This is a genomic window from Vibrio sp. S/42/10, assembly GCF_029890535.1.
Classification (GTDB): Bacteria; Pseudomonadota; Gammaproteobacteria; order Enterobacterales; family Vibrionaceae; genus Vibrio; species Vibrio cyclitrophicus.
In genome coordinates this window covers 1-57,671 of record NZ_JAKMZC010000016.1, presented here as the reverse complement: position 1 = coordinate 57,671, position 57,671 = coordinate 1, and the positions used below count along the sequence as shown (strand labels likewise).

Below are 57,671 nucleotides of genomic sequence, written 5' to 3'. Positions count from 1 at the left end.
GCCCCATACAACGCTAAACACTAAACCGAGATAAGCCTCTTGCGGCCACTGAGAAATAGGAAACTGAGTACCACCGGCAATAAGATAAACCATCGCAAACAAGCCGATAAAGGCAGTGATAAGACCAATGAGAACGCGCATGTTCATGGGGAGACCTTTGATTTATTGGACTTGGTTGCCATTATTCTTCGTCGAAAACGGATGTGCTTAATCGAAACAGAATGATATTAATCGCAACCTAATGATATTCAAGTATATAGGATAAGAGAGACTTGCTCTATTACTCTTCCGAGTGAACCTTGTACACTGCAGAGCTATGAAAGTGTTAGTTTGAATCTGAATCAACTTAACGAGCAGGCACAAAAAAGCGGACACCCTTCTCACGTTGAATCCGCAAGAAAGATATTCGCTTCAACTGAATCTCGCTTAAAGCAGGATGAAGATACCCGCTAAACACGCACTCATTAGGTTTGCAAGCGTACCAGCAGCTACTGCTTTCAAGCCTAAGTTTGCCACTTCAGCACGACGCTCTGGTGCCATTACACCGATTGAACCCAGCTGAATTGCGATAGAGCCAATGTTAGCAAAGCCACATAGAGCAAACGTCACGATGACTTGGCTGTGTTCAGATAACAGCGCTTTGTTCTCAACGAAATCGATGAAAGCAACAAACTCGTTCATTACAATCTTCTGACCGATGTATGAACCCGCCATCAAAACTTCATCACTCGGGATACCAATGAGCCATGCTAAAGGCGAGAACAGGTAACCGAAGATAGCTTGCAGCGTAATACCCGCAAAACCAAACGTTTCACCCAAGCTTTCTAATCCTGTGTTTACCATCGCAATCACACTCACGAAGGCTATCAACATAGTACCGACAGCGACTGCCACTTTCATACCGTTCATTGCACCACTTGCCAGTGCATCGATCACATTGCTTTGGTCTGCTTTATCTAGCTCAATGTGCTCGTAATCACTTGGCGTACTGCGCTCAGGAACAATGATCTTCGCCATTAAAAGGCTACCAGGAGCCGCCATGAAGCTTGCTGCGATAAGGTATTTAAGCTCAACACCTAATCCGGCATAACCACCTAGCACGCTACCCGCAACCGATGCCATACCACCAGCCATGACGGCAAACAGTTCAGAACGAGTCATAGATTTTAAAAACGGTCGAATAAGAAGAGGAGACTCCCCCTGAGAAAGGAAGATGTTGCCCGTAGCGACCAAAGATTCTGCTTTACTGGTACCAAGCAGTTTCTGCACGGCACCACCAAGAATTTGAATCACTTTTTGCATTACGCCTAAGTAGTAAAGCGCGGAGATCAAAGCACTGAAGAAGATGATAATTGGAAGTACGCGAACTGCGAAAATAAAACCATCAGTGGCTAGATCACCGAAAAGAAAAGCGATACCAGCGTCCGCAAAACCAAGCAGGCTAGAAACACCGTTGCTCATGCTCGTTAGTGCCAATTGTCCCCATGGAAAATACAACACTAGGGCTGCGAAACCGATTTGAAGTAATAGTGCACGAGAGACCGTTTTCCAGTTAATCGCAGAACGACTTTCAGATAACAAGCACGCACAAGCAATCAGTGCAATCACACCGACAAGACCAAATAGAATATTCATAATGTGTCCTAGTAGCCCTTAAAGAGTGAACATGAGCCAAATAAATGACATCAAAGGAATAGGACAAAGAACCGCAAGCAAAACGCTACGCGATGAAGGAGCTAACAAAGTTAGCGAATGTAACAACGAGTTGTTCATGTAAAGATCACCTTATACAAGCAGTGGAACGTAGCTGGTCCGGTCCGTGGGGTCATTCACATATCCATGTGACGGCTTGTATTGGCTAAGCACCGGCTTAAAACCGGAAGAGAAGTATAGACAGTTAAATGAGACTTTCATCACATATTTTGACGCAAACGATCGCGCGGTTAAGGATTGCGCAAAACGGAGTGTTTATCGGTGAGATCGACCGGAGCAGTCAGATATAAGTTAACTAGATCTATTGTTAAAATAAAAAGCCACAGGACGTGGCTTTTCTAGAATATAAAAGAAAATACCAGCAACTAGTTTAGCAAAGCACTTTTTACTTCAACATCTTGAAAGATTTCTTCAAAACGCTGTTTATAGATAAGCTGCATCTCATTGATAATCGCGCCGCCATCCGGAACATCATTCTCACCTTGGAAGTTTTTACTCAGTAACTTCTTACCGGCTTCATCATAAATAATCACATTAACGTTGTACCAAGAGTTATCTGTGAACGCGTGGAAATCATACTTCCATTCATTCAAGACGAACATCATAGATTTATTGTCGAACGCTTTCATCTGCTCAACGACTTTTGTGATGTCTTCGTTTGGTGTCGTCTCGACTGAGTCCACCGTCACTTGCTGCTTCTTTAAGCCTTCAACGAGCCTATCAGTCAAAAACTGAGACATTGGTTGCTGAGTCGCCGTATTATATGAATAAGGTATCCCAAATGAACTGCGAATGATGCCCTCAAACTTTGGTTCTTTATCTTGGTCTAGAACGTATGGACGTTTATCAATGACAGCAATAGTCAGCGCTTTTTCTTGTGGGACCACACTCAATTGCGGAGCACTTTGTTCCGCAGTTAATACAGTTGCACAGCCAGAAAGCCCAAGCGATACTGTAACGAGCAGTAAACTGACGAGTTTTTTCATTATATTTACCTATCTTATTGTTTTGAATAGGATGTTCTAACAAAAACAGACGCAATCAGTAAACATTCATTAAATCAATAATTTACAAAACTACTATCAATGCAGATTTCATCACATATTTACCTGTATTTATTGACCAATTACCTAATAAAAAGCTACCTAACAGTCACTTGTAAACAAGCTTTATGAAATGAGCGCGAGATGTTTATGCCTTGTAGTGAGCAGAGTAATTGTGCAGTTAATTCTGTGTAATTATTACCCCTTTTCTGTGTTGTGCCTCATTTACCGCCACTTCAAGATTCATCTTAAGTTTAGATGCGTATATACTTTGTATTAACTCACCCATTCATTATCTATAAAAATTAGAGCTGATTAGATATAACAGCCATCAAAACGAAGAGAGGACACACGTGAAGAAAATGGAAGCTCCGCACGACATGAACAATGGAGCTAGATTCAAAACAAATAGACACGGCTATGTGACAGTAGTTGAATATTACAATACACATACTGTTATTGTTGCGTTTGAAAATACTGGAAATATTCGCGCTATTAGTGCGGCGAAATTACGTACAGGTCAACTTACCGATCGTTCAGTAGCTCCTGAGTCAATTATGGTTGGTGAACAAGTTGAATCTGTAAAACACGGTATTCTTACTATCACCCAAGTCGAATCTGAAAATATTGTTGTGCTGACCAATGCGAATAATGAAGAAATTCGCATGCTCTTACCCGCAGTACAAAAAATGAAAGACAAGCTTGAAGATATAGATAATGAAAAAATTGAAAATCCAAAACCAACCTCACTTAGCCAATTAACAAAAAGAAGCAAAAAGACCAAAGACGTTAATAGCATGCTCAAGAAAATGCTTACCGATTACGGTCGATACGATTAATTGTCTATTTTCCTCAATAAAGCCGCTCGATGTTCACACCCGCACGCCTCAAATAAATAAGCCAATCTCTTTGAATAAAATACATTGCATATTCGAATAAAAAAGTTAAATTTGATCAAAGTCTCACTCTGTATCTTTGCCGAAAATTAACGAGATCTCCATCACAATCTCATTTTGACTTTGTGATGTAGATCTTATTGAATTCGTAATATTTCCATTACTATGCTCTCACACAATAAGAGAACGAAGCTTCTCAACCCTTAAAATCCAATTGAGACAAATATTATGAAAAAGATCCTTGTAGTTTGCGGTAATGGCCTTGGTACTTCACTTATGATGGAAATGGCAGTAAAAGAAGTCGCTAAAAAAATGGGTTTTGAAGCAGAAGTCGATCATGAAGATCTATCATCTGCGGCTTCAAGTAATGCTGATATTTGGGTAGCAGCAACAGATGTTGCAAACCAGTTAAAAGAAGGCGGAAAAGAGAATATCATCAGCCTTAAAAATATTTTTGACAAAGCATCCATCGAAGAACAACTAAAAACTTTCATGTAAGGTCAAATTTATGCAAAACTTTTTCGAGTTCATGCTTGGCTTATTAAAAGAGCCAGCAATCATGGTAGGTTTAATTGCTTTCATTGGCCTTGTTGCACAAAAAGCAGATATTTCTACCATTTTAAAAGGCACAATTAAAACCGTGATGGGTTTCCTAATTTTAGGTTTTGGTGCTGGCGCTCTTGTTGGCGCACTAAATAATTTTTCGGTTGTATTTACTGAAGCTTTCGGCGTAAGTGGTGTTATTCCAAATAACGAAGCAATTGTTGCATTAGCACAAGAAGCATTCGGTTATGAAATGGCTCTAATTATGTTCTTCGCATTCGTTGTGAATATTTTATTGGCTCGTATTACTCCTTTAAAATATATTTTCTTAACGGGTCACCACACAATGTTCATGTCTATGCTAGTAGCCGTAATTTTGTCTACAGCAAACATTGAAGGCACTGCTCTAGTCGCAATCGGCTCGCTCATTGTGGGCACACTGATGGTTGTGATGCCAGCACTAGGCCAAAAGTACACAGAGAAAGTGATGGGTACTGATCAACTGGCTATCGGTCACTTCTCTACCCTTTCTTACATCGTGTCTGGTTTCATTGGTAGCAAGTTTGGTGACACATCGAAAACAACGGAAGATATTCAAGTTCCTAAAAGCCTGATGTTCCTACGTGATACGCCTGTTGCTGTTGCAACAACCATGGCTATATTCTTCATGCTTGCGTCTATTATTGCTGGCGGTGAGTTTGTAGAAACGGTATCAAGTGGTCAGAACTGGGTTGTCTTCACCTTCATGCAATCTCTCATCTTTGCGGGTGGTGTTTACATCGTACTGCAAGGTGTGAAGATGCTAATTGCTGAAATCGTTCCTGCATTTAAAGGTATTTCGGACAAACTAGTACCGGGTGCAAAACCTGCTCTTGATTGCCCTATGGTATTCCCTGTAGCGCCAAACGCGGTACTTATCGGTTTCCTTTGTTCTTTCGCAGCTGGCCTACTAGCAATGGCTGTTCAAGGCGCGCTTGGCTGGACCATCATTGTAGCAGGCGTGGTTCCTCACTTCTTCGTTGGTGGCGCAGCTGGTGTTTACGGTAACGCTACTGGCGGTCTACGTGGTGCAATTCTAGGTTCATTCACGCAAGGTCTATGTATCTCTTTCCTACCGATGCTGCTACTTCCAGTACTGGGTGGCCTTGGTCTTGAAGCAACAACATTTGCTGACTTCGACTTCGGCGTTGTTGGTCTGATTCTAGGATGGATTGTTTCATGAGCCTGTTTGATTTAATTGGTAACCAAGGCGTTATCATCAACTCTGACGAGAACCTAACCGTTGACGCTGCGCTTGATGTGACCTGTTCAAGACTGCTAGCACACAACAAAATCGAGGCAGGCTATGTTGATGCTATTAAACAAAAGCATAAAGACATTGGCGCGTACTATGTGCTAGCACCAAAGATTGCGATGCCTCATGCTCGCCCTGAAGATGGTGTGAACGAGGCATCACTGCAAGTGACCGTGTTCAAGAAAGGGGTTGATTTAGAGTCGGAAGACAACGGTGACGTTTACCTTTCAATTACTCTGGCTGCAATGGATTCAGATAGCCATATCCATACCATTATGGCGCTATCAGAGTTGTTCCAGAATGATGATGACATTGATGCCATCATTGCAGCGGAAACAGAGCAAGAGATCATCGAGATCTTAAAACGATACTAATTTGCTCTATAGATCTTAATCTTTATCTCCTAACAGCCCCCATTAAAAAGCGATAGCCTCGGCCATCGCTTTTCTGTTTTTATTGTCTAGTCATTTATCTTCGAACATGACTTACAAATGCTTTACTGCTTTCAGCATCCACTAACATCAAAACGCATACATTCTTTTATCAGTCGATAATTCAAAGCAATATTGTGCGTGTTTTTCAAGGCACTCAAACACTTCTCGATCCAACTTATAGCTATCAACATAAGCTCTTAAGATAGCGAGAGCCTCTTGTAGTGTCATTCCCTTACGATAAGGTCGAGATTGCGTTAATGCTTGGAAAACATCCACCACAGCAACAATTCGACTCGGTTGGTCCAACTCTTCAGCGGTTTTTCCCATAGGGTAGCCTGATCCATCTAACCTTTCATGATGATTCGATGCCCACTGACAAACCTGAGGTGAGCTAAACAGTTCCTGCAACGCGAATCGAGTGTCCGTGGCGTGCCTCTTAATACAGCAATACTCTTCATCAGTCAGTAAGTCAGGCTTATGGAGAATATCACCTGGCGTTTGCAATTTACCAATGTCGTGAACTAACCCTGCTAAATAGAGTTTGCGTTGAGTGGTGTAGGAGTAACCAAGCTGTTTGGCTAAATATTCTGAAAGTTGCCCAACCTTCAAGGAGTGCTTAAAAGTAAACGAACTTTTGGTATCCACAACATTAGCAATAAATTCAGCAAAGGCAACCGTCTCATCCAATGACATTTGTTGAGAAAAGAAGGGGACTGGCTCAAAATTATCCCTCATATTTTCGATGTAAGGGATCTCCATCGAAAACCAGAAATCATCTAAATCAACTAACTCACACATGTGTTGAACGAGGTTAGTTTCAAACATCTCATCGGCTTGTTCAGTCAAACGTTCAATAATGCTCGCCTTGCCATCTGGTGTCAGGTTTCCGTAACGATCTGAAGAAGTGACACCGTAAAGATAATCTACTCTATCGGCTAGCATCACAATTGCAGCCAACTCTTTTTCCAGCTCGCTGATTGGCATTGTCTTTAACTCAATCCAAGGAGTATGGTGATAAAGTACAGGTTTAGAGAAGATTGAAAGGACGGGGCACTCTTTTAGAATCTGATAGCCCTTTTGACAATGGTGGTAGCTTGAGTCTGGAATAAACACTGAGGTCAAACTGAGTTGTTCGTCAATTTGTGACACACCGCAATCGTGAATTAAGCCTAGAGAAAACGCGAGTTGCGCCTGCTCTTCTTCCCACCCTACACTCAAAGCACACCGATAGGCGATATAGCCCACTCTTTGTCCATGGTTTTTGCTTTCAAAACCGACGTTATCAAGCGCCTTCGCTATACCAAATAGAGCCTTCCTTAGGTCTACGGTTACATTTTGGCAATGTAGATTCATTAATTAAGCCTAGAATTTTTATAGTTTTTATATATTTAGGTTGCTAATACTAATGCATAGTTAATGATTATATACACAATTATTGTGAGGATTAATGAGTTTCGTGATTGACCTAACGTATCACGAAAAATTCGTGCCACAATTGGTTGCATATTGAAAATCATCCGACATTATATTCTGCTGGCAAATATTCACTGAGCAAAACAACCAAAAAGGGAAAGACATGTTTAAGACTATAATAGATAACGAACTATCCATCGCATTGGTTGAAGAGAATTTCGCCTCTCATTACGCGGAAATCTCACAGAGCCAAAACGAGTACCTAAGCCAATGGCTTGCGTGGCCACCACACTGTAAAACAGCGCAAGACTTTAGAATCTTCATTCAACGTTCGTTACACGATTATGCTGAAGGTAAAAGCATGACATGTGCGATTATTTATAAAGGCAACGTCGTCGGAAACTGCAGCTTCAATACAATTGACAACAGTACAAAGAAGGTAACGGTTGGCTATTGGTTATCAGAGACTAAACAAGGCAAAGGTATTGTCACTCGTGTAGTTCAAAAACTGATTGAGATTGCTTTCGAAGAGTTAGATATGGAAAAGATTGAAATATCAGCCGCGACTGAGAACATGAGCAGCCGTAAAGTTTGTGAGCGCTTACAATTCACGTTAGAAGGTATCATCACTCGTAATGAGAACTTGAACGGCCGAATCATAGACCATGCTATTTATGGCCTACATCGTTCAAAGCGATAAACACATGTCGATTAAAAATAACAAAGCCACAATATTGAGCCGTGACTTTGTTATTTTATGAACCAAAGTAGCTCTTAAATCAACCCGTTATATGCACTTAGGAATCACAATACTAAATTTAGCGCCACCATATCTACTATCGTTGACTTTGATATCCCAAGTGAGTTTTTTAGCCGCCGACATGGCAATAGCAAGCCCTAACCCCAAGCCACCTGTTGTAGAAGCTCTGCTTGAATCTAGGCGCGCAAACGGAAGAAACACATCATCACGCCTGTCCTCTGGGATTCCTGAACCATTATCTTCAATAACCACCAACCAATTTTCTGAATTCTCATCCAGTGTCATCCACACTTTATCGTGTGTGTAATTACCAGCGTTTTTTAGAATATTATCGAAAACCAAACGTGCCATCGAGCAGTCACACTTAATCTTGCAATCTTGACCTACTTTGGAATCAAAGGTCACGTCATCTAACTGCGAATAACGAGTCCGATCGAGACAGTACTCATGAAGATCAGAGGTCACTTTAACCAGTTCAAAGAATGAGTTGTCCATGACATTCAATTTTGACAGCATGATGATTTCTGAAGTGAGATCGTTGATATCTTCAATGTAAGTATCAATATCATCGAAAAGCGCTTGATGATGATCAGGCGCGCCTCTTCTCAAAATATCAGTTGCCAATTGAATACGACTCAGCGGAGTTCGCACTTCATGTGGGATAGCTTGAGCAAAGATGTGGCTTTGTTTCACCTTGCTCTCGATCTCTTCCGCCATAAAGTTAAAGCTGCAGGCTAAATCAGACACAGGATGAATGTCGTCGAGGTCAGAGCGAGTACTGAGCTTCCCCTTGCCAAACTGTTTCTGCTTCTCAACCAACAATTCTATTCTTTCTTGAAAACGCCTCACAGGTAAGTAGACACTCGCCCCAATTGAGACAATCACGGCCAACAAAAGCCCAAGCAAAAAATTCCTTTCTGAATCTTCATACCATTCAATTTCAGGAGAGAAGAAATCCCCTACCTCACTAAATGCGAAACTAAATTTAGAATTTGGAAGTTGGAATACCGCCGAATACAGATTGTTATCACTAAGGTATATTGGCACACCGTTTAAAGTAGTAAATAACTCGCATCGTTGGCAAGGAGCCTCTCCCGACCAATTATCTAACAGACGTAAATTGAAAATATAAAATTGTTGGTAGCCTGTTCTGTCGAGTTCTTTATACAGAGAGTTTTCTTGATTATGTTGACGGGTATACTGCTCAACGAAGTAAATACCATCATTCAGGAAGGTTTCGATCTCAGTTCTTCGCATGTGGCCTTCGCCTAGGTTCACAAACAAAAAGATCGTTGCCGACATGCCCACAACAATCCCAAGATACAAGCGGGCAAACATTGAAACAGAGCGAAGTTTCGCCGCTATGAATTTACGCAACTAACATGTATCCCTTATTACGAACCGTACGGATCAACTGCTTATCTTTTGCATGAATACGTAACTTTCGTCGTAAACCAGAGACTCGCATATCAATCGAACGGTCATTGAAGGCGTAATCAATCCCTCTAAACAACTGACAACATTGATCTCGAGTAACGACTTGACTGATGTTATTAACCAGAAGGTTTAAGATTTCAAACTCAGCAGAAGTAAGTTTGAGGTTTTGTCCATACAGAGTAGCACTTTGGGCGGTCGTGTTGATCACGATATCACACTGCTTTTCAGGGGCAGATTCTATAGAAGCAGTAACAGGAGAAGCTCTGCGTAATAACGCTTCAATTCGCGCCAATAACGCATGACCACGAATCGGTTTCGCAACATAATCATCTGCACCAAATTTGAATAAGCTTACTTCGCTCATTTCATCAGCAGAAGCCGTCAAGACCAAGATCATCCCATTGTAAAACTCACGAGCTTGGCGACAAATCTGTGCACCATTCATACCTGGAAGCATTAAATCTAATAAGACCAAATCTGGTTCGATATTTCGGATTGCATCAAGAGCAAAATTACCCTCATGAACAACGCTAACATTGTAGCCTTCAGCTTCAAGATAAAGTGTAGTTAAACGAGCTATCTCTTGGTCATCTTCGACAATGAGCACTTTGGTTTTCAACATTCATATCACCCGTATTAATTAAAAGCAAAGGCAGTATATATACAGATCATATATCATCAATATTGTTATTAGAGTATCGATTTTACCGTACGCAAAACATAATAATCATTTTTGTAAATATACATTTACAAAGCATAGCAATGAGCTATCAGTTCACTCTAATTTACGTAAATTCCGTAGTTTAGAGCGGATACCTCCTCGAGTTTTTAAGTAACTTTACAGCCCTTACATTTGCTTTATTTTCTTACTCACACTTACATTTCAGATCTTTACAACAACCGTTCAAATCAACCATCCATACACCACCTATATACTAGTTAATATCACCATAAAATATGAAATTAAAAGATTATAAATCTTATCAAGAATACCAAAAACGCAATAAAAACGGTTGCGTCATTTCCATTGCAGTATTTTAGATTGTTAGAAAGAAGGCGCCGTCTGTTAAGACATATATTCTTCAAGTAACATCCAATCAAATAACAAATAGAGACAATATTTTGCAATAATGACCTTCCTCACAGGGCCACTTTTCAAATGATTAAATCACTGTCATTACTACTGACTACTGCTACTTTCGTATCAACACCACTCGCTGCTGATCCCCATTCGCAAGAAATGGTCAGTAAGATTCAAGATCAAGTTAAGTCTTGGATAGACATTCAAGTCATCTCACAAAGCAGCATTATTCAAAAGATGGTCTTCACCTGTGACTTTTATAATGCAACGCCTTACATCAAATCACCGGACGGCAGTGAAAGTAATTCGGGATCCTACCGCTTTTACTCGTATAACGGTGTGTTGGGGTCAATGACAGAACCCTTTACCACTCAGCCTCTACCGGAGTTAACAATGTGCCTAAAAGAAGACTTTACGGCTACCAATAGAGATGAAGCTCAACTGTTGTTCGAAGCCATTGAAACGGTATACCCAAACCATTCTATGTTCGACGATAATTTCACTAAAGAAACCTTAGAGGTCTCTAACGGGTGGCACTTCATCGATGGTGAAATTTTTGATGATAAGAAAGGCTATGCCATCGAAACCAATCCAAACGGTAAAGTCACCAAGATCATCCGATCTCTAAACCTTTAACACGTGTTCTCATTGAAAATATTGCTTTTCCTTTCATAGATTCTTTCATTAACACACGGTTTCGCATTGGCTATTAAACGCCAGAATCCAATTGAATACGCGACCAACTGAATGAATGAGTTCGGTAGGCATCGTGCGACCAAAAAATCAGTATGTAGAGCTCAACATGATGACCAGTTATCAACCTTTCGAACATCTCAAATGTCCAATCTGGATCTATGACATTGATAATAAAAGAATAACTTGGGCAAATACCAGTGCCCTCCCTTTGTGGGAATCGGAGTCTTTATTTGAGCTAACATCTCGCGATTTTAGTGTAGAGATGTCAAAAGCGATAGAGGCAACACTGGAAGAATACCAAAGGCAATTTCTGCGCAATGAAAGCATCAAGACATGGTGGAATTTCACACCTAGATACATTTCTAAACGGGCATTATGTTTGTTTTCTGGGATTCCACTGCCCGATGACCGTACCGGTATGTTAGTTCAAGTCATAGCTGAAGAAGGCAGCCTCAAACATGATCTAGCATGCTCTGACGGTGCGAACCTATCCCTCCTATTTGATAAGTCAGGAAAAGTAGTGAGCGCTAACTCAGCATTTTACCAAAACTATGGTAGCCCATTTACTACCCTCTCTGATTTCGTTTCAAGCGAAGAGATCGCTGCACAATGGTTGTTTTACGCTCGTAAGGGGGGAGAGATTTTAGAAGAAGTCAGTTGTAAAATTGATGAAAAGACTCATCACTTTGATGTTCAAGGCAAATGGCTATTCGATAAAAGTGAATTACTGCTAAACCTGACATGCACAACAAAGCAAAAAGAGCGCCTGATAAAGGCTAAGTACAACGCTGAACACGATTGTCTAACCGAACTGTATAATCGGCGGGGCATTACTAATTTATTGGAAACCAGCATCGCCTACCGTGCGCCATTTGAACTAATGTTCGTCGATCTTGATGGCTTCAAATTAGTCAATGATACGTATGGACACAGTGCCGGTGACCAATTGCTCAAACAAGTTGGTGAGCGTCTTAAACAACTGGTAGATGAAACCTGCATGATCGGCCGATTTGGAGGCGATGAATTCATTGTAATCGCTCATAACTGCCGTAATCATAATATCCCACTACTCTGTTCTCGCATTATTGATGCATTAAACCGGAGCTTTCATATCAGTGGTATTGGAACGCTGTCAGTAGGATGCAGTATTGGTACCGCACATTTTCCAGATAACGCCGTTGATCAAGAATCACTGTTGAAGCAAGCGGGAATGGCGATGCACATAGCCAAAGCGAATGGTCGAAATCGCTTTCAGACATTCACTCCCGACTTAGCACAAACTCTTCACCGCAAAGCTGAAATCCGTCATCGCTTGGCCCAAGCCTTAGAAAATGATGAGCTCAACTTGCACTACCAAGCCATCATGAACACTAACAGTAATAAAGTGAAAGGGTTTGAAGCTCTACTCCGATGGTCTGACAAAGACTTAGGTGACATTGGCCCTGATGAATTCATTACCTTAGCGGAAGAAACTGGGCAAATTGTACCGCTTGGGAGGTGGGTTCTTAATTCTGCGCTAAAACAGCTTTCGATGTGGCATAGAGAGTTTGATAATCAGTTAATGATGAGCATCAATATCTCTAGTATCCAGATGCACGCAAGTTTCGCCCAACAACTATCTGCGATGCTCAACTTCTACAACATACAACCTCAGAATATCGCACTTGAGATCACTGAATCGTCAATGATTTTTAAACATGGTGAAGTTAGACAAGCATTAAGCGACATTTCTAAGCTAGGAGTAGAACTTCATCTAGACGACTTTGGCACCGGATACTCATCGCTCTCAATGCTCCATGACTTACCCATTAGTACCGTTAAACTCGACAAAAGCTTTGTCCACGGGTCACACAAAGGGAGTAAGGCTATTGTTCAAGCGACCTATGCTATATGTGAAAAGTTAGGGCTCAAAGTGATTGCAGAAGGAGTCGAGACAGAAACACAGAAGGCTTTCTTAGTAGAGTGTGGTTATCAGTACTTGCAAGGATTCTTGTTTAGCAAGCCTATACCATCTAGTGAAGTAGAAAATCGCTTTCTTAGTGACCACTTGTTACACACATAAGTCACGCTTACAAAGGCTTGCATAAGTAAATACAAGATTACAATGTTTCATAAGCAACTGTTTAATATAGTTAAAAAAACGATAAGAAAACAGCTCAAACATTATACCTACTAACTGTAATGATATAAGTTTTTAGATTACCCTTTGCCTATAATTGTATATTAAGAAGAAATTAAAGAAAATGAGAAAACAACGTGGCTTCACTTTATTGTAAATTATCACCTGTTTATTAATTCTAGGGTTGATTTCCGCCGCTTCGATGGTGAAGTTATTAAATATCCAAGGCAATGCACGTGCTAGCAAAATACAGCCAATACGTATTCTACGTTAAATTTAAAATTATCTACCCTTAAGATCAGCACAATACTCTCCAACCAATAAAACCCCTTCAAATCCATTTTTATAAATTACCCACACAAAATATATTTATATTTAAATCAATACCGTAAAACTAGTATGTTTAAAGTATTAGCTTAAATTTCATACATCCTAATTAGTAATGTAAATATTAATAAATTAATTTTATCTTGAAAATTTCTGATAAATCTCACATAACAATAAACCTTGATAATAGACACAACATCTAAATTAGCAAACCCTAAATATCGACATGAAAGCGGAAAATGTAACGCGAGAAATGGATAAATGCTAAAACAAATGGATAAATCCTCTTTATCCCTTGTAAATCATCGGCTTTTATTTATAAATTCAGGTTTTGGATGAACATCTCCATAACCTTTCATTAAAATCAGAATTCTGCGATTAATATCAACATCTTGAGAGAGAATGGTGACATTTTAGTTATGTTATTTAGAAAGGACTCTTGGGTTGAATGAAAATCCCAGTCACTACACATCAATCACGAAAATATAACAACGATCGCCTAGGAGTTGAGCTATGCACTGTTCTTTCAATATAAACAACAATAATGAGAGCTTGCAACTTATTTATAATGAAGAAAAGATCTATATAAAAAGAAACAGTAATAAGATATCAGAGGAAAGTCTAAATAGTAAAGAGAGTTTCGTATTTAAATACTTAATTGAAAACTCATCAATATCAAACCCGCAATCCGCGAGAGATGTTGAAGAATCTTTTAAAGCACATTTTGATGAAGAGTTCAGCCTATACGCATTAAAAAACATTATCGCTTCAATAAGAAAGAAGTATCGTAATCTCTGCAAGAAAGCAAAAGTGAATAACGACAATGAACTTATCTCTAATCTTTATAAAGTGGGTTACTTTATTGATCTCGATAAAAGCTCAGCAGACCGCATAACCCCAAAGTACAATATCAACAAATTTAAGCCAAACCACATCAAAATGTTAAAGCTGATGTTCAACACTTACCACCGAGATTTCATCAGAGCTCTGGTCGTTGTATTCACAGTTTCTGCATTTTTCTTGTTCGTTGTTTACCTTTTCCAAATCCTTTACACGACAAAGATTGCAGACGAATACAGTGAAAACACTAAGCTTATAGTAGAAGAGATCATGAATTATGGCTGCGGAAGCGATGGTTCTGTACACGCGATGAGACATTCTCTCAATCTTGATTCGATTGTGATGACGACCCCCTCCGGCTCATGCTACATCTCCACCACACGCTCAAAAAGAGTGGAGCTCGATAAAATTGACGAATTTTACAATAGCTTGGACTTCGCTTATTCACGATTCGTGCTCCCTGAGCAAAATATTGATCTCACCGCTCGTATTGCTAAGCGCGCTATCGAAGCACGCTACAGAAATTCGTTAATCCCACTGCTTATTGATTCAGTAACTATCGAAAAGGATGGTTACTATATTTTGAATCTAGGTGGAAATAGTCAGTCGATTTATCAAGCCTCTTTGCCTACAGGTGCATCCATTACGTTCTACAGCGATGACATCGTCGCATTGTGGATCATACTATCACTGCTGCTAGCAGCACTTCTATATCACTCTTATATTATTGGCTTCGTCGTATACCTGCTTCGTTGGAGGCATATCTCCTGTGAAGAGGAACCCATCATTAACACTGAAGACAACAGCGTTTTATATTATGAGCTGTTGACTCGAGTCCGTAACGTTGGGGTCTTAAGCTTCATCGACACAATGAGACGTACCAATTTACTCACTTTCCATACTATTTTGATCATTGAAACGGTCAGAAATGCCAAGTTACACAATAGCCACGAAATTTATGGCGTTAATGTCTGCCCTAGCTCTTTAGTCGGTGCCAACTTTACGAAGATTAAAGAGCACTTAATGGCGATGGAAGCGAACGAATTTGTTGTCGAAATAACCGAATACTCCAATATCGGCTACGGATGTGAAGTTATAGATAACATCAAAGAGATCAAAAAGTTGGGAATTACGATCGCATTAGATGATTTTGGTACAGGAAACAATAACATCGAAATCATTAGCACTATTGACCCAACCTACTTGAAACTGGACCGTTGTTTTGTCAAAGACATTGAGTCTGGGGATCACCATCAAGGCGTGTTGCTCAACATCTCAGAAATTGGGCGCCTATCAAACATCACCATGATTTACGAAGGTGTCGAAACTCGCAGACAACAATACATCTTGTGTCAACTTGGCTACAACTTGCATCAAGGTTACTTATACAGCAGACCTCAAAGTACAATCTACTGATCGCTTTATCGATCTTAACCACCTGTGAGCTCAATTAAGGCAACTGAAATTAGTCATAAAACGATAACTATTTCAGAGCTCACAGGAAAAGTATTACATAACCTTTCATCGAACCACCAACAGCTACCAAATTAACATCCAAAGATAAACCGAAGCGAAATGACCGCGACTTCAACATCTTTCCCGCGTTCTGTATTTTACCGTTAGCACTTCTATTCGTTTCCCTCTCATACCAATAAAGAGCTTGCCAATTCTAATAAATAGTTTAGTGTTATACATATGTATATCACCATGCAGTTTTAATTATGACCGAATGGAAAGACGACCAACCGATCTTTAGGCAACTTGCCGCAAAGATCAGTGACCAAATTCTTCAAGGTGTTTGGTTAGAGCAACAAGCATTACCCTCTGTGCGTGCGGTTGCTGCCGATCTCAAGATCAACCACCTTACTGTCATGAAAAGCTATCAGTTACTGGTGGATGAAGACTTGGTAGAGAAAAAACGCGGCAAAGGCATGTATGTGGCCGAAGGGGCACTTCAAAAATTGAAAGAGTCTGCACACCAGTCATTCATCAACACACAGATCCCAGCCATCGCTGAGACGCTAGGCATCATTGATATGAGTGTCGAAGAACTCGTGAAACAGCTAGCACAACATATAAAGGACAAGTCATGAGTACTTTACTTTCCGTGAAAAACGTAACCAAAACCTATTCAAATCAAGTGGGTGTCGAGAACATCAGCTTTGAGCTAAAGCCAGGTCAAGTTCTTGGTCTGCTGGGCCACAATGGCGCGGGTAAATCGACTCTGATCAAATCACTGCTTGGTGGTCACAACTATCAAGGCGAAATAGAGGTGAATGGCTACCACCCTATCCACCAGCACGCAGCGCTCATGCAGCACTTATCGTATATTTCAGATGTGAACGTGTTGCCAGAATGGATGACAGTGAAACAACTTCTTAGATATACCCAAGGTGTGCATCCTAGCTTCAACAGGCAAAAAGCAGAGCAGGTATTAAGTAGCACCAACATAAATCTATCTTCTACTATTAAGCAGCTTTCTAAGGGAATGAAGGTACAACTTCACCTTGCGGTCATCATCGCGACCGACACTCAAGTGCTGATCTTAGATGAGCCAACGCTGGGCTTAGATTTGCTGTACCGCGATACTTTTTATCGTCATTTATTAGAGTGGTTTTATGATGGTGAACGCGCCATGATCATTGCAAGCCACGAGGTTTCAGAGATCGAACACCTATTAACTGATGTGTTGATTCTGAAACAAGGTCACTGTGTTTTGCAGAAAAGCATGGAAGACATTGAAAACGATTATTTCATTATTGAAGTCGCAAACAACTATTCAAGCGAGATTCAGAGATTCAACCCACTGACCTCACAATCAGGGCTAGGCACTACTAAGTGGTTATTGGAAGGTCAATACAAAGCGCAGGTTGAGTCACTGGGTAACACCTATAACGTTGGTCTCGCAGATCTATTCCTTGCAACACAGATGGAGAAGGCGTAATGCATCCAAGTTTTTACATGCTAGAAAAAGAACTCATCGAGCACAAAGTTAACACTCGATTGCCTCTGTTTGTCGCGTTATGTGGTTTCTTACTGTTCGTTGGTCTGTTCTTTAATGGCGCAGCGCAACATGAGTTTTTCTTTGAAATGCAAGTGAATGGTGACGTGAGCGACATCCACAGAGAGTTCGCACAAGATCTCAATTCAGTGATCTACTTTGGCGCGGGCCTTATTTCACTGATCCTGTCGACGCTATATATCCCTAAAACACTGCGTAAAGAACGCCAAGAAGGCAGTTCAATGTTTTGGAGAAGTATGCCGGTATCCAATGCAATGACTCACGGCGTGAAGCTAGGCTTCGGTTTAGTGGTTATTCCGGCTATCTGTGCATTGTTAGTGCTGTTCGCAGATTTTCTATTCTGGATATTGAACGTCTCAAGTGAGCAACAACTGGCGCTATTGGTTGAGCAGCAATCTCTGTTTTATGTGATGAGCAACTGGATTGTGTTCTTTGGACGAATGATGTTAGTTGCACTGGTTTTATTGCCATTGGCAACAGTAACTCTGGCAATTTCACAACTGGTAAACTCTCCATTGCTTGTCATTTTTATCTCAAGCTATGCGATTAAGTTCCTCTCTGTCGCTGTATTTGGCTTCTACGGCATCAACGACTTCCTATCTCTCATCGCATCACTGCCAATGAATGTGCTCATAGCAAGTAACCCATTCAGCGTGCTTGCAGAAGCACCTGTTTTATCTTTAAGTATTTACGTACTGATTGGTGTAGGTGGCTATCTTCTGAGCCTTAAATTGAATAGAACCGACGATGTTAGCTTGAAGACGCTATTCCAACGCTAGCTAGCGTCATATCCCAAGCGCGAACTTTTATCAGGCAGTCACATAAGATATCCAAACCAAAGCTTCTGAGAAATCGGGAGCTTTTATTATCAGAGCTTTAACAAGTACAGGGATGCGACCCGGTAGACAGAACCAAGAGATAAACAAGTTTTAGTTTGGGGTAACAGGTTTTACGGAGGAAGATAAACGAATAGAGGTATTAATGAGCTGACATTGGATTGCATTTTTGATGCCTGTCAGCTCTTTGGGGGATGATTTCTTTAGTCGCCGACCAGATGAAGGTCCTTGAGAGTGCTAATGAAATCAGTTTGTTGCGTTTTACATTTGTTTCAGTTTTTAAGTTTTTAAAGCTTTACGATTTAAAGCTTATTTCTTTGATGCTTCTTTTGACGTGTCTTTCCAGTATTGGATACGAACGCGATGAAGCTGTGCTCTTCTCATTTTTTTCATAAGAGATATTTCCTTTTCTATAACTGCTCTTCATGAGCTATTTTTATTACCAACTATTCGAATCTAACGGTGTTTGACGCCTAGTTCAATGATACAAATCACAAAATATATAGAGTTCTGAGTACCATTTACATCAAAGTATGACCTAGATATCAACCATGACTCAATTTAATCTAATGAGCTGCTGTTCGAAATTAAGGTTAGTTTTCGCAGATGACAAATTCATTTCAGTATCAATACAGTTCAATGATACGTATTAAGTAGACCGGACTAACACGAATTTAGTTCCCAAGATTTTCTTACCGTCACCGCCTAAAGTGACAGCGTAACCTGCAGTAAGTTTGGGTTACACGTTTTTATTCACATTAGCCTATACGTTACAAACTCAAAATGGGATTATGTTTGCAACGGATAGAGCTTTTGATAGAAAAAAGCCGTAATTGACAAAATTAAATGGACGTAATAATGAGTAAAACAATTCTACAAGGGCATATTCTAGTGCCAGACAACGATCTCGAAATAGTCATCCAAGCCTTGGTTGTACACAAAGAACTCACGTTGGCAGAACCTGGTTGTATCGTGTTTCGAATTAGTCAAAGTACCCTTCAACCAAATCGCTTTGAAGTTTATGAAGAGTTTACGAATCGAGAAGCATTTGAAGCGCACCAACAGCGAGTAAAAGCTTCTCAATGGGGTGACATATCCAAGAACGTGACACGTCACTACCAAATCACCGATGTTCCGACATCATAATGATTGACCCGCTAGCCAACAGTATCGTCACGTTGATCAAACAAGATCCCTTACGAATGCAGATTTTAGACTGTGTCGCTCAGCTGGGTTTACCGCAGTGCTATGTTGCTGCGGGCTTTGTGAGAAACCTCGTTTGGGATCACCTACATGGTCATGCCTCCCCGACTCCACTCAATGATATTGATGTGATCTACTTTGATACCATTGATACCTCATACGAATCGGATCTTCGATACGAGGCTCTGCTTAAGCAACGGTTACCTGAACTGAATTGGCAAGTTCGCAATCAAGCCTGCATGCACACCAGAAATGGGGATGAACCTTACCAAAGCTCATTAGATGCGATGAGTTACTGGCCAGAGAAAGAGACCGCAGTCGCCTTAAAACAGAGCCTAACTGGAGACATCGAGTGTATTTCGTCTTTTGGTTTAGAGAGTTTGTTTGATTTGCAAATCACACCTAACCCAAAGCGTAACCGAGATATCTTTGATCAAAGAGTACAATCTAAAAACTGGTTAACTCATTGGTCGAAGTTAACGACTAGTCACAGTGAACTAACTTTCGAATTCAAACGCTAAAACCATTGACTAAAAACCGAATCAGATCGAACATGCCCCACTTGTTAGCTTGCTAGCTGAGTAAGTTAGTAACTAACCAAATCATCAACCGCGCGTGGCGACTAGCTGCTACGCTCTCTCGTCATACTGAGTAACGACCATGAACCAACAATACATGCAGCAAGCACTCGAAGCTTCGCGCCAAGCCTTACCTGATTGCCAACCAAACCCGCCTGTAGGCTGTGTTTTGGTTAGGAACGATAAAGTGGTGTCTGTTGGATATACGCAAAAAGTCGGTGGAAACCACGCCGAGGTTGAAGCACTGAATGGCTATGACAGCGAAACGGACGGAGCAATGGAAGGCGTTACCGCTTACGTAACTTTAGAGCCATGTTCATTTGTCGGCAGAACTCCCGCTTGCGCCAATACATTAGTTAAAGCCGGTGTGAAACACGTAGTGGTGGCGATGCTAGACCCAGACCCTCGTAATAATGGTCGTGGTGTTGCGATCCTTGAATCGCACGGCGTGAAGGTGGATGTGGGGTTATGCCAAACACAAGTGAGCGCCTTTTTATCCCCTTACCTTGGTAGGTCCTAGATCTTAAACAACCAGTATTAGTTCAATTTCACTCGGTAAAGCGGGTTGACTGGCTTATCGACAAAATACGACCAGATATGATCGTAGACAGCATGTTGGTTGGGGAATGGCGCTAACGCTTTTGCCTCTTCTAAATTGCACCAACGGTACTCCGTATGCTCGTCATTCAGTTCAATCGCTTGGTTGGGTGGGCATAGCACCGCAAACACAGGGATGAGCTGAATCACATTAACGTGAGCCTCGTAAAACTGCTCCAGAAACTGCGCGTTATACAAGGCTTCCACTTTAATTTGGGTCTCTTCTTCAAACTCGCGCACGATAGCCTGCCAGCCTGTTTCACCTGCTTCAATCGAGCCTGCGACATGGCACCAAAACTCGCCCTTCACACGCTTCATAAGTAGCATTTTCATTTGTCCGTCGATCTCTGAAATAGCGACACCAGATACAATCGAAGTATTGAGTGGAATCATAACGTTACCTTAGGTTGAACAAGAAGGCGGCAAGGCTACCACCCTTCGTTTGTTAAATTGTTGTCTATGATTAAAAACGAGAAGTTACTCATCAATTAATGAAGTTCAAGCCATAGCTCATGGGTTCAATGTTAACCATCTCGCTTAGCTATCCAGTAATAGAACCATTTCTTATTTGAGGCGCTTTTCGATAAAGAGTAGAATCGCCGCCTTGTACTGTGTTTAAAGCCTTTAAACATACACAGTAGACTCACAACCATTTATCACCAAGATATAAGTAGTAAGACGACAATATGCACTCATCCAAACCAACGCACGACTCAGAAAACAGCCACACACCTGAGCATTGCTTCACTCGCTTTCAACAGCCGATCGAGTCATATTCGTTGCCTGAGCGTTTCACCTTCCCGTTCTATTATGAACCACACGCACTGTGTGAAATCGCTTCTCATCAGCTTCAACAATATCTAGAAACTCAAACCGACTGGCAACATGACTTCGGACTGGATTCTGACGCTGGTCGCGGCAAAATGTTTGGTGTGTTGTTAGTAAGAAGTCCAGAAGGTGAATTGGGTTACTTCTCTGCTTTCTCTGGTAAAATCGCTGATCAAAACTTATTACCTCACTTTGTACCGCCAGTCTTCGACATGCTCAGCAGCGACAGTTTTTTCCATCAAGACACGGCCGACATGATGGCTGTTAATGCGAAATTTAAAGCGCTGCAAGCAAACGCTGATTACGTTGAACTGTGTGAACAATTAGCACAACAGAAAGCAAAGGCAGAGCAAGAGATTGAAGCCCAGCGTCTATTGATTATAGAAGGCCGAAAAATACGTAAAGAACAACGTGAAAAAGGCAAAGAAAACCTTGATGAGCAAGCTTTCGAAGAGCTAAATGACGAACTAAACAAAGCCAGTGTTGCCGACAAGAATCAGCAGAAGTACCTTAAACTCAACTGGGAACAAACTCTGAATGAGCTTCAAGGTAAAGTTGACGTATTTACGACTCAAATAGCGGAACTCAAAGAGCAAAGAGCACGCATCTCTCATCAGCTCCAACACAAGTTGTTTTCACAATACGCTTTCCAAAATGCGGAAGGCAATGTCGAAGACCTTAACCAGATCTTTGAAAATACACCAAACAAGATTCCACCAGCCGGTTCTGGTGAATGCGCGGCGCCAAAACTTCTGCAATATGCGTATTTGAACGGATATACACCGCTGGCACTGGCTGAGTTTTGGTGGGGCCGTTCACCGAAATCTGAAATTCGCAAACACAAGAAATACTACGCCTCTTGCCAAAGCAAATGTGTACCGATTTTAGGCCACATGATGAAAGGTCTGGAAGTCGACCCCAACCCATTGCTAGATAACCCAGCAGAAGGAAAAGACCTCGATATCCTGTTCCAAGATGAACACATCGTTGTAGTACACAAACCAGCAGGTTTTCTGTCCGTACCGGGTAAAAACATTAAAGATTCCGCCTACACACGCGTTCAAGAAATGCATCCCGATGTTGAAGGGCCATTTGTTATCCACCGCTTGGACATGGCGACCTCTGGCATTCTGATATTTGCTTTAACACGACGTGCGAACAAAAGCTTACAGAAGCAGTTCATTACTCGTGAAGTTGAGAAGCGATATGTCGCAATGATTGAAGGTGTGCTAGGCCAAGATGAAGGCTATATTCGACTGCCATTGCGTGGTGACTTGTATGACCGTCCTCGTCAGATTGTATGCTTCGAACACGGCAAGCCAGCTGAAACTAAGTGGGAAGTGATTGAGCGAAACCAAGACACCACTAAGGTTTATTTGCACCCGAAAACTGGCCGCACACACCAATTACGTGTTCACTGTTCACACCAAGAAGGGCTTAACATGCCTATCGTGGGTGATGGCCTATATGGCAATAAAGCTGACCGACTGCACCTACACGCAGAAAGACTTGCGCTACACCACCCAGTCAACAAAGAGTGGATGGAGTTCCAGTTCGACGCTGAGTTTTAAACCTCTCATTAGTACCGAGCTTTAAAAAAGGAGTCACACCGCTTGTGGCTCCTACCTCTTTTGGGTATATCTCGACGCTTATTGCACTACATCAAGATTCACTTTGTTGTGAAGAGTAGCATGCCCACCGTCTTCTCTCCTTGAGGCCTTTGATATGTCATCAGCTGCTTTGAATTTGCACCACAACACACAAACTTCTTCTTTGATGGCGCCTCAAGCACTAAGCTTGGAACCACTCACGAATAAGAAGCCAGACTTAAACTCGGCGATGTTGAATCTCATCGAAGAAGTAAAAAACGAACTCCCACTTTACGAGTCGGAGACGTTTATCTGTGGGCCAAAAGGAAACTGCTCGGGTTGCTCTAAGAAACTACTAGAGATGGTCGACAGTGAGTTAATGTATTGGGAGCACAGTATTTCAATCGGCCAAGGCCCTAATTTCGAAGAATTACGCCGTTTTGGTAAACTATGCAGCAGCGTAAGACGCGGCTTAGAACGCAATGGTTTGGTAGAAAAGCGCCCAAGAAAAAGATAAAACATTGATTCACAGCGACTACAATCTATCGCTTAACATTACAATCTAACCGATTCACTAACTGGTTGAACTCATTAGCTATAAGAGTGATAATATTTTGTAATACAATTAAGCGCTCAGACAATATCCCAGAAACTTTCGCCACCTTCTTTAGCGAATCCATTCTACATGTCTGACATGCCTATGCCTTCTGAAACACAACATCACATCCATTAGAAATCTTTTCTTGGGATAACGAGGAGAGACCTTGAAGAAACCACAACCAGTACTGGGTAAGACCGGTATGCTATTTTTCCTCGTCATCATCAGTGCGTTTCCTCCATTGACCATCGACCTGTATTTGCCAGCACTTCCACAAATGGTCGAGGTATTCAATACCGATCAATCGATGGTTAACCTAACCCTAAGCAGCTACTTCGTGACTTATGCTGTAGGCCTGTTGTTCTGGGGACCGCTGAGTGAAAAATTTGGCCGTAAGCCTATCTTATTAATTGGCTTAGCAAGCTATATGGTCGCGAGCGTAATCTGCGCAATGACCAACAGCATCGAGCAATTGATTGGCGCTCGCGTCTTCCAAGCGTTTGCAGGTAGTGCCATCACTGTTATTGCCACCGCCATTGTGAAAGATCTTTATGAGGGGCGAGAACGCGAAAAGATCATGGCGACTATTATGTCGCTAGTGATCATCGCACCAATGGTCGCGCCCGTATTTGGTGCCTTTCTACTGCAAATTGCTTCTTGGCGAATGATGTTCGTCACCCTCGCCGTTTTTGGTGCATTTGCGTCAGTATTGGCTTGCTGTTATCGAGAAACTCTCGAAACCAAATACCAAGGTTCTGTGTTCCGCTCATGGGGAAGAATGGGCGTGGTCATGAAAAACCGCTCGTTCGTCAAACTACTGGTCATTTTCTCTATCATTCCGATGGCATTGATGGGCTTTCTTGCGGCAGGGTCTTATATTTACATCAATCACTTTGGATTGACCGAACAACAGTTTAGTTACGCGTTCGCATTCAACGCATTGTGCGCCTCATTTGGTCCAACAATTTACATGAAGTTGTCCTACCGAATGCCGGTTCAAAAGGTCATCTCAGGATGTTTTGCTTTATTAGCGCTTGCGGGAATCTTCACTCTAACCATTGGCAACCTATCCCCTTGGTTCTTCATGTTCATCGCGGCACCAGCGACATTAATGGCGATCATCATGCGAGTACCGGGTACCAACTTGATGTTGAATCAACAAGATCATGACACGGGCTCTGCCGTCGCACTGATACAGTTCTTCAGCATGATTTGTGGTTCGCTTGGCATGGTGTTAGTTTCAATCCGCCCAGATTCACTGATTGAAAACCTAGGCTTTATTCAATTATCCGTCGGTACGTTAGGCGGCCTGATGTGGCTAATGGTCAGAAACAAAGAGTTCGTGACTAATAATCTGAATTAAGTCCTTCCAAGATAATCACTGACAGTATGATTCGATAAGCCTGAGGAATGGTAACTAATTAAAATCATTCCTCAGAGAGAAATCTAGAACGAAATCTTGATGGTGTTAAGCCAATGATTTTCATAAAGACCTTACGGAAGCTATTTACGTCCTCATAACCAACTAGGTAGCTGATCTGCTCAACCGGTTTATGAGAGCTTTCCAATAACTCGCATGCACTTTGAATACGTACGTGTTGGATATAGTTAATCGGCGTAAAACTGGTCGCCTTGGTAAATTGACGAATAAAGGTTCTTCGAGTCATAAACGCTTCTTCAGCCAATTGATCAAGAGACAACGAAAGGTGATGGTTCATTTGAATAAAACGCTGCACCGACACAATTTTTTCATTGCCGTGAGCATAGTTCGGCACAAAGCTCTGATAGTAACGTTGCTCTCTCACCCCCGTATCAAGCACCAAATATTTACCTAGATTACGAGTGTTGGTCGGTGTCGTGTATTTGGTCAGGATAAACAAAGCGAGATCCATCCACGACATCAAACCACCAGCGGTCATCACATCCGCATCATCAATCAAGATTTTGTCGATATCGACTGCGATATGTGGGTAAAGCTCCGTAAACTTCTGCTGCGCTTGCCAGTGCGTGGTCACGGTTCGCCCTTCTAACAAACCTGTTTTTGCCAAAATGAACACGCCTGCACAAGCTGAGCAAAGGATCGCCCCCCTTTGGTGAGACTCAATCAGGTACTCAAGCAAGGCGTCACTCGGCTCTAGATAGTAACAACCATCTAAATTCGGTGGGAGTATGATGATATCGGCGTTCGATACGCTAACACTGTCATGCGCTTGGATCTGAACGTTGAATTGAGTCTTCTCAGCCGAAGGTTCAAGAGAATTTGCCATCTGAAGAAACTCTTTCACCCCGAACACTGCACTCTGAAGAGAACCTGGATAGTCGATGATTTCGACCATCACTGATTTTGTCACTATTGCCATATAGTCTGTCATTTTTGACGTGCGATAAAAAATACAGAGTATTCATAATATTCCTACACCGCAATACACTAAATACAAAGGTATGGACTATGACGAACACTGCACTACTACTTATCGACATTCAAAATGACTACTTCCCTTCATACGAGGGAGCGAAATGGGCGCTGTCTGAGACAGAAAAAGCAGCCCAAAAAGGCTCTCAACTACTCACTGTATTTAGAAAGAAACAGCTTCCTATTGTTCATGTTCGTCATGAGTTCCCAACCAATGAGGCGCCCTTCTTCCTACCGGGCTCAAACGGTGCTCAAATCCACAACAGTGTCGCACCTCAAGAAGGTGAACCTGTGATTGTAAAACATCAGATCAACAGCTTTAGAGAAACAGAGCTGAACGAAGTACTGAAGGCAAAAGGAATTGAAAAACTGATCATTGTCGGCGCAATGAGCCACATGTGTATTGATGCTGTAACTCGCGCAGCTACCGATTTAGGCTATGAGTGCCATGTAGCGCATGACGCTTGCACAACGTTAGATATGGAATTCAACGGTATTACCGTGCCAGCAGCGCATGTCCACGCTGCATTTATGGCTGCTCTTAGCTTTGGCTATGCCAATGTCGCGTCCGCGAATGAACTTGAGAACCTGCTTTAACTAAATTCAAAACCGCCTTCATTCACAGGCGGTTTTCTTTAACCTCAAATCAAGCCTTAATTGTCTGCCCATTCGGAACAGGCACAAAAAAGGCTCCTTACGGAGCCTTCTATCGAAATCAATGATGACTAAGCTTGATAAGTTGGTACTAAGCGTTAGCTACTTGGCGCGCTGGATGCTTGATAAACACAGCTACCACAGCCACGATCGCAAGAGCAAAACAGTAGTAAGAGTTAGCCACAATATCCAAGGGAGACAAGTTAAATACTGAACCTAATAGCAACACCTGCGCACCATAAGGCAGTACGCCTTGAATCACACAAGAGAAGATATCCAATAAGCTGGCAGAGCGACGTGGAGACACGTTATTTTCTTCAGCTAATTGGCGAGCCACGCTGCCAGATACAATAATCGCTACCGTATTGTTTGCCGTACATAGGTTCACCATTGATACCAAGCCAGCAATACCGAGCTCACTCGCACGGCCATTGGCTTGCTTAGAGTGTGAAGAACCAAACGCACGAATCAAACCGCTCACTAAGTTAGTCAGAAACGCCAATCCACCTTGGCGACGCATTAGCTCACTCAAACCACCAATCAGCATCGACAGTAAGAAGATCTCCTGCATGTTGCCGAAGCCTGCGTAGATATCTTGAGCGTAATCCGTCATACCGTAGTTCTCAACAGAACCTAGGCTCACGCCACCCGCCAGCAAGATACCAATCGTCAGCACAACGAATACATTCATACCCGATACAGCAAGAATCAAAATAGTGATGTACGGAAGGACTTTCAGCCACTCGATTGGGCCCGTTTCAGGCACTTGAGTTGCCGTGCTGTTGAAAGCAAAGATAACAATCGCGATAAGAGCAGCAGGCAGTGCAATGCGGATGTTCTCTTTAAACTTGTCTCTCATCTCACAGCCTTGCGAGCGAGTCGCGGCAATCGTGGTATCAGAGATGATAGAAAGGTTGTCACCAAACATCGCGCCACTTAAAACAACACCAGCCGTCAGTGGAATGCTCATGCCTGCTGAATCTGCAATGCCTAGTGCCACAGGGGCAACCGCAGCGATAGTGCCCATTGAGGTGCCCATTGCTGTCGCGATGAAAGCTGAAATTAAGAAGATACCCGGTAGGATCATGCTTGTTGGAATCGCCGATAACCCTAGATTTACGGTCGCGTCAACGCCACCAGACGCTTTAGCCACAGCCGCAAAAGCACCCGCCAACAGGTAGATCATACACATTGCAATAATGTCTTTGTGACCGACTCCACTCAGGAATTGCTCGATAGCACGGTTCAATTTATCTTTGCTTAGTAACAGCGCCAACATCACCGCAGGCAAAGCCGCAATCGGAGCTGGAAGCTGATAGAACGCAAAGTCGACGCCTTGCAACGACAAGTACGTACCTACGCCAATAAACAGCGAAAGGAAAACAATCAGAGGGATAAGTGCAACTGCAGAAGGTGCAATTACAGCATTAGAATTTTTCGAATTAGACATGGAACGACAACGCAATAGAACAGGGAGAAGAGAGACTAATGTCACACTTAGAACTTGTCAACGTCTAGACGTCTAAACGCCCAATTTAATGCAAAGTGATAGGCACACTATTGAACATCACATAATAGAAAAGGCTATTTACTCACCAGTAAATAGCCTTTTGAGAACAGAAAGCTTTTCGAGAACAAATAGCTTTTACACAGAAGCTAGCTTTTGCCTGCTTAGTGCTGTTGCTCATTTAGCTTTTTTCTTACTTAGTTTTTTTGTTGGAACGTCACTTGGTATTCACCAATGCCTTCGTAGTGGAAGGTCGTTGGCTTATCGAAGCCCATCTCCACGATACCGCAGTAAGAACCCGTGATGATTGCTTCACCCGCTTGGAAATCAACACCACGACGAGTCATGTAGTTAATCAGCCAGTAGATAGGGCTTGGTGCCAGTGTATTCGGATGCTTACCGTCGAATGCTTGAACTTGCTCGCCTTGAGTTACTTCAATACTGATCTCAGCAGAAGTGAACGCTTTTTCGCGATCAATCTCAGGGCCTATGAACAAGCCTTGGTTTACTAGGCCGTCAGCAAGTCTTTCATAGAACTCGGCACCGCTGTCATCAGCAAAGCGAGATTGCATTAACTCAAGAGCCATATGGCAAGAACCAATCGCTTCATTGATTTGCTCTTCGCTGTAACCTTCTTGGCTTGCAGGCAGGCTCTTAGCAAGCGTAAATGCAATTTCAGGCTCAACGCGCACTACGTCGTTGTCTGCAAACAGTTCGCAAACTTCGCCTTGTTGAACGCTACCCGAAAAGATAGGTGCAACAACAAACTTGTCTTCAGCCAGAGGAAGTAAACACTTCCAACCACCGACCTTGTCGCTCTTGAGATCGATCATTGATGATTGGATCTTCAGGGCATCTTCCAAGTTGTTCGGACGGTACTGTTCGTCTAATCTTGGTGCTTTAGTTCCCGCAACGCGGCGACTTAGCAATTCTTCAGCTGCTTGCTTAAATACATTTGTCATATAATACCACCTTTAGTTTTATGACCAGTATAATATCGGATTTATTGAAGCTTGAATAGACAATTCAACAACGAAGCAACGCCGAAAATTAAGCCATCAATTTTCGCATATTCTAGACGCAAACAACTGAAATCATTTTGATTTAAATACCATAAAAGCCAGTAAGTTGGTTACTGGCTTTTCGATGTATTACTGATGATTAGGCTTTACTGCCCTTTCAACGTCTTCTTCAGATTCTGCATGAAGTTTCTGAAATGAGGCATGAAATCAACAAACAGAGGGTGCTTTCTATCTTGCATCATCATTGGGCCGAGTAATCGAATGCTCACCCCTAGTCGCGTTGCTGATTGCTCGTCTAAGCCGCTGTCTTGTTTGATCTTCTCAACAATCGCGAACATGTTTTCTCTGTCTTCAATTTCAAACTGCATGGTTTGCAGTTCACGATCTTCTTTGATGTTCACTTCTTCGATAGTGATACGGTAGTTATTGTGTTTGCCTGTGAATGCTGTCATGTGGATCTCCTACAATGCTTAAAAAGTATTTTGGCTAGCTCTTCATGAATCGTTCGAGCTTAGGTTTAACCGTCATCGACATCACGACCATGATCGTAAGGCCAATAGGAAGCGCAGCAATAAATCCATTAAACCATCCACTGGTAAACGCCGATGTATCCGAAAATCCAATATTATTTGCCGCTGTTACAAATGCCATGATGGACTCCATGATAAAAGCCATAATCAATCCCACGATTAGGTTGCGAGCTTTCTCGCCGTAATTGGGCAACGCCTTAGCAGTGACTTTAGTCACCAAAGTCATCATCACCATGCCGATTGGCATCATAATCACGACAGCAAGCGCTAACGATGATAGCCAATTGCTGATGAATTCCTCACCAAACCCGACATTCATGTAAGTCATAACCGCTGTTAAACTGCCGCCAATCGTCAGCATTAAACTCATCATGACCAAAGCTTTGTGCAATACAGGCGTGGCTTTTTGCTCAGGAAGAGTTAGCGTTAATGTTGCTTGAATCGTCATATCTATATTCCCGTCTTGAATTTACGAACAATTAAGTTGATAATGTCAACTATAAATAAAGTGGTTGATATTGTCAACTAGATTTCTAAGGATCGTTTATGTCTGATAACACATCGCTAGAATCCATCTTTCGTTTGGTACACTCTTTGAAACGTCAAATGAGTGAACAGATTGAGAGTTTGGACTCTGACATCGCGCCAATGAATATTCGTGTAATGAAGATCATTACCAAGAAGTCTCCATGTACTTCTATTGATATTGCACACTTCCTAAACCGCGATAAGGCGCAAGTCACTAGGCTCGTTAACGCGTTGATCAGTCAGGAACTTGTGAAGAAATCGCCTAATCCCGAAGACAAGCGCAGCCAGTTATTGGTTCTGACCGATAAGGGTCAAGAGATCATGAATAAGGTCGCGAATATTGATCGTGAAATGCTGAAGAGAATGACCAAAGGCATGGCCGACGATGAGTTAGAACAGTTTCGAAAAATCGCGAGCAAGATGGCTCACAATCTAGAAAACTGATCTAGAGAATGAGTGATTAGAAATAGATCGGCTCTTTGAAACAAAGCCGATCTTTAGAAAGATGAAAAAAACGCCACCGAATCGTACGATCGGTGGCGTTTTTTGTATGAGCTGATTTGATATAGATTAGCGGTATGGCTACCTCTAACTTAGATGACCGTTTTAATTAGATGCCAGTTCTAATTAGGTAACAGCTCTAATTCGATGCTAGTTTCCACCATGCTTGAACAGGTACTGGCTCTGCGATCACCAGGCGTTCACCCATCACAGGGCTCACCATTTGCACGTCTCGCTCTTTGCTTATCGTCAGTGCTTGCTCCATTGGGTCTTGCCAATCGTGCATAGAAAGGTCAAACGTGCTGTTGTGGATTGGCATCATCACCTTACCTTTAAGGTCAATGTGCGCTTGAACGCTTTGCTCTGGGAACATATGAATATCCGCCCAGAGTGAATTATACGCGCCCGTTTCAACCATGGTTAAATCAAACGGTCCGAAACGCTCACCAATCTCTTTAAAGCCGTTGAAGTAACCAGAGTCACCACTAAAGAAGACTTTCTTATCTGAAGCGTTAATGACCCAACTCCCCCACAATGTTTGGTCACGATCAAGTAAGCCACGCCCAGAAAAATGTTGTGTCGGCGTCAAAGTGAACTCGATATCAGCAACGGTTGCTGACTCCCACCAGTTCAACTCAATGATCTTTGCTTTATCCACGCCCCACTTTTCTAGTAGAGCACCGACTCTGAGTGGCACCAAAAATGTCCCTACTTTGTCTGCTAATACCTTTACGGCACCTTTGTCTAAATGGTCGTAATGATCGTGGCTGATCACTACCACATCAATATCAGGCAGTTCTTGTAATGAGATTGGTGTTGGGTGGAAGCGCTTTGGCCCCATCCATTGCACTGGCGATGCGCGATCACTAAACACAGGATCAGTCATCACTAGTTTTCCATCCAGTTTCATCATCACGCTAGAGTGACCCAAGCGGTAAGCAACGTCGTCTTGTTCTTCGATCAGTTGCTCGGCTGTCATCGGTATCAGAGGCAATGCAGCTCGTGGCACCGGCTCATTTCTTTCCACAGTCACGTAAGCTTTCAAGATTGAAAAAATATCAGACATACCCGATTTGTATTCCAACTCACTGTTAACAAACTTCTTCGGAAGCTTATCTAGATTGTCGTTTGATTGTGAACCTGTGCTTACGATAGCGACCACGGCAAGTACTCCTAAAATCGGTAATAGATATTTTTTCATTGGTATCTCTTTAATCATTGGGTCTATCCCAACGCAAAACTACACTGATTAGTTTACATAGTAAAACTAAAAAGTAAACCGGCTAGTGTAACTTATATTTTGGCTATATGTGTACCTGCCGAGATCGGCTAGAAAAGAATAGTGAATCTATTTAGTTAGAAATATTAATCCGCAGACCATACATTCTTGAAATCTGGCCAACCCCAGTTCGTGATGGCTACATTCTTCAGAATACCTTGGAAACGCACGGTTTGTAGGTGATGGAACATAGGCACTAACCAATAATCCGAGATCAGCGTCGATGCAACGGGCTCCAACTCTGCCAAGTAATTCGGCAGTTCAACCGACGCTTTGTGATGGTCTAAACGCTGCTTGAGCCAGTCGCTGTTCATCTCTCCTAAAGCAGAGTGCAAAACAGGATCGTTCATCATCCACGAAAACAGCGAAGACGGGGCATTGTCATCGAGGTTTAAGTTACACAGCACCAAGTCCTCCTTTAACTCGCCACTCTGAGAGAGCTGCGCCAACTCTCGAAAACTGTAGGTGTTCACCTCAACGTCCACACCATACCGTTTGAGTATGTCGGATACACAAATCGCACATCGATACAACGCATAATAGTCGTAAACCGCAATACTCATATTTTTCGGCAGTTGTGCCTCTTTCGAAGGCGTTCGATACATTTTCTGCCAACTTGGCAGTATATTTTGAGCTAAAGAGACACTAAACAGACCTTTGTTATGTTCCAACTGAGACAAGATCGCTTGTGGGTTAGTCAGTTCTGAAAGGAATTTGCGCTGCTCATTATTTAGTGGAATAGCCGCTGAGTTCTGATTGAATAGAATAAACAGACACCCATCCTCGACTCGGCTACGAAGGCCGTCTGTGTCTGCAGAAACAAGTTCCGCATCGCTTTTCCCTAACTGATGAAAGCAAGAAGAATCTTCATAAGGCGATACGTGCATTTGGCTTTCATCGAAGCGAGCAGTGCCCGTCATTGATTCCTCAAACTGCCAGATAGTCACCTCATCGGTTAAAGAGCGGCAACCATAATAGTGCTCAAATGCGGCGAGCTTGATTCGTTCATTGTTGGTCTCAATCACTTTAAATGGGCCGGTTCCAATAACAGCATGGGACACAGAACTTAATGGTGACGGTTCACGGGCCACTTGCGCTGCGGGTTGAATCGAATATTTAACGCCAGCAAGTAAACCAGCAAAGCCGGTATCTGCTTTGGTGAGTTGAAAGCTGATCCTTAACGGCTGCTCACTGTAAACCGAAGCAACATGAGCTAACTCTGTTTGATAGAAAGGCAAGGTTTGTAAGGCTGAAAACAGCGAGACTAACTGTTTAGCATCAACTGGCTGTCCATCGTGGAAAGTAAGCCCTGGGCGCAAATAGAAAGTCCAAACTAACTTATCAGAATCATATTCCCAATGGTGCGCCAACTCAGACTTCAACTCGCCTTTACCACTACAAGTGACGAGGCAACTGAATACTTGCCTGATCAAAAATCGTTCGCTACTGCGGTGAATATGGTGCGGAAACAGGTCTTCAAACTTACGTTTATAGGTTAATTGGACATGCAGCAGCCCTTCACGCATTGTCGCGCCCGAGGTTTCTTGGAGGAGAGAACCAAATATTGCGCGGTCATTGTCTAGAATCGAGAGGGCTTTTTCGTATTTGCCCTGCTCTATCAATTTGCCAGCAACATGTTGCGTCAGCTCTTGGTTGCTAAAGCGTAAGGTCAGGTTAGATCGTTGATTCCTGCCAACTTTTGGTTCCCACACTACCCATTCAGCTTGATGCATCTTACCTAACAAGGTTCGAGCGTGACGCAAACTGGTAAACAGCTTGTCTGCCACTTCCGTTAAGGTCACGGAGTGAGAAATATTTGGCTCGAACGACTCTAGCCGCATGTAGTAACGCATCATGTTTAGATCAGACAAATAATGAACCTTTTAAACCTAACTCTTCCTAATTAAGCCCATTATAAAACACAATCGTAAAAAAGTAGTGTGATATGGCAAAAACAGGAACAACCAATAAAAATACCATCTGTTTTCTAGTTCCTCTTAATTAACCATAATGAACGGGTCAGCAACAAACCATAGGTTGTAAATAAAGCCTAACTAGAGAGAGTAATGACCATGAGAAAATACTATCTTAATAAGTTAAAAAGCACCTGTAGCAAGCTCGAAAGAGAAGCGCTACGAACACTTATAGAGCTATGTAACTGGCGTTATTAGTACACTTTTTAGCACCGAGTTAACGCGAGTTGAGCACAACCTAATAGGCTCCTACCCCCAATATGAGTTAGGTCTCAACTCGCTTTTCCATTCCAAATCCCCTCTCAAGCCTGCTGTACCAATAGCTCACACATTCGATAAATTTCTGTTGTCGACTCGACAAATTTAATTCGTTTTCTTAGTTAAACGAAAAGCCTTAAGGTTCGCCCCGAAGCAAGCAAGGAGCCTCAGAAAAAACTGAAAGCTCAGCTAACAACTCATTTATTTGCAGTTACCAATCAGGTATTAACTAAGGAAACGCCATGCGTATCGCAATTCTTTCTCGCAACGAAAATCTATACTCTACTTCTCGCTTAAAAGCGGCTGGAGAAGCACGTGGTCACCAGGTCGATGTTATCGACACGCTGCACTGTGATATAGATATCGCGAGTAACAATCCGAAGATTCGCTACATGGGTGAAGAGCTACCTCAATACGATGCTGTTATTCCACGTATTGGCGCTTCCATTACCTTTTACGGGACTGCGGTTGTTCGCCAATTCGAAATGATGGGCACTTTTTGTATCAATGAGTCAGTAGCAATCAGTCGTTCTCGCGACAAACTGCGCTCACTACAATTGTTGTCTCGCAAAGGTATTGGCTTACCAAAAACAGGTTTCGCTAGCCGCCCAGACAAGATTCAAGACTTGATCAAAAACGTAGGTGGCGCGCCACTGGTTATCAAGCTTCTTGAAGGTACTCAAGGTATCGGTGTGGTTCTAGCAGAAACAAACAAAGCAGCTGAAAGCGTTATCGAAGCATTCATGGGCCTAAAAGCGAACATATTGGTTCAAGAGTTCATTGAAGAAGCTAATGGCGCAGACATCCGTTGTTTTGTTGTGGGTAACAAGGTTATTGCAGCAATGAAGCGCCAAGCTGGTGAGGGTGAATTCCGCTCTAACCTGCACCGTGGCGGTACAGCTCAACTGGTTAAACTAACCAAAGAAGAGCGCGCAACAGCGATCAATGCAGCTAAAATCATGGGGTTAAACCTATGTGGTGTCGATATTCTACAATCTAAGAATGGCCCTGTTGTAATGGAAGTGAACTCTTCTCCAGGCTTAGAAGGTATCGAGAAAGCGACAGGCAAAGATGTAGCAGATATGATTTTCGGATTCATCGAGAAAAATGCAAAACCAAACGCTAACCGTACTCGTGGCAAAGGCTGATTAAACGCCGTTTACTCATGATTGGAAAAAACATGAACAATAAAATGATCATAGGGAATACAGAAGCACTTTGCTTACCAGAGTTAGGGATAACTGGACTACATACGCGTGTTGATACAGGGGCTCAAACCTCTTCTCTGCACGTAGACAATCTACTATGTGTAAAAACAGACGGTGAAAACTTCGTTGAGTTCGATCTTCACCCAGATGTTTACCACCTAGAAGAGACCGTACGCTGCAAGGCGAAACTGAAAGCAAGTAAAAGAATCAAATCATCTAACGGCGAAGTTGAACACCGTTGTGTGATTGAAACCATGCTAAAAATCGGTGGTCAAGAATGGCCTATCGATATCACGCTAAGCAACCGTCAGGATATGACTTATATGATGCTGCTTGGTCGTCAAGGCATGAGTGACAAAGTGATTGTTGACCCAGCAGGTGAGTTTCTAATTTCTCACTAATTGAACTGCTCCACAGCTCAAATAGTGAGTCAACAACACACACTAATAAAGGCCAGTCTTTGAGACTGGCCTTTATTATTTGTGGCGATTTTTTTTATTGTTAAACCCAAATCGCCAAACAGATTTAACCAAACCTTTGAGTTTAATTTTAGTCACTCGCCAATGTGTCACGGGCCTTCTTGGCGCACTCAGCAACAAATGTTCAAATGCTTGCTCACTCAAATTCACTTGTCCCCCATGCGCCACCAGCAAGGTGTCGACCTGCATGTCATAGATACGAGACACCGACGCTCGATACTTATTGGGATGAAAAATTGGGAAAGGCGGAATCAGCTTCTTTTTGACCTCAACCATTAAGTCCGCCACATAGGCAATACTGTGTGATGGGCAATAGACGGAAAGATCTCTGTCAGTGTGACCCGGTGTTTCTAGAACTAACCAGTCATCAAACCCCGGAATGCTATCACCATCCGACAACTTGAAGTCGGGCTTTAACTTTCTTGAATACCACAAATCTGCTTTTGGCTTGCCCAATCGGTTCGCCATCCATCGTGCCAATGCCAGATCGGTCAGATGCATCAAAATGCCATCAATGCCGTAATACCAATCCTTGTCTCGGTTTGCTGCAACCAAATGACAATTGGTCAGCTTTCTGAGCTTGTGCGCTGCTCCTGCGTGGTCTGGATGCATGTGCGTAACCACAACCGTATGTAGATCAGCAAAATCACGCACAAGCTCAGTTTCGATGAAATCCTTCAAATGCGGGATGTCGGCTCGACACGCACCATCAAGCAAGAGCAACCTGTCAGGGTACTCTACGAGATACATGTCTTGGATATAGCCTTTAATGGTATGCAGCTGCAAACCCACTCCTTGTGATAAAACAACTGGTCAGACCTTTATATTAGCAAATCCAACTTTAATTGTGATCATTTTGTTAAAAACAATAATCTAAAACCGGATAGATAGCTCGCATCAAGATTTCCACTGGTAACCACTAAATTACTCAAATCCAATTCAACTCAGTGCAATGGGAACAAATTTCAAAGATGATCATCAATTTAATCCGATGTTTTTCATCATTATTGAATGCTCACATTATCGGAAACCTTGTTCTATCAACCTTTCAGATAAAGCTTATGAATCTATTTGTCGTGACAACAAAACATGTGATTTGTTAGCCCGAGTTATTCGGACTATATATGCGCCTCTAATTTATTGTCTGAGTGCTATACATGAACCAATTGATCGATGCTCTTTCTACCCAAGGTTATTTCGTTTGGGACGACTTCTTAACTCACGAAGAAGTGGTGGCATTGAGGGATTGCATTCCAGAGAACTGGAAAAAGGCTAGGATCGGCCGTAACGATGATGTAGCACGAGAAGCAACGATTCGTAGTGACAAAATTCAGTGGGTACGCCGTGATATGGGTCAGCCAGCATCTCTGTTTTTAGACAAGATGGAACAAATTCGTTTAGCGGCAAACCAAGCGTTCTTTTTGGGTCTGTTCGAGTACGAAGCGCACTTTGCTAAATACGAAAAAGGCGACTTCTACCAGAAGCACTTAGATTGTTTCAAGGGCAATGAAAACCGCCGCCTGACTACTGTGTTCTACATGAATGATGAGTGGACAGAAGAAGACGCTGGTGAGCTCGTGGTTTACGATCTAAAAGACAACCACATCGCGACCATTCCACCAAAGGGTGGTCGACTATTGGTATTCTTGTCTGAACAATTCCCACACGAGGTTCTGCCTACTAACACAGAGCGATTCAGTATCGCTGGTTGGTTCCGTATTAACGGCGTGAAAGACAACCAATTGGACATCGCGCACTAAAACTGTATCCACATCGAACCTTCTTCTAAGCCTCTCCATCGAGAGGCTTTTTTATTGAACAACAGTTGTTCAATAAAACGTCTTAAAAACCGAACATGTTCAACATCAAAACCATCAATAACTTTACTCTTAAATAAAATCGAAACGAATCTTTCATATCACTGAAACGGTTTAGCCACGTAAGTGAAATATGGCCTGTTCAAGATAGCTTCAAACGACACCCCTACCGTCTCGTTAATACTCTAATTCAATACCTCTACATCGATTTCATCCAAAAGGAAAAGAAGATGAATAAGCTAATTTTGGCAGGCGTTCTTTCCGCAACAGCGGCAATGCCAGCGTTCGCAACGACTCAAGTCACTTGGTGGCACGCAATGGGCGGCCAACTTGGAGAAACCGTCAATAAGATTGCGACTGACTTTAATGCGTCACAAGATGATTACAAGATCACGCCAATCTATAAAGGTTCATACACAGAGACCTTAACAGCGGGTATCGCGGCATATCGAGCAGGCGAAGCTCCTAACATTCTACAAGTATTCGATGCCGGTGCTGCAACCATCATGAACGCTAAAGGTGTCGCCAAACCCGTACAAGATATTCTGGTTGAGTCTGGCTACAACTTTAATTCGAACGACTACCTAGCGGGCGTTCGTAACTTCTATGCAGACAGCCAAGGCAAGATGATTGGTATGCCTTTCAACAGTTCGACCCCAGTTCTTTACTACAACAAAGACCTTCTTGCGGAAGTCGGTGCAGAGGCACCTAAAACTTATGAAGAACTAGAAGTTGTTGCTAAAAAGCTGAAGGAAGACGGACACATCGCGTTTTCTCAATCTCTAACGCCATGGATCATGTTCGAGAACTTCAAGTCTCGCCATAACCTGCCAGTCTCTGACCAGAACAACGGCTACGACGGCCTATCCACTAAGATCATGTTCAACACCAAAGACATGATGATGCACGTTAGCAAGATGAAAGAGTGGTCAGATCTAGGTTATTACAAGTATTACGGCAGCGATTGGGATGCAAACCAAACGCCTTTCGAGCGCCAAGAAGTGGCAATGTGGATGGGCTCTTCAGGTTCATTCGGTGGTTTACGTAACCGCGTACCTTTCGAGTTAGGCACAACTTACCTTCCATACTGGAAATCGGTTAACCCGGATGCTGGCTTAACCTTCATTGGTGGTGCCGCTCTGTTTGCACTCAATGGTCATGACCAACAACAAGACAAAGGTGTGGCTGCATTCTTTGACTACCTGACTAAGCCTGAAACACAGGTTTACTGGCACAAAACCACGGGCTATGTACCTGTAACAACCGCTGCATATGAACTAGCGAAAGAGTCTGGTTACTACAAAGAACAACCAGACGCAGAAGTGGGTGTTAAGCAGCTAAGCCTTAAATCGGGCGAATGGACTAAGGGCTACCGCTTAGGTTATTACCCGCAGATCCGTGAAGTGATGCACCGTGAGTTCGACAATATCTTCGCTGACCGCTCTAGCGTTGAGAACAGCCTAGACAAAGTCGAAGATGAAAGCAGCAAGCTACTAAAACGCTTCGCTCGCACGATGAATTAGGTCGGCTCGTTAGCTAAAGCTGCTTTATTAACTCAGAAGTTTCTGTTTAGAAGCTTAACTAACCAAAGCAGTAAATTACTCCTCACGTCTTGTCAGCACCCTCGAATAAATAGAGTCATGACGAGGCGCGAGGAGATTATTCATTAGCGCCATTTCTTGCTCCAACAACGATAACTCAACTGGATGCATTCCTTGATATCGCGCTAGTGATAACTGTCACTAGCTAGTGGTCAACTTTTAATAACTTTTTGGGATTACCCTGTGGAACGACGTCAACAATTCTTTCACTCTCCGCTGCCTTACCTATTTTTAGCACCTCAGATACTCATCATTGCGGTTTTCTTTATCTACCCAGCGGCAAAGGCAGTTTATCTCTCCTTTATGCTGGAAGATCCTTGGGGCACATCTTCTCTATTCGTTTGGTTCGAAAACTATCAAATGCTATTCGAATCGAGCGAGTATCTCAGCTCAATTGGCTTTACCCTGATGTTCGCGATTGTGGTTTCTTTCCTATCGCTTGCCTTGGCTTTGCTGCTCGCCGCAAAAGCCGACAATATCATTCACGGACAAGGGGCTTACAAGGTCACTCTCACTTGGGTGTACGCCGTTGCTCCTGCGATCGCAGGCGTAATCGGTGCTTTCTTGTTTAACCCACACATTGGCGTGTTTACCGAGTTATTTGCAGTTATTGGTTGGGACTTTAGCTTTCAGACCGATCCTATAGATGCCACGTTTGCTCTGATTTTAGTGTCGGTTTGGAAACAGGTTTCGGTGAATTTCATCTACTTTCTGGCGGGACTTCAATCGATCTCTTACGCGGTAAAAGAAGCAGCGATGCTGGATTGTACCAGTGACTCGAAACGTTTCTGGACCATCACTTTCCCACTACTGGCCCCTACTGGCTTCTTTCTGTTGGTCATCAACCTCACCTACTCCTTCTTTGAAACCTTTGGCGTGATCGACACCATGACCAATGGCGGTCCTGGTGGCGGTACAACTTCGTTAGTTTACAAGGTGTATCGAGACGGCTTTGTTGGTGCCGATTTGGGCGGTAGTTCAGCGCAATCTGTAGTGCTTTTAGTACTGGTACTCACTCTGACTTTTATCCAGTTCCGCGTTGTAGAAAAGCGTGTTCACTATTAACCCTTCAATCGCGCTACTTATCGGCAATAGAGAGCAACCACCAGTGAAAGCCAAGCGTGCAATGAATTACGCGACAGGAGTTATTTATGAAAAGTAATAAGGTCTCTGACCACCTAATTTTAATTGCTGGGATGCTGTTTATGTTGGTCCCTATCTGGCTAATCTTCGCCAGTTCGACGCATAACCCAAACACCATTGTCAGCGATGGCCTGCAATGGCTCCCAGGCGATAACTTTACCGCCATTTATAGCGAAGCTTGGAACAAGAGTATGGGCTTTAGTGGCGAAGTCACCGCCAGTAAAATGATCGCCAACTCGATGATCATGGGGCTCGGTTTTGCGATCGGTAAGATCTTAATTTCGATGATGGCCGCGTTTGCTTTGGTCTACTTTAGACTCCCTTACGCCACGGCGTGGTTTTGGCTGATCTTCGTGACGCTGTTACTGCCATTAGAGGTTCGTATTATCCCTTCCTATGAAGTTGTTGCAGGGCTCGGGCTTCTTAATAGCTACACAGGTTTAATTCTGCCTTTGATCGCGTCAGCCACCGCGACGTTCTTTTTTAGGCAGTTCTTCAAAACCATCCCCGACGAATTGCTAGAAGCCGCACAATTAGATAACGCAGGTCCATTTAGGTTTTTGATCGACATCTTACTGCCACTGTCTAAAACCATGATCGCCGCAATCTTCATCATCATGTTTGTGGTGGGTTGGAACCAATATCTGTGGCCAATCATGATGACCACCGACGAAGGCTACAACACCATCGTGATGGGTATCAAACAAGTACTCAACAACATCAATGAAACCAGTTTACCACGCTACGACTATGTTTTCGCCATGGTCATTTTAGCCATGTTACCGCCCGTTTTAGTGGTGGTTGTATTTCAGCGTTGGTTTGTAAAAGGGCTAGTAGAAAGTGAAAAATAATAACGACACAACTCAAATGAAAGATAACCATATTCAATCGCTAGATGAGTACAAAGCTTCTCAAAAAACTATCCACAAAAATACAGAGGACTCGCAAATGACGACTCGTCATCAAATACTTGGTCACCACCAAACAAACAACGGACAGACGCGTAAGACACCAATCATGTTGAGTATCAAGAACTTGGTCAAGACTTACGAAAATGGTCACCGTGCCGTTAAAGGAGTATCTCTTGATATCGAAAAAGGTGAATTTCTCGTGTTAGTTGGCCCTTCAGGCTGTGGTAAATCTTCTATTTTGCGCTCCATTGCTGGGTTAGAAAGCATCTCTGGCGGTGAGATTCACTTAGCCGGTCGTCGAGTCGATACCGAGAAGCCAGCAAAGCGCGATATCGCAATGGTTTTTCAGAATTATGCGCTCTACCCACACATGACAGTGTATAAAAATCTGGCTTATGGGTTAAAAAACCGAGGTGTCAGCCAACACACAATTGAAGAGAAAATTGAGAAAGTCGCCAAGACACTCAAAATCGAAGAATATCTCAATCGCAAACCCGCTAAATTGTCAGGCGGTCAACGTCAACGTGTTGCCATGGGACGAGCGATCGTGCGCGACCCTCAACTGTTCTTGTTTGATGAACCTTTATCTAACCTAGATGCCTCACTGCGTGCTCACATGAGGTTAGAAATCAAAAAGCTGCAACGCGAGCTTGGCGTGACCAGTGTTTACGTCACTCATGATCAAGTTGAAGCCATGACACTAGCTGACAGAATTGTGGTACTCAACAACGGTCAAATAGAGCAAGTCGGTACACCAAGAGAGGTCTACCACCAGCCAGCCAGTACCTTTGTGGCAAGCTTCATTGGCAGCCCTGCGATGAATTTCTTACCAGCAACACTCGACGACGGCTACCTTGAAATTGGCGACCAGCAAATGTACTTGCCCGAATACGCCCACGTAAAAAACACATCCATCACACTTGGTATTCGGCCAGAACACTCTGAGGTTTGTGCCGATTTAGTCATGAACGCGCTGCCGCTTGAATTACGCATCAGCGTGGTTGAGCCTTTAGGGCCAAATCAATTGGTTCATGGCCTTGTGAACGAACAACCCTTTATCGCTGTGACACCCGAAACGGCGCTGTGCCAAGCCGTCCCTCTCGGACTAAGCATCGATAAATCCAACCTGCATATTTTTGACAATCATGGCAAACGCATTCACCCAAATAACTTCACATCACAGGAGTCACACGAAGATACGACAAGCTTAACGACGGCTCTAGCTTAATCGAGTACACTGATAATTAATGCGTTTTTACGGTGCGTCTTTAAGAAGGATTAATTATGTCGTCTATCATCGTAGGTCATCGAGGTGTAGCAGGTACTCACCCAGAAAATACCAAAGCAAGCATTGAACAAGCCGCAAAACTCGGTTTGAAATGGGTGGAAGTTGATATTCAACCTACACAGGATGATCAACTTGTGGTTTGTCACGATCACACACTAGAACGTTGTAGTGATGGTAAAGGGCGTGTCGATGAGCACACGCTCGCAGAGCTGCGCCAACTTGATTTCGGAAACTGGAAATCTGAAGAGTTCTCTGGAGAAAAAATACTGACGCTCTCAGAGCTACTTGGCCTAGTTGAACAACACGGTCTTAGCGTTAACCTAGAGATCAAGGTCGATAGCAGACATCAAGCCCCGCATGTGGTTGATCTGTTGCACTCAGAATTGATCCGTTCAAATCTGGATACAGATAGGATTTTATTATCTAGCTTCAGTCATCAAGTGATCGTTGAAATCGCTCACCATTTACCGAGATACCGCGTTGGCGTGATTACCGAACAACTGACTCAAGCCGATCTGATGCTCATTGATAAGGTCAAAGCGTTCAGCTGCAATATGAATTATGAACACGTAAATCAGAGCGATCTTGATACGCTTAACGAAGCAAAAATTCAAACATGGTGCTATACCGTGAATGACCCCTCTCGCTTCAAATTCCTTTCAAAAGTGGACGCGGTATTCACTGATTTTCCAGATAAATTCAGCGCTATAAATTGACCTGGTAAATACCAGAAAATAACCTTTAACGTCTTTGAAATTAACCCCGAGAAACCTGCAAATTAAGTAGTAAACACAAGTGAGTAGGAGTACATTCCGCTACTCACTTGGTTTCATTAGCTCGCTTTTCTTAAGCAGCTTCATTGGTTACTTCATTTATGGATCTCATTTTTAGTCCAACTTTCCCAATTTTGGGTGCAATCTTCATTTTCGCTGCCATAGTTCGTGGCTTCTCAGGTTTCGGTTTCACCCTAGTGGCATTGCCATTAAGTGCGTTATTCGTGCCTGTTATCGAACTCGTTCCCGTTTTCATGCTGATCGACCTGTTAGGCAATATCCAATTATTACCGAAGGTTAAACATCACGTAAATTGGCGCTGGGTTTCGAAGGTGTTTATTCCTTGCTTAGCCTTCACCCCTGTCGGCTTAATCCTGCTCAAATCCGTGAACCAAGATGCGATAATCTTGATCATAAGTGCATTTATCTTCGCCTCTGCACTTATGATCTACAAAGGGTTCCAGTATCAAAGTGAGCCTAGATTTGCTCCTTATCTTCTGGGAAGCCTTGCTGGCGTAATGAATGGTGCAGCATCAATGTCAGGGCCTCCTGTTGGTACACATGCATTAGCTAGCCCAGTAGAGCCTCACATTGCAAGAGCGGGCTTAATCGCTTTCTTTGTTTTGGCCGATTCGAGTGCATTTGTTTCTGCTTCGATAGCAGGCTTAGTAAACCGAGATGTGATCTGGCATACCGCAGTTCTTTTACCAAGCAGTATGTTGGGTGGCTATGTGGGTTCTAAGTTGTTTGAGAGATTTGGCGGAGAGAAATTCAAGCCCGTCACGATTGCACTGCTCATTGTAATTGCTATCTTCAGTGCAGGTCGAGTCTTACTGTAACTGGCTCTAGCGCTGATTTCGGCAATTGTTTTTGAGAGTTGTTTTGAGAGTTGTTCAGGGAAATTGGGTGCCGATATCCTACCATTCAATATGGATAGGGGTACCCATTCCAACTAATTCGATAAACTGATCCATATCTTGATTGGTCAATGCAATACAGCCATCAGTCCAATCGAAGCTTTGGATAAAACTAGGTGAACGCCATTCACCATTTTTAATACCGTGGACTTTGATATTGCCACCTGGGTCGACCTTGTTTTTTTTGGCCCATTGCTTATCGGAAGAACGCGGGTAATTAATGTGCACCGAACGATAGAAATCAGAGTCTTCCATGATGTAATCCAGTTGATACTGACCTTCTGGCGTGCGGTTATCCCCTTCAAAACGTTTATGCCCTTTTGGTTCCTTGCCCAACGCTATTCGAAACTCCTGAATGACCTCATTCCCTTTCAGCAGATACATTCGACGTTTAGATTTATCAACCTTCACCAAAGTCACAACTTGTAACAACGGATCGATTGAAGAATCGGTATTTTGTTTTGTGTAAATTCGGCGGGATGTCCATTGAGATAGTTGGGCGAACTGCTCGCTATTAGTATTTTGAATAACGCCATTTTTATGCGAGTCTTGGTTAAGGATAGGCTTTGGAGGCACTGATACTGATGACGTTGGAGTGCGACTAGATTGAGAAGGTGCGGACTCAAACACAATAGTTTCAATAGCTGTTGCATCTGAAACGATTTTTTCTACGACTAACTTGTTACCATAGACGGGGACATCCACGATTGGAGATGTTTCAGCATAAACAATCTGCATCGACACAACTAAATAAGCGAATAAAGGAGCAAACAGACGCACGCTTAAATCTCCTCAAATCGCATAGACATGGTTCGTGATTGCGTCTCCATACCCAAGGATTCATAAAAACTCTGAGCTTGTTGGTTGAATTCCATCACTTCCAAACGGAGTTCAATGGCTCCTCTCGCTTGAGCCCACTGATTAAATGACTTCATTAATGACTTACCAACACCTTGGCTCTGAACTTCATCGTTAACTACAATCGTATTCACTCTCGCGATCTTGTGAGGTTGGATAAAACTCACCCCGCGATTCTGCGTAACTTTCCCAGCCAAAAATCCTATAACTTGACCACCCTTAACAGCGACTAAGAAAGCACCAATGGGATCGAGCATCAGCCCCAACCAGTACTCTTCACTATCTGAAAAAGATTGAGACGCGGGAGCAAACACCATTGGAGCGCCATGATGATGTTGGCGATTTATCTGGTCAGAAAGCTCTAAGATCGAGCGAATATCAGTTACCTTGGCTGTCCGAACTTGCATATCATTACCTTATTTAAATTCCATAATACTTTAGCAAAAATGCCTTCGTTATGCACCGTTGTAACTGAATCCCAACGTGTCCCATGATTCCGTATTTTTGATATAAGGCAACATTTGGGAACTAATTGTTCCTCAATTCTCAGACACATTCGATGACGTGGAATGCTACTATCTCTGCAGAATCAACACACTAACGACTGGATACCTATATGATTAAGTTTGCTGTAATTGGAACCAATTGGATCACTCAGAAGTTTGTTCAAGCTGCCCACGAAACTCAATCGATGAAACTTGCTGCAGTTTATTCAAGAAACATAGAGAGCGCCTCTCAATTCGCTCAAGAGTTCAATGTTAATACAACCTACGACTCGCTTGATGCTTTGGCGAGTGATAGCACTATCGAAGCGGTCTACATTGCTTCACCAAATTCATTGCACTGCACACAATCCATCTTAATGATGAAACATGGCAAGCATGTCATATGTGAAAAGCCTGTCGCATCCAATATCGATGAAGCAACTCAAATGTTTGAAGTCGCAGAGCAAAACGGTGTGGTGCTTTTTGAAGCGTATAAATCTCAATTTCTGCCAAACTTTAAACAAGTGCAACTCGGATTAGAAAAAATCGGCAAGGTACATAAGGCACACATCAATTACTGCCAATATTCATCGCGTTATCAGAAATATCTAAACGGAGATAATCCTAATACCTTCAATCCAGCCTTCTCTAACGGCTCTTTGGTCGATATCGGCTTTTACTGCGTAGCCGCAACAGTTGCTCTGTTTGGCAAGCCAGAAAGTGCACATGCTTCAGCAAAACTGCTTGATTCTGGCGTTGATGCGCATGGCTGTGCGGTCTTCCAATACCCAGAGTTTGACGTAACCCTTGCGCACTCCAAAGTCAGTGACTCTTACGCACCAAGTGAGATCCAAGGTGAGTGCGGCGCGATCATCATCGATCACATCGCCGAATGTACCGATGTTAAGATCCGATACCGAGATGGCCGCATTGAAAATCTCACTCAAACACAGAGCGAGAACTCAATGAGTTACGAAGCGCAAGCTTTTGCAAACTGTATCGGTGGGGATAAAACAACACAAGCTGAAGCGGAAAAACGCGCTTTAACAGTTGCTAAGTTAATTACAGAGATGCGTCAGCAAGTTGGTGTCGTTTATCCTGCGGACAAATAAACTCGCTTAGTCAGTTAACAATATGATTTTTAAGATCTCTTAATTTATACATAATCAAATTTAATCTTTACGACAAATAACCGGATTAGTCGATTAACGTACCATCTGTTTAAATCCGCGTTCGATATCTATCGTATTAATTTAATTTATTGAAGGTGTGTAAAGTGTTTTCAGTTGATGATCGCGTTGTTGCAACAAAAGGTGTTGAGCTTGGTGAGATGGTAGTTACAGGCCTAAGTGCTGGTGGTTACTACGTTCACGTTAAAACTGTAGAAAGCGCACTGCCGCTTACTTACCCAATGCAAGATCTTAAAAAAGCATAGTTTGATTGCTGTGTTCCTTTAGTAGTCACTCTTCTAAAGATAACAATATTGAGGCTTTGGTTGACTTCACTCTTCTGCATTAGAGTGGACAATCAGAGCCTTTTTTATGCCTGCAATTCCCTCAATCTACTGATTATCTTATACATAGAGTAGAAGCCTCAGGCTAAACTTGGGCCATACAGTTAGACGGTAGCCATTTAAACCAAACACTTATTGTCCGCCTAGACTTCTGTTACATTAGCGTCATCTGATACTTGTATTGACTATGAACTAAGGGAAGCTATGAAGCTTTACATTTACGACCACTGCCCTTTCTGTGCAAGAGTTGCCTACATCGCTCAATCTCTAGAATTGAACATCGAGCTTGTCTCTGTGGATTATGACGATGCTCAAACCCTTATCGATTTGATCGGTAAAAAAATGGTACCGGTCTTACAAAAAGATGACGGTTCTATCATGGCGGAGAGCTTAGATATCATCGCTTACTTTATGAATTTGAAATCAAGCGATGAACAGCGAGAACCTTCAGAGCAGGTGATTCTGTTTCAAAGCCGCGCATTCCCGTTGAGTCAGCGTATTGGTTTGCCACGTTGGTGGAAACTGGACCTTGCCGAATACCAATCACCAGCAAGCAAAGAAGCATGGCGTGCAGCCAAAGAAACCGAAGAACTCAACTTCGATAAGCTGATTGAGCAAACACCACAGTTTGTTGATCAGATTAACCCGTTATTAAAAGATACTGAGCTTCTACTGAACCTAGAAAATGGTCAGTCGTCGCTACCGCTTATTGACCAAGCTGTGTATTTTTCTATGTTGCGCGGTTTCTGCGTTGAGCCAAGCATCACGTGGCCACCAGCACTTGAGCGTTGGTTAGAACACCAGAGCCAAACACTTAAGCTTTCGCTGCTTCGTTAACTCGTTAAAAACAAAAAGAGAAGATCACCGATGAACTTCTCTTTTTAAACACCCTATACCCCTAATTAGAGCAAGCGTCTTCTCAACCCTGTACGCTCCAAGATCCGTGTAGAAATTTCTTCAACTGATAGCGAAGAAGTGTTGATATAAGGTATCGCTTCTCGGCGGAACATCGCCTCTACAGTCTGTAACTCATACAAACATTGCGAATCACTGGCATACTCACTGCCTGCCAATCGGTTCTCACGGATTTCAGTCAATCGTTCTGCATCTATGGTCAAACCAAACAGCTTATGTCGGTAAATCTCAAACTCTGGCAAAAGCTTCAAACGCGCTAAATCGTCATGGATAAATGGGTAGTTCGCAACGCGCAAACCAAATTGCATTGCCATGTATAAGCTTGTCGGTGTCTTACCGCTTCGAGAAACACCCAGTAAGATGATGTCCGCCTCTTCCAGGCCTTTTAAAGTAATGCCGTCATCATGCGCGAGCGTATATTCAATTGCTGCAATACGGTCGAAATACTTAACCGAATCCTTATTTACACTGCGTGAGCGCTGTAATTTAGGAACCGGTGCCATTTGAATATCATCCTGAACCTTTTGAACAATACTTTCCAATACGTCATAACAGTGAGCTTGCGCTGTAAGTAATTTCGCTTTGATATCTGGGATCACAATAGAAAAGAACACTAACGGCTCTAACCCGGTATCACGATACGAAATATCAATCTCTTTTAATAAATCAGAAAGTTTGTCCTCACTTTCCACAAACGGAAAGGTTTTTTCATTGGCTTTGAATGGGAATTGACCTAGAACAACATGCCCTAAAGTCTCACATGTTATGGCCGTTCCATCAGAAACATAGAATACATCACGACTTTGAATATCAATTTGCATTTTTTATTTAATGTTTAAAATTATTTTGAGTAGGATGGTAACCATAATATAGATAATAAAACCCTGCTGACTATTACGTCCCCCACAGCTTTAGAAAATAATTTACATTTTTTTAAACTGATACGTAATCGTTTGCCTTTAAATCCCTACAATGCTTGCTATGTTTCTGGAGAAATAAATGCAAAATAATACCCTATGGTTCAATGGCCTATCCATGGAAGATGTCGACAAAGTCGGCGGTAAGAACGCCTCACTGGGCGAGATGGTTTCTAACCTATCCAATGCTGGTGTTTCTGTACCTAATGGTTTTGCTACCACTTCGTATGCGTTTAACGACTTTCTTGACTACAAAGGTCTTGATGAGCGCATTCACCAACTACTTGATGAACTTGATGTTGAAGACGTTGACGCACTGCGTAAGACAGGTGCAACGATTCGACAATGGGTTCTAGATGCCCCCTTTCCTGAATCACTAGAGCAAGACATCCGCGATAACTACCGCGAGCTGATCGAAGACAACGAAGAATTGTCTGTTGCGGTTCGTTCATCTGCAACCGCAGAAGACCTTCCAGATGCTTCTTTCGCCGGCCAACAAGAAACCTTCCTTAACGTGAAAGGTATCGATGCGGTACTCGAAGCAACCAAGCACGTTTATGCTTCACTGTTTAACGACCGTGCCATCTCTTACCGTGTACACCAAGGCTTTGATCACCGTGGAATTTCATTGTCTGCAGGTATCCAGCGTATGGTTCGCTCAGACAAAGCCTCTTCAGGTGTAATGTTTACGCTTGATACTGAGTCTGGCTTCGACCAAGTGGTGTTCATTACCTCTTCTTGGGGTCTAGGTGAAATGGTTGTACAAGGCGCGGTGAACCCAGATGAGTTCTACGTTCATAAGCCAATGTTAGAAGCGGGTCACTATCCAATCGTTAAAAAGACATTTGGTTCTAAGTTGATCAAGATGATCTACTCAACCAACCAAGAGATCGGCAAGCAAGTTGATATCATCGACACCGATACACAAGAGCGTAACGAGTTCTCACTGAACGATGAAGAGATCAAAGAACTAGCGAAACAAGCGATGATCATCGAGAAGCACTACCAACGTCCGATGGACATTGAGTGGGCAAAAGATGGCATCGACGGTAAGCTTTACATCGTCCAAGCTCGTCCTGAAACCGTATGTTCTCAAAGTGACCAAAACGTTATCGAGCGTTACGAACTAAACAACAAGGCGGATGTCTTGGTTGAAGGCCGTGCTATCGGTCAACGCATCGGTTCAGGCCCTGTTCGCTTAGTTGATTCTCTAGACCAAATGTCATTGGTTCAAGAAGGCGACGTACTGGTAACAGACATGACAGACCCAGACTGGGAACCTGTGATGAAGAAAGCGTCCGCGATTGTGACTAACCGTGGTGGCCGTACTTGTCACGCAGCAATCATAGCTCGTGAGCTAGGTATTCCTGCAATTGTTGGTTGTGGTACAGCGACAAGCAGCCTGAATGACGGCGACACAGTAACAGTGTCATGTTCAGAAGGCGAAACCGGCTACGTTTACAACGGCGAACTCGACTTTGAAATCAAACGTTCTGAAGTTGATGAGCTGCCAATGCTGCCAACCAAAGTCATGATGAACGTAGGTAACCCAGATCGCGCATTCGACTTTGCACAGATTCCAAACGAAGGTGTTGGCCTTGCTCGTTTAGAGTTCATCATCAACAAGATGATCGGCATTCACCCGAAAGCTCTATTGAACTTCGATGCTCAAACTGACGAGCTAAAAGCAGAAATCAGTGAGCGTATTCGCGGCTACAAAGATCCAATCGATTTCTACGTAAGCAAGCTGACAGAAGGCATCGCGACTATCGCATCTGCATTCTGGCCTAAGCGTGTAATAGTACGTATGTCTGACTTTAAGTCGAACGAGTACAGCAACCTAGTCGGTGGTAAAACGTTTGAACCACATGAAGAGAACCCAATGCTGGGCTTCCGTGGCGCATCTCGTTATATCTCACCAGTATTCGAAGACTGTTTCGAGCTAGAGACTCAAGCGATCAAGCGTGTTCGCAACGAAATGGGTCTGAAAAACGTTGAAATCATGATTCCATTCGTTCGTACTCCAAGCGAAGCAGCATCGGTTATCGACATTCTGGCTAAGTTCGACCTTCGCCGTGGCGACCAAGGTCTGAAAGTCATCATGATGTGTGAACTACCATCGAATGCAATTTTGGCTGAAGAGTTCTTGAAGTACTTCGATGGCTTCTCTATCGGTTCAAACGACATGACACAGCTGACGCTTGGTCTTGACCGTGACTCTGGCGATGTTGCACACCTATTCGATGAGCGTAACCCTGCTGTAAAAGCGATGCTGAAAATGGCTATCGACGCGGCAACCAAAGCGGGTAAATACGTGGGCATTTGTGGTCAAGGCCCATCTGACCATGATGACCTAGCGGAGTGGTTAATGGAACAAGGCATCAGCTCTGTATCCCTAAACCCAGACACGGTTATCGATACATGGTTGAAGCTTGGTAACGTAGCAAATAAATAACGCTTAGCGCGAGACCTAAACGACAAAAGCCAGTCACGATGACTGGCTTTTCTAGGTTCTTTGCATGTTAGCAAACTAGGGGTTAGAAGTAGTATCTCACACCAATCCAAGCCTCGGTTTGCCAATCATTCGGCATTGACACACCTTTCACATCAACATCTGCTTTGGTAATGTCATAACGCGTATTCAACCACCAAGTTCTTGCACTGTTCATCGGTACATTTAATGATGTTTTGAAAGAGAAGTTCTGCATATCGATGTCATCGCCAGAAAGATCCTGCCACTCTGGTACTAAAGACACATAGGCGCCAAAGTCACCGAGATGCTTCGCGGTAATCAAACCAAGAGAGTATCCCGTTAAATCATCTTTAGATGAAGTAACACCAGGGATCTCCATGCTACCTGTCATCAACCCTGCTCTTGGAAATACAAGAAATCCACCGGTATAAGCAGGATTAATCGCAACAACCCCGCCAACCGACAACAAATCGTTTTTGATGTTAGTACGCGTATTAATGTAATCTAATGACAGACCCACTTTAGGTGTCGCCTTAGTACCCGTCTCAAATACATGGAAATACTGGACTCTAGAGTTACTGTACTCAGTGCCAAACTTGTCTGGATCGCGAAGCGCTGTGTTACTTTCATCGACAAACGTCGCTTCAGCAAGTAGGGCAAACTGTTGACCGTTTTCTAAACCGCCAGAAACTTGTCCCTGAAATTGGATATCTGAGCTACCGTTCAACATCAATGCAGCTTGAGTATAAACTTTGGTGACATCAGCCGGGTCGATAACACGTTCGGACTCTGCATGTGCAGGCAGCGCTAAACCTAAACTCAAAGGGATCAATAGAGCAAACTTTTTCATTATATATCTCGAAAGTCGTTTGCTTCCTCCTTGAAGCCTGGAACATCCTGTTGGGTTATAAGTAGATTATTTGTCGGCAAGTAGTTTCGCTGCAGAGCGCATCAGTGCCGGGCCTTTATTCTCACCAAAACCTGAGTGGTATGGGTTGGTTGAAAACATCACGCCTACAAAATCACGCTCTGGGTCGATATAGATAAACTGGCCAAGGTTGCCACTTTTCGACATCGCACCGTCATTGAAGATATAATCGAATTGATAAGCGTTGTAGTCGGCCTTTTCGTTAAAAGCATGCACTGAACTACTATCTTTGCTGGTGCCTTCGAAGGTTTTCGGATCGCCACCATTATGAATGCGGTCAATCACCGCTTGTGAGATCACAGGCTCATCAGCAACGGCTTTCCAGCTCGGTGTAAATAACGTTCCCCAACGTGCCATATCTTCTAAGGTCGTCGAAACCAAACCTACCGCGATACCCATTCCATCAGGTGTTAGGTTGATCTGCATAGGCTGACGAGCATGTACCTTAGACCAAACACGGTCTTCAAATACCTCAGTCCAAGTCTTGTTTTCAATGTTTTCGACTAGTTTGGTCAAAACCATGGTATTGATTGAGGCATAGCGGAAATGATCACCAGCTTTCTCACCCTCTAGTTTTTGTGCTCCTTTCGCAACATTCATCCAAGTTTCCATCTCACCGGTTTTAGCTCTTGGTGAATTGAATGATGCGGCGAAGAAACGCACTACGTCAGAATCAGGATTCAATATTGATTCGAGCGTTTCTTCATTGTCTAACGCAGTCGACATGTTGAGCACTTGATGGACAGTGATTTCTTCCCAATTACTCCCTTTTAACTCGGGAATGTAATAAGTAATGTCTTGTTCTGGATCGACTTTACCTTCTTCAACCAGCATAGCGACTACTGCACCTACTGTCGTTTTCGCTGTTGACGCCCAAACGTGGCTATCTGTAGGGCTCATGCCTGGATAAGCCTGATAAACAATTTCACCCTTGTGAATTAACATGAAGCCTTGAGTTCTGAACTGCTCATCCGCTAGGTATTGCTCCATTGTCAGCTCACCTTTGGTTTCGGTGTTTACGGTTAATTTAGCAAGGCGTGAATCGATGTTTTTAACCAGTGGCTTATATTCAGCATTAGGAGCGGCAAGAGCAGTCGGCATAAATTCACTCATGTGCATGTTGTAATAGACACTATGATCACCACCCATTTGCCAATGGAAATTATTGAAATTTTCACGAGCTGAATCAACGAAACCAGGAGTAAAAGATTGGTGAGCATCTTTTACAGGTAGAGTAACCTGCGCGCCTTCAATCTTAAGCGCAGCTTCTACTGGGTTTTCTGCAAATACAGTCGATGACACAGCAAGCGATGAAATCGTGAGTGATGAAAGAATTAGGGCAATAGGTGTAAGTTTCATGTTCTTCTCCTCTTTGGGTTAGAAGAAGTATATGAAGTTGCGCTACACTTAATTAGGTCATTTGGTGACATTTATAGGTAATACTAACAATAATGAAAGCATCATCGAACATAACTAACATACTATTGAGCTCTACCAGTAATATTGCCCCGTACATTGCATATTGTGACAAGAGATCGCTTGACTGGCGCAGTGTCGCTATCGAGTGCGGTTTACCAATTGAGCTAACACAGTCTAACCAATGGCTCCCTACCCAAGATTTAATTCTTTTTATTCATCGACTTGAGCGTAAGTTTGGTTATTCGATTGGTATTGAAGTTGGGCGAAAAACCTCTCTCGAACAACTTTCACCACAGCTACACCATGAGATAGAGAAATGCATATCGTTAGAACAAGCCATTCGTTGTTTGATCGCTGAAATGCCTAGTTTGAACAACCACGTCACGATATGGACCGAGAAAAAAGATGGCTTGTGGTGGTTATGTCATCGCAGTTGCTATCATCCATCAACCTCTGGATTTGAACAATCCGAATGGTTTAGATCTCTTACAGTGATTACCCTATGCCGTAAGTTTATAGACGACCAGTGGCAACCATCACGCGCTAAACTTGTCTCTACCAACAACGGTGCGCGTCAGTTACCTAAACACTTTTTTAATTCTGATATTCAGTTTGAGCAACAATATGGTGCGATTGCGATCCCACTGCCCGACGACTATCGCGCTATCTCAGAACAAAATAGTACCCAAGATTGGGATCAAGCAGTAAAGACACTGATAAACACTTACTCGACTTTACCTTGGTTCAATATTGAGTGGTTTGCGACCATGCTCGGCATGACAAAACGAACACTACAGAGAAATCTAAAGAGTAAAGGCATTCTTTTTAAAGAAGCCAAAGAACAAGTTCGTGAAACCAAGGCAAAACGGCTACTCGAAGAGACCGACCTTTCAGTTCAAGAGATCAGTTGGCAAGTTGGTTACAGTGATTTGAGCAACTTTAACCGTGCTTTCAAAGGTTGGGTTGGTATCACAGCACCAAGTTATCGGCACAAAGCGAAACATTAGAAATAGTCGACTTAAAAACCTTTAGACCCAATCCGCCAATATAAAACTCAGAAACAAGATACGACACCGTAAATTTCAATAAGCGAACGCATAAAGTTGCATCGCACAATGCTCACATACCGATGAAACTGTGCAAAGGTAATATCGATAGATCTAATAACAATTATTGGTATCGAGCTGACCTTACGTTATCCTTTACGCAATTCTTCATTGAGAGGTTTGTCACCACAACAAGCCTAACTTCAAGACCGATAAGAGTGTTATGAATTCTACTACCGCAACTCCCTCGCCTTCTCTTGGCCGACAACTCTATACAATGACATGGCCAATGCTATTTGGGGTACTTTCCCTGATGAGCTTCCAACTTGTAGACAGTGCTTTCATTGGCCAACTGGGCGTGCTACCGCTCGCTGTTCAAGGTTTTACACTTCCGATACAGATGATCATCATTGGTATACAGGTCGGGCTAGGAATCGCAACGACCGCGGTAATTGCAAGAGCCATTGGCGCGAATGAAACGCGCTACGCTAAACAGCTTGGTGGATTAGTGATTGCGATGGGCAGCGTGAGTGTCGCGCTTTTCTCTGTCATCATCTATCTGCTTCGTGGGCCAATTTTACAATTGTTGGATGCGCCACCGACGGTATTACCGATCATTGATTCTTATTGGATCTATTGGCTAGCCAGCTCTTGGACAGGAGCCCTACTCTACTTCTTTTACAGTGTTTGTCGTGCCAACGGTAATACCATGCTGCCCGGTTCAATGATGATCGCGACCAGTATCATCAACTTGATATTGGATCCGATTTTCATCTTTACTTTCGACATGGGCATCAATGGAGCAGCCATTGCGACCATTTTAGCGTTCGGTGCGGGCATCTTTATCGTTGCTCCTAAGGTAACTAAGAAACATTGGATGACATTTGACTGGCACGATCTCAACATTGGTAAGAGTGTTCGCTCCATTGGCAACATCATGGGACCAGCGATGATCAGTCAGCTGCTGCCACCCGTTTCATCAATGTTTGCCACTAAGCTACTTGCTAGCTATGGCACCGCTGCCGTTGCTGCTTGGGCGTTGGGTTCACGTTTTGAATTCTTCTCGATTGTCGCCGTGCTTGCACTAACGATGTCGATGCCACCAATGATTGGACGCATGTTAGGAGAGAACAACCTGATAAACATACGTAAGCTCGTTAAGATTGCAGTCATGTTCGTATTGGGTTTCCAGCTGGTGATAGCATTAGTGACTTGGTTATTTTCGAGCGGACTGGCCAACCTAATGACCAGTGAAAGCGAAGTATCAACGATTTTGAACTATCACCTACTGATCGTACCTATTAGCTTAGGGCCATTGGGAATCTGTATGCTGATGGTTTCTGTGTCTAACGCTCTAGGCAAGTCTTACACCGCCTTGACGATTTCAGCGCTGCGCCTGTTCGCCTTCTTCTTGCCTTGCTTGTGGGTTGGTTCGCAGCTTGCTGGTATTGAAGGCCTGTTCTGGGGTGCCATGGTGGGTAATGTGCTTGCCGGTACATGTGCTTGGTTTATGTACCAACGCGCACTTGGGCAAGTCGAGGCTAAGCTTTCTAATTAATCAGTTAGCGAACTAAACGGCTTGCCAGCTAAACCGCTATAAAGCTATAAAGCTATAAAGCTATAAAGCTATAAAGCTATAAAGCTATAAAGCTATTAAACGAAAAAGCAGCCACTTAGGCTGCTTTTTTAGTTTCAGACTTAAAATATATTGGGTTAGACTTGCTCAAAGTAAGCCAAAAACTCACCGCAATCTTTTTGGAATGGTGGCAATATTTCTGCTAGTGTTTCATCATCCCAATGCCACCATTCAAAGCTTTCTAATCGCTCGGCATAGCTAGGAGCATCAAACCGAGGACGCAGTTGCCAAACGCAATCGAGTATGGCGGTACTCCTTAAGCAGCGGTTGCCAACGAAAACAATCAAGCAGTTCAGGCCCTGCATCAACATAAATGAGTTAATCATTCCATTGTGTCAAAGTACTCCACCAGCCTAAAACTGCAGTACTTCAGTTTCATTCGGGACCATTTTAAAAGGAAGTTATTTTAAATACCCGAATTCCCTATGCTAATACATGCATTGAAAGATAAACACTTGTTTTCATATGATTTTCAGACAAAAAAAGCCCGCTGATTTCTCAGCGGGCTTTTCAATGGTGGTGGAGGGATAGGGATTTGAACCCTAGAACCGCTATTAACGGTTGCCGGTTTTCAAGACCGGTGCTTTCGACCACTCAGCCATCCCTCCAACAAATTGTCATCAATAGATTAGTACACTAATGATGTTGCTAATTGCATACGCAAATAGCGATACCTTTTGTCTTCACTTTTAAAAAAGTGAAAATAAATTTAAAGCCTGGCGATGTCCTACTCTCACATGGGGAAGCCCCACACTACCATCGGCGCTATTGTGTTTCACTTCTGAGTTCGGCATGGAATCAGGTGGGTCCACAATGCTATGGTCGCCAAGCA

General features: G+C 43.0%; 55 protein-coding genes, 1 tRNA gene and 1 rRNA gene (1 of these 57 running past the window's edge). 34 read left to right on the top strand and 23 right to left on the bottom strand.

All coding sequences use genetic code 11. The features are described 5' to 3' along the window. From L8S15_RS16790 to L8S15_RS16780, 3 genes are all read right to left on the bottom strand, one after another. Positions 1 to 147, bottom strand: partial view of a hypothetical protein gene (locus tag L8S15_RS16790; protein WP_016784175.1) — the 5' portion only. It extends 123 nt beyond the left edge of the window; the window shows 147 of its 270 coding nt (coding positions 1–147); its start codon is at positions 145 to 147; its stop codon lies beyond the left edge, outside the window. Between the two features lie 279 nt (positions 148 to 426). Then, entirely contained in the window at positions 427 to 1,635 is a 1,209-nt protein-coding gene (locus L8S15_RS16785) for a NupC/NupG family nucleoside CNT transporter (RefSeq protein WP_010428547.1), read from the bottom strand. Between the two features lie 443 nt (positions 1,636 to 2,078). Continuing rightward, a complete protein-coding gene (locus tag L8S15_RS16780) occupies positions 2,079 to 2,699 on the bottom strand; it encodes a hypothetical protein (RefSeq protein WP_280574281.1) in 621 nt (206 codons plus the stop codon). A gap of 419 nt (positions 2,700 to 3,118) precedes the next feature. On the opposite strand from L8S15_RS16780, the gene L8S15_RS16775 reads away from it, so the two are divergent. From L8S15_RS16775 to L8S15_RS16760, 4 genes are all read left to right on the top strand, one after another. Then, complete coding sequence (locus L8S15_RS16775; protein ID WP_010428544.1) at positions 3,119 to 3,595, top strand: hypothetical protein; 477 nt, start codon at positions 3,119 to 3,121, stop codon at positions 3,593 to 3,595. Between the two features lie 285 nt (positions 3,596 to 3,880). Beyond that, a complete protein-coding gene (locus tag L8S15_RS16770) occupies positions 3,881 to 4,150 on the top strand; it encodes a PTS sugar transporter subunit IIB (RefSeq protein ID WP_010428543.1) in 270 nt (89 codons plus the stop codon). A gap of 10 nt (positions 4,151 to 4,160) precedes the next feature. Continuing rightward, positions 4,161 to 5,417, top strand: a complete 1,257-nt coding sequence (locus L8S15_RS16765) for a PTS ascorbate transporter subunit IIC (protein WP_010428541.1) — start codon at positions 4,161 to 4,163, stop codon at positions 5,415 to 5,417. After that, entirely contained in the window at positions 5,414 to 5,863 is a 450-nt protein-coding gene (locus tag L8S15_RS16760; protein ID WP_010428538.1) for a PTS sugar transporter subunit IIA, read from the top strand. Before L8S15_RS16765 ends, L8S15_RS16760 begins: the two co-directional genes overlap by 4 nt. A gap of 147 nt (positions 5,864 to 6,010) precedes the next feature. On the opposite strand, the gene L8S15_RS16755 is transcribed toward L8S15_RS16760, so the two are convergent. Beyond that, positions 6,011 to 7,276: an HD domain-containing phosphohydrolase gene (locus L8S15_RS16755; RefSeq protein WP_010428535.1), complete on the bottom strand. Its 1,266-nt coding sequence runs from the start codon at positions 7,274 to 7,276 to the stop codon at positions 6,011 to 6,013. 223 nt (positions 7,277 to 7,499) lie between these two features. Here L8S15_RS16755 and L8S15_RS16750 point away from each other — a divergent pair, with 223 nt between their 5' ends. After that, a complete protein-coding gene (locus L8S15_RS16750; protein ID WP_016800193.1) occupies positions 7,500 to 8,036 on the top strand; it encodes a GNAT family protein in 537 nt (178 codons plus the stop codon). Positions 8,037 to 8,123: 87 nt separating this feature from the next. On the opposite strand, the gene L8S15_RS16745 is transcribed toward L8S15_RS16750, so the two are convergent. Continuing rightward, a complete protein-coding gene (locus L8S15_RS16745; protein ID WP_010428532.1) occupies positions 8,124 to 9,473 on the bottom strand; it encodes a HAMP domain-containing sensor histidine kinase in 1,350 nt (449 codons plus the stop codon). Next, positions 9,466 to 10,155 (bottom strand): response regulator transcription factor, encoded by a 690-nt coding sequence (locus L8S15_RS16740; protein WP_010428531.1) that lies wholly within the window; start codon positions 10,153 to 10,155, stop codon positions 9,466 to 9,468. The genes L8S15_RS16745 and L8S15_RS16740 overlap by 8 nt, the downstream gene beginning before the upstream one ends. Positions 10,156 to 10,692: 537 nt before the next feature. On the opposite strand from L8S15_RS16740, the gene L8S15_RS16735 reads away from it, so the two are divergent. The 9 genes from L8S15_RS16735 to L8S15_RS16695 all read left to right on the top strand — a co-directional run bounded on the left by L8S15_RS16735 (position 10,693) and on the right by L8S15_RS16695 (position 20,755). Further along, a complete protein-coding gene (locus L8S15_RS16735; protein ID WP_280574279.1) occupies positions 10,693 to 11,250 on the top strand; it encodes a hypothetical protein in 558 nt (185 codons plus the stop codon). Positions 11,251 to 11,365: 115 nt separating this feature from the next. After that, complete coding sequence (locus L8S15_RS16730; protein WP_010428526.1) at positions 11,366 to 13,372, top strand: EAL domain-containing protein; 2,007 nt, start codon at positions 11,366 to 11,368, stop codon at positions 13,370 to 13,372. Between the two features lie 897 nt (positions 13,373 to 14,269). Beyond that, positions 14,270 to 16,012, top strand: coding sequence for an EAL domain-containing protein (locus L8S15_RS16725; RefSeq protein WP_010428524.1), 1,743 nt, complete (start codon positions 14,270 to 14,272; stop codon positions 16,010 to 16,012). Positions 16,013 to 16,317: 305 nt separating this feature from the next. Next, a complete protein-coding gene (locus tag L8S15_RS16720) occupies positions 16,318 to 16,689 on the top strand; it encodes a GntR family transcriptional regulator (RefSeq protein WP_016769105.1) in 372 nt (123 codons plus the stop codon). Further along, the gene (locus L8S15_RS16715) at positions 16,686 to 17,540 is read left to right on the top strand and encodes an ABC transporter ATP-binding protein (protein ID WP_010428515.1); all 855 of its coding nucleotides are present in this window, start codon (positions 16,686 to 16,688) and stop codon (positions 17,538 to 17,540) included. Before L8S15_RS16720 ends, L8S15_RS16715 begins: the two co-directional genes overlap by 4 nt. After that, a complete protein-coding gene (locus L8S15_RS16710) occupies positions 17,540 to 18,397 on the top strand; it encodes a hypothetical protein (RefSeq protein WP_010428513.1) in 858 nt (285 codons plus the stop codon). The genes L8S15_RS16715 and L8S15_RS16710 overlap by 1 nt, the downstream gene beginning before the upstream one ends. A gap of 915 nt (positions 18,398 to 19,312) precedes the next feature. Further along, positions 19,313 to 19,600 carry an antibiotic biosynthesis monooxygenase gene (locus tag L8S15_RS16705; protein WP_010428510.1) on the top strand — a complete coding sequence of 96 codons (288 nt, stop codon included), beginning with the start codon at positions 19,313 to 19,315 and terminating at the stop codon, positions 19,598 to 19,600. Then, on the top strand, positions 19,600 to 20,178 hold the full coding sequence (locus L8S15_RS16700; protein WP_010428507.1) for a nucleotidyltransferase family protein: 579 nt from the start codon (positions 19,600 to 19,602) through the stop codon (positions 20,176 to 20,178). Before L8S15_RS16705 ends, L8S15_RS16700 begins: the two co-directional genes overlap by 1 nt. A gap of 139 nt (positions 20,179 to 20,317) precedes the next feature. Next, complete coding sequence (locus L8S15_RS16695) at positions 20,318 to 20,755, top strand: bifunctional diaminohydroxyphosphoribosylaminopyrimidine deaminase/5-amino-6-(5-phosphoribosylamino)uracil reductase RibD (RefSeq protein WP_010428504.1); 438 nt, start codon at positions 20,318 to 20,320, stop codon at positions 20,753 to 20,755. A gap of 17 nt (positions 20,756 to 20,772) precedes the next feature. Here the strand turns inward: L8S15_RS16695 and L8S15_RS16690 are convergent, their stop codons facing one another. Continuing rightward, complete coding sequence (locus L8S15_RS16690; protein ID WP_016769103.1) at positions 20,773 to 21,225, bottom strand: NUDIX domain-containing protein; 453 nt, start codon at positions 21,223 to 21,225, stop codon at positions 20,773 to 20,775. Positions 21,226 to 21,518: 293 nt separating this feature from the next. Between L8S15_RS16690 and L8S15_RS16685 the strand changes: the two genes are divergently transcribed. From L8S15_RS16685 to L8S15_RS16675, 3 genes are all read left to right on the top strand, one after another. Further along, a complete protein-coding gene (locus tag L8S15_RS16685) occupies positions 21,519 to 23,231 on the top strand; it encodes an RluA family pseudouridine synthase (RefSeq protein ID WP_010428500.1) in 1,713 nt (570 codons plus the stop codon). A gap of 154 nt (positions 23,232 to 23,385) precedes the next feature. Further along, complete coding sequence (locus tag L8S15_RS16680) at positions 23,386 to 23,766, top strand: hypothetical protein (protein WP_010428496.1); 381 nt, start codon at positions 23,386 to 23,388, stop codon at positions 23,764 to 23,766. A 283-nt stretch (positions 23,767 to 24,049) separates the two neighbouring features. Further along, entirely contained in the window at positions 24,050 to 25,210 is a 1,161-nt protein-coding gene (locus L8S15_RS16675) for a multidrug effflux MFS transporter (protein ID WP_029189223.1), read from the top strand. Positions 25,211 to 25,274: 64 nt separating this feature from the next. Here L8S15_RS16675 and L8S15_RS16670 read toward each other — a convergent pair whose 3' ends face one another. Beyond that, positions 25,275 to 26,207 (bottom strand): helix-turn-helix domain-containing protein, encoded by a 933-nt coding sequence (locus L8S15_RS16670; RefSeq protein ID WP_010428484.1) that lies wholly within the window; start codon positions 26,205 to 26,207, stop codon positions 25,275 to 25,277. 89 nt (positions 26,208 to 26,296) lie between these two features. Here L8S15_RS16670 and L8S15_RS16665 point away from each other — a divergent pair, with 89 nt between their 5' ends. Continuing rightward, positions 26,297 to 26,857, top strand: coding sequence for a cysteine hydrolase family protein (locus L8S15_RS16665; RefSeq protein WP_010428481.1), 561 nt, complete (start codon positions 26,297 to 26,299; stop codon positions 26,855 to 26,857). Between the two features lie 148 nt (positions 26,858 to 27,005). Here the strand turns inward: L8S15_RS16665 and L8S15_RS16660 are convergent, their stop codons facing one another. The 4 genes from L8S15_RS16660 to L8S15_RS16645 all read right to left on the bottom strand — a co-directional run bounded on the left by L8S15_RS16660 (position 27,006) and on the right by L8S15_RS16645 (position 30,421). Continuing rightward, entirely contained in the window at positions 27,006 to 28,364 is a 1,359-nt protein-coding gene (locus tag L8S15_RS16660) for a Na+/H+ antiporter NhaC family protein (protein WP_016793576.1), read from the bottom strand. A gap of 254 nt (positions 28,365 to 28,618) precedes the next feature. Then, entirely contained in the window at positions 28,619 to 29,383 is a 765-nt protein-coding gene (locus L8S15_RS16655; RefSeq protein WP_280574268.1) for a hydratase, read from the bottom strand. A 206-nt stretch (positions 29,384 to 29,589) separates the two neighbouring features. Continuing rightward, entirely contained in the window at positions 29,590 to 29,895 is a 306-nt protein-coding gene (locus tag L8S15_RS16650; RefSeq protein ID WP_010428476.1) for a DUF3861 domain-containing protein, read from the bottom strand. 34 nt (positions 29,896 to 29,929) lie between these two features. Beyond that, positions 29,930 to 30,421 carry a DUF2798 domain-containing protein gene (locus L8S15_RS16645; protein WP_010428474.1) on the bottom strand — a complete coding sequence of 164 codons (492 nt, stop codon included), beginning with the start codon at positions 30,419 to 30,421 and terminating at the stop codon, positions 29,930 to 29,932. 98 nt (positions 30,422 to 30,519) lie between these two features. Here L8S15_RS16645 and L8S15_RS16640 point away from each other — a divergent pair, with 98 nt between their 5' ends. Continuing rightward, a complete protein-coding gene (locus L8S15_RS16640; RefSeq protein ID WP_016769096.1) occupies positions 30,520 to 30,945 on the top strand; it encodes a MarR family transcriptional regulator in 426 nt (141 codons plus the stop codon). Between the two features lie 196 nt (positions 30,946 to 31,141). Here the strand turns inward: L8S15_RS16640 and L8S15_RS16635 are convergent, their stop codons facing one another. Both L8S15_RS16635 and L8S15_RS16630 read right to left on the bottom strand, forming a co-directional pair. Further along, complete coding sequence (locus tag L8S15_RS16635) at positions 31,142 to 32,203, bottom strand: MBL fold metallo-hydrolase (protein ID WP_010428470.1); 1,062 nt, start codon at positions 32,201 to 32,203, stop codon at positions 31,142 to 31,144. A gap of 164 nt (positions 32,204 to 32,367) precedes the next feature. Beyond that, positions 32,368 to 34,152: an SgrR family transcriptional regulator gene (locus L8S15_RS16630; RefSeq protein WP_280574262.1), complete on the bottom strand. Its 1,785-nt coding sequence runs from the start codon at positions 34,150 to 34,152 to the stop codon at positions 32,368 to 32,370. Positions 34,153 to 34,754: 602 nt separating this feature from the next. Here L8S15_RS16630 and rimK point away from each other — a divergent pair. Next, entirely contained in the window at positions 34,755 to 35,660 is a 906-nt protein-coding gene (rimK, locus tag L8S15_RS16625) for a 30S ribosomal protein S6--L-glutamate ligase (RefSeq protein WP_010428457.1), read from the top strand. 32 nt (positions 35,661 to 35,692) lie between these two features. Beyond that, complete coding sequence (locus tag L8S15_RS16620) at positions 35,693 to 36,121, top strand: RimK/LysX family protein (RefSeq protein WP_010428454.1); 429 nt, start codon at positions 35,693 to 35,695, stop codon at positions 36,119 to 36,121. Between the two features lie 75 nt (positions 36,122 to 36,196). Here L8S15_RS16620 and L8S15_RS16615 read toward each other — a convergent pair whose 3' ends face one another. Continuing rightward, a complete protein-coding gene (locus L8S15_RS16615) occupies positions 36,197 to 36,985 on the bottom strand; it encodes an MBL fold metallo-hydrolase (RefSeq protein ID WP_280574260.1) in 789 nt (262 codons plus the stop codon). Positions 36,986 to 37,356: 371 nt separating this feature from the next. On the opposite strand from L8S15_RS16615, the gene L8S15_RS16610 reads away from it, so the two are divergent. The 7 genes from L8S15_RS16610 to L8S15_RS16580 all read left to right on the top strand — a co-directional run bounded on the left by L8S15_RS16610 (position 37,357) and on the right by L8S15_RS16580 (position 44,571). Then, the gene (locus tag L8S15_RS16610; protein WP_016769093.1) at positions 37,357 to 37,959 is read left to right on the top strand and encodes a 2OG-Fe(II) oxygenase; all 603 of its coding nucleotides are present in this window, start codon (positions 37,357 to 37,359) and stop codon (positions 37,957 to 37,959) included. A gap of 287 nt (positions 37,960 to 38,246) precedes the next feature. Beyond that, positions 38,247 to 39,539 carry an extracellular solute-binding protein gene (locus tag L8S15_RS16605; protein WP_010428445.1) on the top strand — a complete coding sequence of 431 codons (1,293 nt, stop codon included), beginning with the start codon at positions 38,247 to 38,249 and terminating at the stop codon, positions 39,537 to 39,539. A gap of 261 nt (positions 39,540 to 39,800) precedes the next feature. Next, complete coding sequence (locus tag L8S15_RS16600; RefSeq protein ID WP_010428443.1) at positions 39,801 to 40,682, top strand: ABC transporter permease subunit; 882 nt, start codon at positions 39,801 to 39,803, stop codon at positions 40,680 to 40,682. 86 nt (positions 40,683 to 40,768) lie between these two features. After that, positions 40,769 to 41,611, top strand: coding sequence for a sn-glycerol-3-phosphate ABC transporter permease UgpE (gene ugpE, locus L8S15_RS16595; protein ID WP_010428440.1), 843 nt, complete (start codon positions 40,769 to 40,771; stop codon positions 41,609 to 41,611). Then, positions 41,601 to 42,899 carry a sn-glycerol-3-phosphate import ATP-binding protein UgpC gene (locus L8S15_RS16590; protein WP_280574255.1) on the top strand — a complete coding sequence of 433 codons (1,299 nt, stop codon included), beginning with the start codon at positions 41,601 to 41,603 and terminating at the stop codon, positions 42,897 to 42,899. The genes ugpE and L8S15_RS16590 overlap by 11 nt, the downstream gene beginning before the upstream one ends. A gap of 56 nt (positions 42,900 to 42,955) precedes the next feature. After that, positions 42,956 to 43,675, top strand: a complete 720-nt coding sequence (locus L8S15_RS16585) for a glycerophosphodiester phosphodiesterase family protein (RefSeq protein WP_280574253.1) — start codon at positions 42,956 to 42,958, stop codon at positions 43,673 to 43,675. A gap of 158 nt (positions 43,676 to 43,833) precedes the next feature. Next, positions 43,834 to 44,571: a sulfite exporter TauE/SafE family protein gene (locus L8S15_RS16580; protein ID WP_010428431.1), complete on the top strand. Its 738-nt coding sequence runs from the start codon at positions 43,834 to 43,836 to the stop codon at positions 44,569 to 44,571. Positions 44,572 to 44,649: 78 nt separating this feature from the next. Here the strand turns inward: L8S15_RS16580 and L8S15_RS16575 are convergent, their stop codons facing one another. Further along, positions 44,650 to 45,429 carry a L,D-transpeptidase family protein gene (locus L8S15_RS16575; RefSeq protein ID WP_016769090.1) on the bottom strand — a complete coding sequence of 260 codons (780 nt, stop codon included), beginning with the start codon at positions 45,427 to 45,429 and terminating at the stop codon, positions 44,650 to 44,652. Between the two features lie 2 nt (positions 45,430 to 45,431). Continuing rightward, positions 45,432 to 45,914: a GNAT family N-acetyltransferase gene (locus L8S15_RS16570; RefSeq protein ID WP_010428424.1), complete on the bottom strand. Its 483-nt coding sequence runs from the start codon at positions 45,912 to 45,914 to the stop codon at positions 45,432 to 45,434. Positions 45,915 to 46,123: 209 nt separating this feature from the next. Here L8S15_RS16570 and L8S15_RS16565 point away from each other — a divergent pair, with 209 nt between their 5' ends. The 3 genes from L8S15_RS16565 to grxB all read left to right on the top strand — a co-directional run bounded on the left by L8S15_RS16565 (position 46,124) and on the right by grxB (position 48,342). After that, on the top strand, positions 46,124 to 47,104 hold the full coding sequence (locus L8S15_RS16565; RefSeq protein ID WP_010428421.1) for a Gfo/Idh/MocA family oxidoreductase: 981 nt from the start codon (positions 46,124 to 46,126) through the stop codon (positions 47,102 to 47,104). Positions 47,105 to 47,268: 164 nt separating this feature from the next. Continuing rightward, complete coding sequence (locus tag L8S15_RS16560; protein ID WP_010428418.1) at positions 47,269 to 47,427, top strand: hypothetical protein; 159 nt, start codon at positions 47,269 to 47,271, stop codon at positions 47,425 to 47,427. Positions 47,428 to 47,709: 282 nt separating this feature from the next. Beyond that, positions 47,710 to 48,342, top strand: a complete 633-nt coding sequence (gene grxB, locus L8S15_RS16555) for a glutaredoxin 2 (protein WP_010428415.1) — start codon at positions 47,710 to 47,712, stop codon at positions 48,340 to 48,342. Between the two features lie 65 nt (positions 48,343 to 48,407). Here grxB and L8S15_RS16550 read toward each other — a convergent pair whose 3' ends face one another. Further along, positions 48,408 to 49,241: a pyruvate, water dikinase regulatory protein gene (locus L8S15_RS16550; RefSeq protein WP_010428412.1), complete on the bottom strand. Its 834-nt coding sequence runs from the start codon at positions 49,239 to 49,241 to the stop codon at positions 48,408 to 48,410. Between the two features lie 178 nt (positions 49,242 to 49,419). Here L8S15_RS16550 and ppsA point away from each other — a divergent pair, with 178 nt between their 5' ends. Beyond that, positions 49,420 to 51,792, top strand: a complete 2,373-nt coding sequence (gene ppsA, locus L8S15_RS16545) for a phosphoenolpyruvate synthase (RefSeq protein WP_016769087.1) — start codon at positions 49,420 to 49,422, stop codon at positions 51,790 to 51,792. An 82-nt stretch (positions 51,793 to 51,874) separates the two neighbouring features. On the opposite strand, the gene L8S15_RS16540 is transcribed toward ppsA, so the two are convergent. Both L8S15_RS16540 and L8S15_RS16535 read right to left on the bottom strand, forming a co-directional pair. After that, a complete protein-coding gene (locus tag L8S15_RS16540; protein WP_010428407.1) occupies positions 51,875 to 52,660 on the bottom strand; it encodes a hypothetical protein in 786 nt (261 codons plus the stop codon). Positions 52,661 to 52,726: 66 nt separating this feature from the next. Beyond that, positions 52,727 to 54,097 carry a serine hydrolase domain-containing protein gene (locus tag L8S15_RS16535; RefSeq protein ID WP_010428405.1) on the bottom strand — a complete coding sequence of 457 codons (1,371 nt, stop codon included), beginning with the start codon at positions 54,095 to 54,097 and terminating at the stop codon, positions 52,727 to 52,729. 92 nt (positions 54,098 to 54,189) lie between these two features. On the opposite strand from L8S15_RS16535, the gene L8S15_RS16530 reads away from it, so the two are divergent. Continuing rightward, complete coding sequence (locus L8S15_RS16530; protein ID WP_010428403.1) at positions 54,190 to 55,164, top strand: AraC family transcriptional regulator; 975 nt, start codon at positions 54,190 to 54,192, stop codon at positions 55,162 to 55,164. A 262-nt stretch (positions 55,165 to 55,426) separates the two neighbouring features. Continuing rightward, the gene (locus L8S15_RS16525; RefSeq protein WP_016785945.1) at positions 55,427 to 56,761 is read left to right on the top strand and encodes an MATE family efflux transporter; all 1,335 of its coding nucleotides are present in this window, start codon (positions 55,427 to 55,429) and stop codon (positions 56,759 to 56,761) included. A 155-nt stretch (positions 56,762 to 56,916) separates the two neighbouring features. Here the strand turns inward: L8S15_RS16525 and L8S15_RS16520 are convergent, their stop codons facing one another. The 3 genes from L8S15_RS16520 to rrf all read right to left on the bottom strand — a co-directional run bounded on the left by L8S15_RS16520 (position 56,917) and on the right by rrf (position 57,669). Next, entirely contained in the window at positions 56,917 to 57,150 is a 234-nt protein-coding gene (locus L8S15_RS16520; protein ID WP_016788865.1) for a hypothetical protein, read from the bottom strand. A 206-nt stretch (positions 57,151 to 57,356) separates the two neighbouring features. Continuing rightward, positions 57,357 to 57,447: transfer RNA gene (locus L8S15_RS16515), tRNA-Ser, on the bottom strand. 106 nt (positions 57,448 to 57,553) lie between these two features. Beyond that, positions 57,554 to 57,669, bottom strand: a 5S ribosomal RNA gene (gene rrf, locus L8S15_RS16510). Between the last annotated feature and the right edge of the window lie 2 nt (positions 57,670 to 57,671).

Excerpts from the sequence above, each read along its gene's own strand:
- L8S15_RS16785 (WP_010428547.1), bottom strand. The coding sequence starts at position 1,635 with ATGAATATTCTATTTGGTCTTGTCGGTGTGATTGCACTGATTGCTTGT.
- L8S15_RS16780 (WP_280574281.1), bottom strand. The coding sequence starts at position 2,699 with ATGAAAAAACTCGTCAGTTTACTGCTCGTTACAGTATCGCTTGGGCTT.
- L8S15_RS16775 (WP_010428544.1), top strand. The coding sequence starts at position 3,119 with ATGGAAGCTCCGCACGACATGAACAATGGAGCTAGATTCAAAACAAAT.
- L8S15_RS16770 (WP_010428543.1), top strand. The coding sequence starts at position 3,881 with ATGAAAAAGATCCTTGTAGTTTGCGGTAATGGCCTTGGTACTTCACTT.
- L8S15_RS16765 (WP_010428541.1), top strand. The coding sequence starts at position 4,161 with ATGCAAAACTTTTTCGAGTTCATGCTTGGCTTATTAAAAGAGCCAGCA.
- L8S15_RS16760 (WP_010428538.1), top strand. The coding sequence starts at position 5,414 with ATGAGCCTGTTTGATTTAATTGGTAACCAAGGCGTTATCATCAACTCT.
- L8S15_RS16755 (WP_010428535.1), bottom strand. The coding sequence starts at position 7,276 with ATGAATCTACATTGCCAAAATGTAACCGTAGACCTAAGGAAGGCTCTA.
- L8S15_RS16750 (WP_016800193.1), top strand. The coding sequence starts at position 7,500 with ATGTTTAAGACTATAATAGATAACGAACTATCCATCGCATTGGTTGAA.
- L8S15_RS16740 (WP_010428531.1), bottom strand. The coding sequence starts at position 10,155 with ATGTTGAAAACCAAAGTGCTCATTGTCGAAGATGACCAAGAGATAGCT.
- L8S15_RS16735 (WP_280574279.1), top strand. The coding sequence starts at position 10,693 with ATGATTAAATCACTGTCATTACTACTGACTACTGCTACTTTCGTATCA.
- L8S15_RS16730 (WP_010428526.1), top strand. The coding sequence starts at position 11,366 with ATGAGTTCGGTAGGCATCGTGCGACCAAAAAATCAGTATGTAGAGCTC.
- L8S15_RS16725 (WP_010428524.1), top strand. The coding sequence starts at position 14,270 with ATGCACTGTTCTTTCAATATAAACAACAATAATGAGAGCTTGCAACTT.
- L8S15_RS16720 (WP_016769105.1), top strand. The coding sequence starts at position 16,318 with ATGACCGAATGGAAAGACGACCAACCGATCTTTAGGCAACTTGCCGCA.
- L8S15_RS16715 (WP_010428515.1), top strand. The coding sequence starts at position 16,686 with ATGAGTACTTTACTTTCCGTGAAAAACGTAACCAAAACCTATTCAAAT.
- L8S15_RS16710 (WP_010428513.1), top strand. The coding sequence starts at position 17,540 with ATGCATCCAAGTTTTTACATGCTAGAAAAAGAACTCATCGAGCACAAA.
- L8S15_RS16705 (WP_010428510.1), top strand. The coding sequence starts at position 19,313 with ATGAGTAAAACAATTCTACAAGGGCATATTCTAGTGCCAGACAACGAT.
- L8S15_RS16700 (WP_010428507.1), top strand. The coding sequence starts at position 19,600 with ATGATTGACCCGCTAGCCAACAGTATCGTCACGTTGATCAAACAAGAT.
- L8S15_RS16695 (WP_010428504.1), top strand. The coding sequence starts at position 20,318 with ATGAACCAACAATACATGCAGCAAGCACTCGAAGCTTCGCGCCAAGCC.
- L8S15_RS16690 (WP_016769103.1), bottom strand. The coding sequence starts at position 21,225 with ATGATTCCACTCAATACTTCGATTGTATCTGGTGTCGCTATTTCAGAG.
- L8S15_RS16685 (WP_010428500.1), top strand. The coding sequence starts at position 21,519 with ATGCACTCATCCAAACCAACGCACGACTCAGAAAACAGCCACACACCT.
- L8S15_RS16680 (WP_010428496.1), top strand. The coding sequence starts at position 23,386 with ATGTCATCAGCTGCTTTGAATTTGCACCACAACACACAAACTTCTTCT.
- L8S15_RS16675 (WP_029189223.1), top strand. The coding sequence starts at position 24,050 with ATGCTATTTTTCCTCGTCATCATCAGTGCGTTTCCTCCATTGACCATC.
- L8S15_RS16670 (WP_010428484.1), bottom strand. The coding sequence starts at position 26,207 with ATGGCAATAGTGACAAAATCAGTGATGGTCGAAATCATCGACTATCCA.
- L8S15_RS16665 (WP_010428481.1), top strand. The coding sequence starts at position 26,297 with ATGACGAACACTGCACTACTACTTATCGACATTCAAAATGACTACTTC.
- L8S15_RS16660 (WP_016793576.1), bottom strand. The coding sequence starts at position 28,364 with ATGTCTAATTCGAAAAATTCTAATGCTGTAATTGCACCTTCTGCAGTT.
- L8S15_RS16655 (WP_280574268.1), bottom strand. The coding sequence starts at position 29,383 with ATGACAAATGTATTTAAGCAAGCAGCTGAAGAATTGCTAAGTCGCCGC.
- L8S15_RS16650 (WP_010428476.1), bottom strand. The coding sequence starts at position 29,895 with ATGACAGCATTCACAGGCAAACACAATAACTACCGTATCACTATCGAA.
- L8S15_RS16645 (WP_010428474.1), bottom strand. The coding sequence starts at position 30,421 with ATGACGATTCAAGCAACATTAACGCTAACTCTTCCTGAGCAAAAAGCC.
- L8S15_RS16640 (WP_016769096.1), top strand. The coding sequence starts at position 30,520 with ATGTCTGATAACACATCGCTAGAATCCATCTTTCGTTTGGTACACTCT.
- L8S15_RS16635 (WP_010428470.1), bottom strand. The coding sequence starts at position 32,203 with ATGAAAAAATATCTATTACCGATTTTAGGAGTACTTGCCGTGGTCGCT.
- rimK (WP_010428457.1), top strand. The coding sequence starts at position 34,755 with ATGCGTATCGCAATTCTTTCTCGCAACGAAAATCTATACTCTACTTCT.
- L8S15_RS16620 (WP_010428454.1), top strand. The coding sequence starts at position 35,693 with ATGAACAATAAAATGATCATAGGGAATACAGAAGCACTTTGCTTACCA.
- L8S15_RS16610 (WP_016769093.1), top strand. The coding sequence starts at position 37,357 with ATGAACCAATTGATCGATGCTCTTTCTACCCAAGGTTATTTCGTTTGG.
- L8S15_RS16605 (WP_010428445.1), top strand. The coding sequence starts at position 38,247 with ATGAATAAGCTAATTTTGGCAGGCGTTCTTTCCGCAACAGCGGCAATG.
- ugpE (WP_010428440.1), top strand. The coding sequence starts at position 40,769 with ATGAAAAGTAATAAGGTCTCTGACCACCTAATTTTAATTGCTGGGATG.
- L8S15_RS16585 (WP_280574253.1), top strand. The coding sequence starts at position 42,956 with ATGTCGTCTATCATCGTAGGTCATCGAGGTGTAGCAGGTACTCACCCA.
- L8S15_RS16580 (WP_010428431.1), top strand. The coding sequence starts at position 43,834 with ATGGATCTCATTTTTAGTCCAACTTTCCCAATTTTGGGTGCAATCTTC.
- L8S15_RS16570 (WP_010428424.1), bottom strand. The coding sequence starts at position 45,914 with ATGCAAGTTCGGACAGCCAAGGTAACTGATATTCGCTCGATCTTAGAG.
- L8S15_RS16565 (WP_010428421.1), top strand. The coding sequence starts at position 46,124 with ATGATTAAGTTTGCTGTAATTGGAACCAATTGGATCACTCAGAAGTTT.
- grxB (WP_010428415.1), top strand. The coding sequence starts at position 47,710 with ATGAAGCTTTACATTTACGACCACTGCCCTTTCTGTGCAAGAGTTGCC.
- L8S15_RS16550 (WP_010428412.1), bottom strand. The coding sequence starts at position 49,241 with ATGCAAATTGATATTCAAAGTCGTGATGTATTCTATGTTTCTGATGGA.
- ppsA (WP_016769087.1), top strand. The coding sequence starts at position 49,420 with ATGCAAAATAATACCCTATGGTTCAATGGCCTATCCATGGAAGATGTC.
- L8S15_RS16540 (WP_010428407.1), bottom strand. The coding sequence starts at position 52,660 with ATGAAAAAGTTTGCTCTATTGATCCCTTTGAGTTTAGGTTTAGCGCTG.
- L8S15_RS16535 (WP_010428405.1), bottom strand. The coding sequence starts at position 54,097 with ATGAAACTTACACCTATTGCCCTAATTCTTTCATCACTCACGATTTCA.
- L8S15_RS16530 (WP_010428403.1), top strand. The coding sequence starts at position 54,190 with ATGAAAGCATCATCGAACATAACTAACATACTATTGAGCTCTACCAGT.
- L8S15_RS16525 (WP_016785945.1), top strand. The coding sequence starts at position 55,427 with ATGAATTCTACTACCGCAACTCCCTCGCCTTCTCTTGGCCGACAACTC.
- L8S15_RS16520 (WP_016788865.1), bottom strand. The coding sequence starts at position 57,150 with ATGTTGATGCAGGGCCTGAACTGCTTGATTGTTTTCGTTGGCAACCGC.